At 71.6% G+C, this 49157-nt stretch carries 51 protein-coding genes, 1 pseudogene and 1 riboswitch; of the genes and pseudogenes, 32 read left to right on the top strand and 20 right to left on the bottom strand.

Annotation, left to right across the window (positions count from 1 at the left end; translation table 11 throughout):
- Positions 1-166 precede the first annotated feature (166 nt).
- The 5 genes from AB0H86_RS10685 to AB0H86_RS10665 all read right to left on the bottom strand — a co-directional run bounded on the left by AB0H86_RS10685 (position 167) and on the right by AB0H86_RS10665 (position 3996).
- Positions 167-841 carry an urease accessory UreF family protein gene (locus AB0H86_RS10685; protein WP_362435662.1) on the bottom strand — a complete coding sequence of 225 codons (675 nt, stop codon included), beginning with the start codon at positions 839-841 and terminating at the stop codon, positions 167-169.
- 13 nt (positions 842-854) lie between these two features.
- Entirely contained in the window at positions 855-2576 is a 1722-nt protein-coding gene (locus AB0H86_RS10680) for an urease subunit alpha (RefSeq protein WP_362435660.1), read from the bottom strand.
- Complete coding sequence (locus AB0H86_RS10675; protein WP_362435658.1) at positions 2569-2880, bottom strand: urease subunit beta; 312 nt, start codon at positions 2878-2880, stop codon at positions 2569-2571. The genes AB0H86_RS10680 and AB0H86_RS10675 overlap by 8 nt, the downstream gene beginning before the upstream one ends.
- 14 nt (positions 2881-2894) lie before the next feature.
- Positions 2895-3197, bottom strand: a complete 303-nt coding sequence (locus AB0H86_RS10670; protein WP_362435657.1) for an urease subunit gamma — start codon at positions 3195-3197, stop codon at positions 2895-2897.
- Between the two features lie 88 nt (positions 3198-3285).
- Complete coding sequence (locus tag AB0H86_RS10665; protein ID WP_362435655.1) at positions 3286-3996, bottom strand: TetR/AcrR family transcriptional regulator; 711 nt, start codon at positions 3994-3996, stop codon at positions 3286-3288.
- Between the two features lie 125 nt (positions 3997-4121).
- On the opposite strand from AB0H86_RS10665, the gene AB0H86_RS10660 reads away from it, so the two are divergent.
- Positions 4122-5147, top strand: coding sequence for an ABC transporter permease (locus tag AB0H86_RS10660; RefSeq protein WP_362435653.1), 1026 nt, complete (start codon positions 4122-4124; stop codon positions 5145-5147).
- Between the two features lie 66 nt (positions 5148-5213).
- On the opposite strand, the gene AB0H86_RS10655 is transcribed toward AB0H86_RS10660, so the two are convergent.
- Complete coding sequence (locus AB0H86_RS10655; protein WP_362435652.1) at positions 5214-5492, bottom strand: type II toxin-antitoxin system Phd/YefM family antitoxin; 279 nt, start codon at positions 5490-5492, stop codon at positions 5214-5216.
- Positions 5493-5556: 64 nt separating this feature from the next.
- On the opposite strand from AB0H86_RS10655, the gene AB0H86_RS10650 reads away from it, so the two are divergent.
- The 3 genes from AB0H86_RS10650 (at position 5557) to AB0H86_RS10640 (ending at position 7531) form a co-directional block, all read left to right on the top strand.
- Positions 5557-6192, top strand: a complete 636-nt coding sequence (locus AB0H86_RS10650; protein WP_362435650.1) for an ATP-dependent Clp protease proteolytic subunit — start codon at positions 5557-5559, stop codon at positions 6190-6192.
- A 6-nt stretch (positions 6193-6198) separates the two neighbouring features.
- Entirely contained in the window at positions 6199-6504 is a 306-nt protein-coding gene (locus tag AB0H86_RS10645; protein ID WP_362435648.1) for a hypothetical protein, read from the top strand.
- 338 nt (positions 6505-6842) lie between these two features.
- A riboswitch (cyclic di-AMP (ydaO/yuaA leader) is annotated at positions 6843-7054 on the top strand.
- A 3-nt stretch (positions 7055-7057) separates the two neighbouring features.
- Positions 7058-7531: a C40 family peptidase gene (locus AB0H86_RS10640; RefSeq protein WP_362435646.1), complete on the top strand. Its 474-nt coding sequence runs from the start codon at positions 7058-7060 to the stop codon at positions 7529-7531.
- A gap of 97 nt (positions 7532-7628) precedes the next feature.
- On the opposite strand, the gene AB0H86_RS10635 is transcribed toward AB0H86_RS10640, so the two are convergent.
- Complete coding sequence (locus AB0H86_RS10635) at positions 7629-8087, bottom strand: ATP-binding protein (protein WP_362435644.1); 459 nt, start codon at positions 8085-8087, stop codon at positions 7629-7631.
- 213 nt (positions 8088-8300) lie between these two features.
- Here AB0H86_RS10635 and AB0H86_RS10630 point away from each other — a divergent pair, with 213 nt between their 5' ends.
- Together AB0H86_RS10630 and AB0H86_RS10625 are read left to right on the top strand one after the other, a co-directional pair.
- Positions 8301-9161, top strand: coding sequence for a helix-turn-helix transcriptional regulator (locus AB0H86_RS10630; RefSeq protein ID WP_362435642.1), 861 nt, complete (start codon positions 8301-8303; stop codon positions 9159-9161).
- 9 nt (positions 9162-9170) lie between these two features.
- Complete coding sequence (locus tag AB0H86_RS10625) at positions 9171-9398, top strand: DUF397 domain-containing protein (RefSeq protein ID WP_362435640.1); 228 nt, start codon at positions 9171-9173, stop codon at positions 9396-9398.
- A gap of 50 nt (positions 9399-9448) precedes the next feature.
- Here AB0H86_RS10625 and AB0H86_RS10620 read toward each other — a convergent pair whose 3' ends face one another.
- On the bottom strand, positions 9449-10576 hold the full coding sequence (locus AB0H86_RS10620; protein ID WP_362435638.1) for an 8-amino-7-oxononanoate synthase: 1128 nt from the start codon (positions 10574-10576) through the stop codon (positions 9449-9451).
- A 178-nt stretch (positions 10577-10754) separates the two neighbouring features.
- On the opposite strand from AB0H86_RS10620, the gene bioB reads away from it, so the two are divergent.
- From bioB to AB0H86_RS10600, 4 genes are all read left to right on the top strand, one after another.
- The gene (gene bioB, locus AB0H86_RS10615) at positions 10755-11978 is read left to right on the top strand and encodes a biotin synthase BioB (RefSeq protein ID WP_362435636.1); all 1224 of its coding nucleotides are present in this window, start codon (positions 10755-10757) and stop codon (positions 11976-11978) included.
- Entirely contained in the window at positions 11971-13275 is a 1305-nt protein-coding gene (locus AB0H86_RS10610; protein WP_362435634.1) for an adenosylmethionine--8-amino-7-oxononanoate transaminase, read from the top strand. The genes bioB and AB0H86_RS10610 overlap by 8 nt, the downstream gene beginning before the upstream one ends.
- A gap of 97 nt (positions 13276-13372) precedes the next feature.
- Positions 13373-14089 carry a dethiobiotin synthase gene (bioD, locus tag AB0H86_RS10605; RefSeq protein WP_362435632.1) on the top strand — a complete coding sequence of 239 codons (717 nt, stop codon included), beginning with the start codon at positions 13373-13375 and terminating at the stop codon, positions 14087-14089.
- 823 nt (positions 14090-14912) lie between these two features.
- Positions 14913-15620, top strand: coding sequence for a class I SAM-dependent methyltransferase (locus AB0H86_RS10600; RefSeq protein WP_362435630.1), 708 nt, complete (start codon positions 14913-14915; stop codon positions 15618-15620).
- Here AB0H86_RS10600 and AB0H86_RS10595 read toward each other — a convergent pair whose 3' ends face one another.
- Complete coding sequence (locus AB0H86_RS10595; protein WP_362435628.1) at positions 15621-15995, bottom strand: fic family toxin-antitoxin system, toxin component; 375 nt, start codon at positions 15993-15995, stop codon at positions 15621-15623.
- Entirely contained in the window at positions 15992-16216 is a 225-nt protein-coding gene (locus AB0H86_RS10590; RefSeq protein WP_362435626.1) for an antitoxin, read from the bottom strand. The genes AB0H86_RS10595 and AB0H86_RS10590 overlap by 4 nt, the downstream gene beginning before the upstream one ends.
- Before the next feature lie 243 nt (positions 16217-16459).
- Here AB0H86_RS10590 and AB0H86_RS10585 point away from each other — a divergent pair, with 243 nt between their 5' ends.
- The 3 genes from AB0H86_RS10585 to AB0H86_RS10575 are packed head-to-tail and all read left to right on the top strand — an operon-like array spanning position 16460 to position 20802.
- The gene (locus AB0H86_RS10585) at positions 16460-17293 is read left to right on the top strand and encodes an ABC transporter ATP-binding protein (RefSeq protein WP_362435624.1); all 834 of its coding nucleotides are present in this window, start codon (positions 16460-16462) and stop codon (positions 17291-17293) included.
- 4 nt (positions 17294-17297) lie between these two features.
- Positions 17298-19865, top strand: coding sequence for an FtsX-like permease family protein (locus AB0H86_RS10580; protein ID WP_362435622.1), 2568 nt, complete (start codon positions 17298-17300; stop codon positions 19863-19865).
- Positions 19866-19911: 46 nt separating this feature from the next.
- Positions 19912-20802, top strand: a complete 891-nt coding sequence (locus AB0H86_RS10575; RefSeq protein ID WP_362435620.1) for an LLM class F420-dependent oxidoreductase — start codon at positions 19912-19914, stop codon at positions 20800-20802.
- 160 nt (positions 20803-20962) lie between these two features.
- On the opposite strand, the gene AB0H86_RS10570 is transcribed toward AB0H86_RS10575, so the two are convergent.
- Both AB0H86_RS10570 and nsrR read right to left on the bottom strand, forming a co-directional pair.
- Entirely contained in the window at positions 20963-22156 is a 1194-nt protein-coding gene (locus AB0H86_RS10570; RefSeq protein ID WP_362435618.1) for a globin domain-containing protein, read from the bottom strand.
- Positions 22157-22251: 95 nt separating this feature from the next.
- Positions 22252-22692 (bottom strand): nitric oxide-sensing transcriptional repressor NsrR, encoded by a 441-nt coding sequence (gene nsrR / locus AB0H86_RS10565; protein WP_362435616.1) that lies wholly within the window; start codon positions 22690-22692, stop codon positions 22252-22254.
- A 79-nt stretch (positions 22693-22771) separates the two neighbouring features.
- On the opposite strand from nsrR, the gene AB0H86_RS10560 reads away from it, so the two are divergent.
- From AB0H86_RS10560 to mug, 8 genes are all read left to right on the top strand, one after another.
- Positions 22772-23191 carry a hypothetical protein gene (locus AB0H86_RS10560; protein ID WP_362436452.1) on the top strand — a complete coding sequence of 140 codons (420 nt, stop codon included), beginning with the start codon at positions 22772-22774 and terminating at the stop codon, positions 23189-23191.
- 162 nt (positions 23192-23353) lie between these two features.
- The gene (locus AB0H86_RS10555; RefSeq protein WP_362435614.1) at positions 23354-23773 is read left to right on the top strand and encodes a GNAT family N-acetyltransferase; all 420 of its coding nucleotides are present in this window, start codon (positions 23354-23356) and stop codon (positions 23771-23773) included.
- Positions 23774-24172: 399 nt separating this feature from the next.
- On the top strand, positions 24173-25507 hold the full coding sequence (locus tag AB0H86_RS10550) for a hemolysin family protein (RefSeq protein ID WP_362435612.1): 1335 nt from the start codon (positions 24173-24175) through the stop codon (positions 25505-25507).
- A complete protein-coding gene (locus AB0H86_RS10545; protein WP_362435610.1) occupies positions 25504-26526 on the top strand; it encodes a hemolysin family protein in 1023 nt (340 codons plus the stop codon). Before AB0H86_RS10550 ends, AB0H86_RS10545 begins: the two co-directional genes overlap by 4 nt.
- Before the next feature lie 88 nt (positions 26527-26614).
- Positions 26615-27397 (top strand): SGNH/GDSL hydrolase family protein, encoded by a 783-nt coding sequence (locus tag AB0H86_RS10540; RefSeq protein ID WP_362435608.1) that lies wholly within the window; start codon positions 26615-26617, stop codon positions 27395-27397.
- Between the two features lie 3 nt (positions 27398-27400).
- Positions 27401-27745 (top strand): DUF4326 domain-containing protein, encoded by a 345-nt coding sequence (locus AB0H86_RS10535; protein WP_362435606.1) that lies wholly within the window; start codon positions 27401-27403, stop codon positions 27743-27745.
- 59 nt (positions 27746-27804) lie between these two features.
- Positions 27805-29247 carry an adenylosuccinate lyase gene (purB, locus tag AB0H86_RS10530; protein WP_362435603.1) on the top strand — a complete coding sequence of 481 codons (1443 nt, stop codon included), beginning with the start codon at positions 27805-27807 and terminating at the stop codon, positions 29245-29247.
- Positions 29248-29291: 44 nt separating this feature from the next.
- Entirely contained in the window at positions 29292-29792 is a 501-nt protein-coding gene (mug, locus tag AB0H86_RS10525) for a G/U mismatch-specific DNA glycosylase (RefSeq protein WP_362435601.1), read from the top strand.
- Positions 29793-30042: 250 nt separating this feature from the next.
- Here mug and AB0H86_RS10520 read toward each other — a convergent pair whose 3' ends face one another.
- The 3 genes from AB0H86_RS10520 to AB0H86_RS10510 are packed head-to-tail and all read right to left on the bottom strand — an operon-like array spanning position 30043 to position 32195.
- Entirely contained in the window at positions 30043-30489 is a 447-nt protein-coding gene (locus AB0H86_RS10520) for a hypothetical protein (RefSeq protein ID WP_362435598.1), read from the bottom strand.
- A gap of 60 nt (positions 30490-30549) precedes the next feature.
- Complete coding sequence (locus AB0H86_RS10515; protein WP_362435596.1) at positions 30550-31272, bottom strand: ABC transporter permease; 723 nt, start codon at positions 31270-31272, stop codon at positions 30550-30552.
- A gap of 2 nt (positions 31273-31274) precedes the next feature.
- Positions 31275-32195, bottom strand: a complete 921-nt coding sequence (locus tag AB0H86_RS10510; protein ID WP_362435593.1) for an ATP-binding cassette domain-containing protein — start codon at positions 32193-32195, stop codon at positions 31275-31277.
- A 108-nt stretch (positions 32196-32303) separates the two neighbouring features.
- Between AB0H86_RS10510 and AB0H86_RS10505 the strand changes: the two genes are divergently transcribed.
- The 3 genes from AB0H86_RS10505 to AB0H86_RS10495 all read left to right on the top strand — a co-directional run bounded on the left by AB0H86_RS10505 (position 32304) and on the right by AB0H86_RS10495 (position 35513).
- A complete protein-coding gene (locus tag AB0H86_RS10505; protein WP_362435590.1) occupies positions 32304-33458 on the top strand; it encodes a histidine kinase in 1155 nt (384 codons plus the stop codon).
- A gap of 14 nt (positions 33459-33472) precedes the next feature.
- Positions 33473-34135 carry a response regulator transcription factor gene (locus tag AB0H86_RS10500; protein WP_362435586.1) on the top strand — a complete coding sequence of 221 codons (663 nt, stop codon included), beginning with the start codon at positions 33473-33475 and terminating at the stop codon, positions 34133-34135.
- Positions 34136-34355: 220 nt separating this feature from the next.
- The gene (locus AB0H86_RS10495) at positions 34356-35513 is read left to right on the top strand and encodes an ROK family protein (protein WP_362435583.1); all 1158 of its coding nucleotides are present in this window, start codon (positions 34356-34358) and stop codon (positions 35511-35513) included.
- A gap of 288 nt (positions 35514-35801) precedes the next feature.
- On the opposite strand, the gene AB0H86_RS10490 is transcribed toward AB0H86_RS10495, so the two are convergent.
- Positions 35802-36563: a GntR family transcriptional regulator gene (locus tag AB0H86_RS10490; protein WP_362435580.1), complete on the bottom strand. Its 762-nt coding sequence runs from the start codon at positions 36561-36563 to the stop codon at positions 35802-35804.
- A gap of 206 nt (positions 36564-36769) precedes the next feature.
- Entirely contained in the window at positions 36770-37654 is an 885-nt protein-coding gene (locus tag AB0H86_RS10485) for an RNA polymerase sigma-70 factor (protein ID WP_362435578.1), read from the bottom strand.
- A gap of 232 nt (positions 37655-37886) precedes the next feature.
- On the opposite strand from AB0H86_RS10485, the gene AB0H86_RS10480 reads away from it, so the two are divergent.
- On the top strand, positions 37887-38720 hold the full coding sequence (locus AB0H86_RS10480) for an alpha/beta hydrolase (protein WP_362435576.1): 834 nt from the start codon (positions 37887-37889) through the stop codon (positions 38718-38720).
- 52 nt (positions 38721-38772) lie between these two features.
- Here AB0H86_RS10480 and AB0H86_RS10475 read toward each other — a convergent pair whose 3' ends face one another.
- Positions 38773-39279 (bottom strand): SRPBCC family protein, encoded by a 507-nt coding sequence (locus AB0H86_RS10475; RefSeq protein ID WP_362435574.1) that lies wholly within the window; start codon positions 39277-39279, stop codon positions 38773-38775.
- A gap of 346 nt (positions 39280-39625) precedes the next feature.
- Between AB0H86_RS10475 and AB0H86_RS10470 the strand changes: the two genes are divergently transcribed.
- The 6 genes from AB0H86_RS10470 (at position 39626) to AB0H86_RS10445 (ending at position 46187) form a co-directional block, all read left to right on the top strand.
- Complete coding sequence (locus tag AB0H86_RS10470; protein WP_362435571.1) at positions 39626-40234, top strand: hypothetical protein; 609 nt, start codon at positions 39626-39628, stop codon at positions 40232-40234.
- A 47-nt stretch (positions 40235-40281) separates the two neighbouring features.
- Positions 40282-42066: a tryptophan 7-halogenase gene (locus AB0H86_RS10465; protein WP_362435568.1), complete on the top strand. Its 1785-nt coding sequence runs from the start codon at positions 40282-40284 to the stop codon at positions 42064-42066.
- A 190-nt stretch (positions 42067-42256) separates the two neighbouring features.
- Positions 42257-42778 (top strand): sigma-70 family RNA polymerase sigma factor, encoded by a 522-nt coding sequence (locus AB0H86_RS10460; RefSeq protein WP_362435565.1) that lies wholly within the window; start codon positions 42257-42259, stop codon positions 42776-42778.
- A 47-nt stretch (positions 42779-42825) separates the two neighbouring features.
- The gene (locus AB0H86_RS10455) at positions 42826-43524 is read left to right on the top strand and encodes a hypothetical protein (protein ID WP_362435562.1); all 699 of its coding nucleotides are present in this window, start codon (positions 42826-42828) and stop codon (positions 43522-43524) included.
- 113 nt (positions 43525-43637) lie between these two features.
- Positions 43638-45191 (top strand): AarF/UbiB family protein, encoded by a 1554-nt coding sequence (locus AB0H86_RS10450; RefSeq protein WP_362435560.1) that lies wholly within the window; start codon positions 43638-43640, stop codon positions 45189-45191.
- A gap of 75 nt (positions 45192-45266) precedes the next feature.
- A complete protein-coding gene (locus AB0H86_RS10445) occupies positions 45267-46187 on the top strand; it encodes an SAM-dependent methyltransferase (protein ID WP_362435557.1) in 921 nt (306 codons plus the stop codon).
- Positions 46188-46279: 92 nt separating this feature from the next.
- On the opposite strand, the gene AB0H86_RS10440 is transcribed toward AB0H86_RS10445, so the two are convergent.
- Together AB0H86_RS10440 and AB0H86_RS10435 are read right to left on the bottom strand one after the other, a co-directional pair.
- Complete coding sequence (locus AB0H86_RS10440; protein WP_362435554.1) at positions 46280-47524, bottom strand: wax ester/triacylglycerol synthase domain-containing protein; 1245 nt, start codon at positions 47522-47524, stop codon at positions 46280-46282.
- A 94-nt stretch (positions 47525-47618) separates the two neighbouring features.
- Positions 47619-48941, bottom strand: a complete 1323-nt coding sequence (locus tag AB0H86_RS10435; protein WP_362435551.1) for an FAD-binding oxidoreductase — start codon at positions 48939-48941, stop codon at positions 47619-47621.
- A 35-nt stretch (positions 48942-48976) separates the two neighbouring features.
- On the opposite strand from AB0H86_RS10435, the pseudogene AB0H86_RS10430 reads away from it, so the two are divergent.
- A pseudogene (locus AB0H86_RS10430) lies at positions 48977-49157 on the top strand (YibE/F family protein); the annotation flags it as partial.

The raw sequence follows: 49157 nt of genomic DNA, 5'->3' as shown, positions 1-49157 counted from the left end.
TGGGACGCAGTCCCGGGGAGGAGCCCCGGGCCAGAGCCCCGGAGCCCCCGCGGGGTGCAGGGGCGAAGCCCCCGCAGAGGGGTGCAGGGGACGCAGTCCCCGCCGGGGTCGAATGGGCGGAGCCCCTGGGGATGGGACGGGTAGGGGCGGCGGGGGCGAAACCCCTCTAGGACGCGAACAGACGTACCGGCCACGCCGCATGCACCTCAGCAGAGATCTCCAGCAACGGCGCGGACCCCGCGGGCAACGCCTCGACCCCTTCGTCGAGAACCGACCGCGCCGCCTCCACCGCCGCATCCGCGACCCGGTCCACCTCCGGCGCCAACCGGGCCAACACCCCCGTAGCGTCAAAGGGATCCAGACTCAGCAACCGCACCGTCGCAGACGCCGGCCCGCTCACACTCTCGTACAGCGCGCAGTACGCCGCATCAACGGGCCCCAGCCCCGCCGCCCGGGCCGCGAGCCCGAGCACCACCGGCTGATGCGCCCCCTTGGGGAACTCCCGTGCCAGCGCGTCGAGTTCCGAGGACGGCCAGGTCGCCCGTGCGGCCCGCATCAGCTGGCGGCCCAGCCTCCGCGCGGCGACCCGCAACGCGGGCGACGGCGTCCGCGCGTCCGCCGCCGCGTCCAACTCCACGGGATCCACGCCGAGTACGGCGGCCGCGGCCAGCGCGGCGGCGACCCGCCCCGTCGTGTGCAAGCGGCCCCGGCAGAAGTCCTCCAGGCTCGCCGCCCCGGTGACCCGGCCCGCCTTGACGGCCGCCTCGGCCCCGCCGGAGTGCGCGTGGCCCCCGGCGGGAAAGCGGCCGTCGGCCAGGACGAGAAGTGCTGCTCGTGACATGGGATCCGTGCCCTCAGAAGAGGAAGTAGCGCTGGGCCATGGGCAGTTCGGCGGCCGGAGTCGCCTCGACGAGCTCCCCGTCGATGTGCACGGCGAAGCTGTCCGGGTCGACCCGCACCAACGGCCGCGCGTCGTTCTCGCGCATGTCCGCCTTGGTCACGCCCCGCGTCGACTCGATGGCGACGAAGCGCTTGCCCAGCCGCAACCGCTCCGGCAGCCCGTCCTCGATCGCGAGCGGTGCCACGAAGTTGAACGAGTTGGAGCCGGGTGCCCGCCCGATCGCCCCGTACATCGGACGCGGCAGGATCGGCTGCGGGGTCGGGATGGAGGCGTTCGCGTCGCCCATCTGCGCGTACGCGATCTGCCCGCCCTTGATCACCAGGTGCGGCTTGACGCCGAAGAACGCGGGTTCCCACAGCACCAGGTCGGCGAGCTTGCCGGACTCGACGGAGCCGATCTCGTGGGCGAGGCCCTGGGCGACGGCGGGGTTGATCGTGTACTTGGCCACGTACCGCCGTACCCGGTGGTTGTCCGCGCGTCCGTCACCCGGCAGCGCCCCCCGCCGTCGCTTCATCACGTGCGCGGTCTGCCAGGTCCGCAGGACGACCTCGCCCACCCGCCCCATGGCCTGCGCGTCGGAGGAGATGATCGAGATGGCGCCCAGGTCGTGGAGGATGTCCTCCGCGCCGATGGTGGAGGGCCGGATGCGGGACTCGGCGAAGGCGAGGTCCTCCGGCACGGCAGGGTTGAGATGGTGGCACACCATCAGCATGTCGAGGTGTTCCTCGGCGGTGTTGACGGTGAACGGCCGGGTCGGGTTGGTCGAGCTCGGCAGCACGTGCGGCTCGGAGACCACGGTCATGATGTCAGGCGCGTGCCCGCCGCCGGCGCCCTCGGTGTGGTACGCGTGGATGCCGCGGCCGGCGATCGCCGCGAGGGTGTCCCCCACGAACCCGGCCTCGTTCAGGGTGTCCGTGTGGATCGCGACCTGGATCCCGGTCCGGTCGGCGACGGTCAGCGAGGCGTCGATGACGGCCGGGGTGGAGCCCCAGTCCTCGTGCAGTTTCAGGCCGAGCGCGCCGCCGCGGATCTGGGACAGCATCGCCTCGTGGGAGACGGTGTTGCCCTTGCCGAGGAAGCCGATGTTCAGGGGGTACTGCTCCATCGCCTCCAGCATCCGGGCCAGATGCCACGGACCGGGCGTGACGGTGGTCGCCTTGGAACCCTCGGCCGGTCCGGTGCCGCCGCCGACCAGCGTGGTGACGCCCGCGGACAGTGCCTCGTCGGCGATCTGCGGACAGATGAAGTGGACGTGCGCGTCGACCGCGCCCGCGGTCAGGATCCGGCCGTTGCCCGCGATGATCTCGGTCTCCGGTCCGATGACCAGGTCGGGGTGCACCCCGTCCATGGTGTCGGGGTTGCCCGCCTTGCCGATCCCGGTGATCCGCCCGTCGCGGATGCCGATGTCGGCCTTGACGATGCCCCAGTGGTCGACGATCACGGCACCGGTGATGACGGTGTCGGGGGTGCCCTCCGCCCGCGTGGCCCGTGACTGGCCCATGGACTCGCGGATGACCTTGCCGCCGCCGAACACGGCCTCGTCACCGGCCAGTCCCGGCCCGCCGGAACGGTCCTCCTCGATCTCGATCAGCAGGTCGGTGTCGGCGAGCCGGACCCGGTCGCCGGTCGTCGGTCCGAACAGGTCGGCGTACTCGGCACGCGATATCTCAGGCATCGAGGGCACCTCCGGTCTCCCCGCGCAGGCCGGGCACCACACGGGCCCCGGCCAGCGGCACGAGTTCGACGTCGACGGGGATGCCGGGCTCGAAGCGCACGGCGGTGCCGGCGGCGATGTCGAGGCGCTTGCCGCGGGCGGCACCGCGGTCGAAGTCCAGCCCGGGGTTGGCCTCGGCGAAGTGGTAGTGGGAGCCGACCTGGACGGGCCGGTCGGCGGCGTTGAGGACGGTCAGCCGGGTGACCTCGCGGCCCTCGTTGTAGACGATCGGATCGTCCGCGAACAGGATCTCTCCGGGAATCATGGCGGCCTCTCCCGTCAGACGATCGGGTCGTGGACGGTGACGAGCTTGGTGCCGTCCGGGAAGGTCGCCTCGACCTGGACGTCGTGGATCATCTCGGCGATGCCCTCCATGACGTCGTCCCGGGTGAGCAGCTTGCGCCCGGACGCCATGAGTTCGGCCACGGTACGACCGTCCCGGGCGCCTTCGAGGATGTGCGACGTGATGAGGGCGACGGCCTCGGGGTGGTTCAGCTTGAGTCCACGGGCCCGGCGCTTCTCGGCCACGTCGGCCGCCACGTGGATGAGCAGTCTCTCTTGCTCGTGCGGGGTCAGTTGCACGTCCCACCTCACAGTCCTCGCTCCGGACCGTGCGGGGTCCGGTTGCCGCTGCCCCGGGGCAAAGTCCCTGGTGGCGTGGAGGGGCAGGCTAGTTGGACTGGGTTTCAACCAAGTTAACCGAGCTGTGATCCGTTCCGGTGTCCGACTGCGGGTCCGACTGCGGGTCCGACGGGGTGTCCGACTGCGGGAGCGGCATGCTCATCAACGCCTGTAGACCGTCCCGCAGGACCTCGACCGGAGCGGGCCCGAAGAGCGACTGCTGGGCGATGAAGCCCAGCACGGCTGCGATCATCGTGCGGGCCACGTGGTCCGGTGCGATGTCCGGGCGCATGATCCCGGCTTCCTGGTAGGCCTCCACGATCCGCCCCCATGCCGCCCGTACGGCGTCGTACCCCTCGGTCAGGACGGCCGCCAGCGACTCGTTGCGCGGGATCTCCGACCACACCTGGACGACCAGACGCGGGAAGGCGGGCACCCCGTCGAGGGTGAGGCCCGCCCGCAGGGCGAGAGCCCGGCTCAGGACGGCGGCCGCCAGCTGGTCCGGCGGCGGTGGCGGGCTCTGCCGGGCCGCCGCCTCGAAGGCCGCGTGCACCTCCCCGAGCACCTCGCCGACGATCGCCGCGATCAGCTCCTCCTTGCCGCTGAAGTAGCGGTACACCGCTCCCGCCGAGAGGTCGGCCTCCTTCAGTACGTCCTGCATCGACGTGGCGTGGAAGCCGTTACGGGCGAAGCAGAGCGCCGCCGCGTCGAGGATCTGCCGACGCCGGGCGTCGAGGTGTGCCTGGGATACGCGTGCCATGGTCGACAACTTAAAACGAACGTTCCTTCTTGACAAGGGATACGGATGGCGGGACGGTGAAGCCGTACCTAAAACGAACGATCCTTCTTTTTAGCAGACCGTCCCAGATCCGAGGAGCCCGCCCCGTGTCCACCCCATCCGCCGCCCAGCCCACGCCCCGAAAGCTGCCGTACACACCTCGCTTGGTCGCCGTCGTCCTCCTGGTGCCCCTCCTCGCGGTCCTCGCCCTGTGGGCCTTCGCCTGGCCCGCGGCCCGTACCGCCCCGCGCGACCTGCCGCTCGGTGTGGCTGGGCCGGCTGCCGCGGTGGCTCAGGTGGAGCGGCAACTCCGACAGCGGGAGGGTGCCTTCGAGATCCACCGCTACGCCGACGAGGCCGCCGCGCGGGACGCCGTCGAGGAGCGGACCGTATACGGCGCGGTCGTCGTCACCGCCGAGGGTCCCGAGCTGCTGACCGCGTCGGCGGCGAGCCCGTTCGTCGCACAGCTGCTCCAGCAGGCGGTGACGCGGTCGGCGGGCGCCGAGGGCGCCGGGGTCAGGACCGTGGACGTGGTCGCCGCGCCCGAGAAGGACCCACGCGGCGCGGCCCTGAACGCGAGCGTGCTTCCGCTGGCCCTGGCCGGTATCGCGGGAGGCGCGGCGGTGACCGTGCTCGGACTGCGCGGCCTGAGCGCCGTGACCGCGCTGGTCGGCGCGTCCGCCCTGGTCGGCGCGGCCGCCGCCGGGATCGCGCACAGCTGGCTAGGGGCACTCACCGGCGACTGGTGGACGGAGGCCGGGGCGCTCGGGCTGGCGACGCTCGCCGTCAGTTCCGCCGTGGCGGGGCTCGCCGCGCTGATCGGGCCGCCCGGCATCGGGATCACCGCGGGCCTGGTGATGCTGGCGGGCAATCCGTTCTCCGGCGCGGCCTCGGCACCCCAGATGCTGCCCGAGCCGGTCGGGACCATCGGTCAGTGGCTGCCGCCCGGCGCGGGCACGACACTGCTGCGCTCGGTGTCGTTCTTCGACGGCGCGGCGGCGACCGGGCCCGTACTGACCCTGAGCTGGTGGGCCGTACTGGGCCTGGGGGCCGTACTGCTCGGCAACGCGCTCAAGGCACGCGCGGAGAACACCACGCCCACGACCGGGAGGGAGCTGGCGCCCGTCGGCTGACCCCGCCGATCGACCCGGTAGACCGTGCACCCCCGCACCGGCGGACGGGGTGCACGGTCTCTTCGTTCATGCGGGCCCGGCCCCTCGGTGATGTGCCGCGATACCGAACCGCTGCTGTTCACGCGGGACTGAGGCGACCTCGCGGACGGTGGAGACCGCGCTGATCACCTGCTCCTCCGCGGGCTCCTGGAGTTCCTCCAGCCGTTCGAGGTCGGCGGCGGAGACCAGGGCGACAAGGGGTTTTCCGTGCCGTGTCACGACCACCCGCTCCCCGCCGTACACCACCCGGTTGATCAGGTCGGCGAGCTCAGCCCTGGCTTGCGTCACCGGAATCTCGTAGGCCATACCCCCATCATAACGTCACGTACGTCCTGTACATTTTTCACAGACGCCGAAGGAGGGGTACCCCATGACCCGACCGTCCGCCCGCCACGTCCTGCCCGAGTTCCACGAACGCACCAGCTCCGGGCACCGGACGATGGATCCGTATTCGAAGCTGCTCGAGGAGCGGATCGTCTTCCTGGGGACGCCGATCGACGACATCTCGGCGAACGACGTGATGGCCCAGTTCATGTACCTCGAACACCAGGCCCCGGACCGGGACATCTCGCTGTACATCAACTCCCCCGGCGGCTCGTTCACCGCGATGTCGGCGATCTACGACACGCTGCAGTACGTCACGTGCGACGTGGAGACGACCTGCCTGGGCCAGGCCGGCTCGTCCGCCTCGGTGCTGCTCGCCGCGGGCACGCCGGGCAAGCGGAACGCGCTGCCGGGCGCTCGGATGGTGATCCACCAGCCCGCCTTCACCCAGCCGATCCAGGGGCAGGCCAGCGATCTGGCCATCCAGGCCGAGGAGTTGACCCGGGTACGAAGCCGACTGGAGGAGATGCTCGTACGGCACACCGGGCGGACGTCGGAGCAGGTGCACACGGACATCGAGCGGGACAAGATCCTCACCGCCCAGGAGGCCGTGGAGTACGGCCTGGTGGACCGGCTCATCCCGAGCCGCAAGGCCTCACGTCCCGCACCCGGAGCGAGGTGATCCCCGATGCTGCCCGATCTGCCACCGCTGCCCGCCCTCACCAGCGCCGAGGGTGAGTTGATCGACCGTTACCTCGACGTGGTCGACCTGCTCGGCCGGATCAATCCGGCGCAGCACGGGGACACGTACCGAGGACTGCGTGCCGCGCAGGCACTGGTCGGCAAGGCGGCCGCACTGCGGGACGCGCTGGCGCTGATGCACCGTCGGGGCGAGACCGAACTGCACGCCGACACGCTGGCGCGTGCGCTGCGCGTGCTGGACGGGGAGCGCCGCACGGCTCGCGTCACGGTGCCGCCGCGCTCCGACAGTTGACGCACCCCCAGCCGGTCCGGACGCGCCGACCCGCTCCCGCGACGTCCGGACCGGAGCCGAAACGGACCAAACGGGGTACCGCCAATCAGAGTAGACGTGCCTCCATTTTTCGGCCTGACAGGGTTGCGCAACGCGCGTAGTCCGGGGACGAAATGGGGCGTTCCGCTGCTGGTCCAGGCCTCCTCGGGCCCTTCAACACCCCTTCGAACATGGGGGTGTCCACCCGAACGGGTGAGTGGTGAGTAACAACACAAACCCCCGGTTCCATTGGGTTTTTCGGACATCCGTGAGCCAAGATCCCTGACTGACGACAAGACCCCGCCACAACGGCGGGGCGATCCGGGCGGACGCCGAGTCCTGCCGCCGCCCGGATGACCGGTCGACAGAAGTGGATCGGCAGGAGTGGAGGACCCAGGCACGACGGGTCGCCGGAACGGTCACGCCATGACCGGGTCGAGCAGCCCTTGGGGTGAAGCCGCGTCAGCGGCCGGGCAACTTTGTCAGCCCGAATCCGACAGGTCATCCTTCACAGGCGGCTGACGAAGGGTTGCGCATGACTGCGCTCAATCGTGTCCCGTCGCTCATGGTCAGGGCCGGTACGGCCTCGGCCTTCGCCATCGCCGCCGTCGGCGGCTCGGTGGTGGTCCCGGGCGTCGCCTCCGACGCCGCGGCCGCCACACCGGCGACGAAGGCACTGCAGGTCGCGGCGTCCAAGAAGGGCTCCCCGTACAAGTACGGGGCCACCGGACCGAAGAGGTTCGACTGCTCCGGACTGACGCTGTACTCGTTCAAGAAGGCGGGCAAGAAACTGCCCCGCACGGCTGCCCAGCAGTACAACAAGACGCGCCACATCACCTCCAAGAGCCGCAAGGCGGGAGACCTGGTCTTCTTCCACTCGGGCTCGAACGTGTACCACGTCGGCATCTACGCCGGGAAGGGCAAGCTCTGGCACTCCCCGAAGACCGGGGACGTCGTACGGCTGCAGAAGATCTGGACGAAGAGCGTCTGGTACGGCCGGGTCAAGTGACCCTCCCGCGCGGGGTGACGGCGATCTGACCCGCCGTCGCCCCCGTGGGGCCTTCATTCCTGACCGCCTCGCGGCCTCCGGCGCGCCCACCGCTCCGCTACGGCTCCTGCTGTCCCGCCGCCGGCACCGACTCGGCCGGGACGGACCACGGCAGTTCGATGGAGACCGTCTTGCCGCCCTCTCTGGTGGGTCTGACTCTCAGTTTGCCGCCGCACTCCGCGGTCAGCCAACGGATGATCACCATGCCCCGGCCGTTGTCCTGCTGGACGGCGGCCGGCAGCCGTTTGGGGAATCGCGGGTGGCTGTCGGTGACACCGATGCGCAGGTGTTCATCACGGTCGAGCTCGATGTCCACCGTGAAGGTGGGTGACTGTCCGAAGGTGTGCTGTACGGCGTTGGTGGTGAGTTCGGAGACGATCAGCCGGATGGTGTCGGCGATGTCCGTGTCCGCCGCCAGTCCCCACTCCACCAGGGTGGTGAGCACATAGGCGCGGGCCGCGGAGACCGAGGCGGGAACGCTCGACAGAGTGACGGATGCTTCCAGATGATCTGCCATGGCGACGTCGTCCCTTTCCCGCGGGCCCGCAGTCCGACACAGAGCGGATGGTTCGAGTACGGTCCCGGACTGGTACTTCGTCGTCAGAGTGCCATTACCGCGACGGTCACGGGTGGCGATCCACCAAGATATGCATATATCTGTCGCTCGAAGCGGTGAACTCTACGACGGCAGACCGTATTTGGGTGCCTCGGTTGGAGTAAGGAGTAGCCCATGCAGCACGGTCCCGCGGTGCGCCGCCGGAAACTGGGCGCGGAACTGCGTTCCCTGCGCACCGGTACCGGGCTCACGAGTGGTGAGGCGGCCCGGTTGGTGGGCTGGCACCAGTCGAAGGTGAGCCGGATCGAGACCGGCGCCAGCGGGGTGAAACCGGCCGATGTGCGATTACTGCTGGACGCCTACGGAGTGCGCGACGCCCAACTACGGGAGTTGCTGCTGGTGTTGGCGGGGCCAGACGAGAGCGCCGGCCGGCATCACTGGTGGCACGCGTATCGCGGAGTACTGCCGCCCACCTACCGGGACTTCATCAGCCTGGAGTCGCAGGCCGGCACGATGCGCACACTGGAGACCTCCGTGGTGCCCGGGTTGTTGCAGACGCCGGAGTACGCCCGGGCGGTGACCAGGGCGGCGGTCGACGGCCTGGACGACGAGCGGGTGGACGCCCTGGTCGAGGTGCGGTTGGCCAGGCAGGACGTGCTGCGGTCGCAACCGCCGCTGGAGCTGGACGCCGTGCTGGACGAGGCGGTGCTGCGGCGCGAGGTCGGCGGACCCGAGGTGATGGAGCACCAGCTGGAGCGCCTGGTCGAGGCGGCGCGACTGCCCCAAGTGCGGTTGCAGGTACTGCCGTTCGCGGCCGGAGCGCACATCGGTGTCACCGGGCCTTTCGTTATCTTCTCATTTTCGAGCACATCTGATCTGGACGTGGTTGTTCTCGACCACTTGACGAGTAGCCTCTATCTCGAACGGAAAGAAGACCTTCAGGCCTACACCGAGGCCTTCAACGCCCTTCAGTTCCATGCCCTTTCGCCCGAAGACTCGTTGGATTACATCGCCGCAATAGGTGATGGCGCGTAAGGAGGCACCATGCCCGCACTGCCTCGGCACGTACCTTCCAGTACCGATCTTCCCGACACGCGGTGGCTGCGCAGCAGTTACAGCACCGGAGCGAACAACTGCGTCGAGACGGCCCAGCCGGAGACCGGCCACTGGGCCGGTCTGCTCGCCGTACGCGACTCCAAGGACCCGGCCGGACCCGCGCTGCTCTTCTCCCCCGAGAGCTGGACGGGATTCACGACCGCGATCCGGTCCTGATCAGACCGTCCGGCCCATCAGGGTGCGGCGCCCGGCCGTGTCACGCCGACTCATGGTCGTGTCTCGCCGATCACCCGTACAGCGCGTTCGATCTGCCCCGCGGAGAGGTCCGCGCGGGCGGTCAGTCTCAGCCGTGAGATGCCGTCGGGCACGGAAGGAGGTCGGAAGCAGCCCACGACCAGCCCGGCGGTACGGCAGTCGGCCGCCCAGCCGACCGCCGCCTCGGGGGACGGCGCGCGCACCGAGACCACCGCGGCGTCCGGGCGTACCGCCTGCAGCCCCGCGGCGGTCAGGCGTGCGTGGAGTTCGCCCGCGACCGCGCGGGCCCGCGCCGCCCGCCGCGGCTCTCGGCGCAGCAGCCGCAGCGCCGCCAGCGCCGCGCCGGTCGCCGCGGGGGCGAGGCCGGTGTCGAAGATGAACGTCCGGGCCGCGTTGACCAGGTGGTCGATCACCCGGGCGGGGCCGAGCACGGCGCCGCCCTGACTGCCGAGCGACTTGGACAGCGTGACCGTCACGACGACGTCGTCGGCCCCCGCGAGGCCCGCCGCCTGCGGGGCGCCGCGACCGCCGTCGCCCAGGACCCCGAGTCCGTGGGCGTCGTCGACCACCAGCCCCGCGCCGCGCTCCCGGCACGCAGCGGCGAAGGCGGCCAGCGGGGCCGCGTCGCCGTCCACCGAGAAGACCGTGTCGGACACGACCACGGCGGGGCCCTCGTGCGTCCGCAGGGCCTTGTCCACGGCGTCCGGGTCGGCGTGCCCGACGACCTGGGTGGTGCCCCGGGCCAGCCGGCAGCCGTCGATCAGTGAGGCGTGGTTGCCGGCGTCGGAGACGATCAGCGAGCCGTGCGGGGCGAGCGTGGTGACCGCGGCCAGGTTCGCCGCGTAGCCCGACGAGAAGACGAGGGCCGCCTCGAAGCCGCAGAAGTCGGCCAGCTCGCGTTCCAGCTCGGCGTGGAGCGCGGTGGTCCCGGTGACCAACCGGGAGCCGGTCGCGCCGCCGCCCCAGGTCCGGGCGGCCCGGGCCGCGCCCTCGGTGACCTCGGGATGACGGGCCAGGCCCAGGTAGTCGTTGCTCGCGAGGTCCAGGAGCGGCGAGTCGGCGGGGCGGGGGCGCAGCGTCCGTACGAGTCCGGCGCGGCGGCGCCGTTCCGCCTCCTCATCGATCCAGCCGAACGCCATCGGTCCTCCAGGGCTTTTGGCTTCTGTAGGCAGTGCACAGACATTATTTGTAGGCAGTGAACAGACACTAGCGGGACAACCAGGCACCCCGTGTGTGGCGATACCCACACCTGAAAGCGCCTCTGTTGTGCGAACTCTCCTTGGCCCCGGACGGCTCCTTACGACAGGATCGGCTCTCATGGACCTGCTGAACACGCTGGTGGAAAAGGGGCTACGGCGCGAGGTGCCGAGCCGCGAGGAGGCGCTCGCCGTCCTCGCCACTTCCGACGACGACCTGCTCGATGTGGTGGCAGCGGCCGGCAAGGTACGCCGCCACTGGTTCGGCCGACGAGTGAAACTCAACTACCTGGTCAACCTCAAGTCGGGCCTGTGCCCGGAGGACTGCTCCTACTGCTCGCAGCGGCTCGGCTCAACCGCCGGCATCCTCAAGTACACCTGGCTCAAGCCCGATCAGGCCTCCGAGGCGGCTGCGGCCGGGTTGGCGGGAGGCGCCAAACGGGTGTGCCTGGTGGCGTCCGGGCGTGGTCCCACCGACCGGGACGTGGACCGGGTCGCGGGCACCATCAGGACCATCAAGGAACAGAACGAGGGCGTCGAGGTGTGCGCCTGTCTCGGGCTGCTCTCCGACGGCCAGGCGGAGCGGCTGCGCGAGGCGGGCGCGGACGCCTACAACCACAACCTGAACACGTCCGAGGCGACGTACGGGGACATCACGACCACCCACACGTACGCCGACCGGGTGGACACGGTCACCAAGGCGCACGCGGCCGGCCTGTCGGCCTGCTCGGGTCTGATCGCCGGTATGGGCGAGTCGGACGAGGACCTCGTCGACGTGGTCTTCTCGCTGCGCGAGCTGGACCCGGACTCGGTTCCGGTCAACTTCCTGATCCCGGTCGAGGGCACCCCGCTGGCCAAGGAGTGGAACCTCACCCCGCAGCGCTGCCTCAGGATCCTGGCCATGGTCCGGTTCGTCTGCCCGGACGTGGAGGTCCGCATCGCCGGCGGCCGTGAGGTCCATCTGCGCACCATGCAGCCCCTCGCCCTCAACCTGGCCAACTCGATCTTCCTCGGCGACTACCTCACCACCGAGGGGCAGACGGGCAAGGCCGACCTGGAGATGATCGCGGACGCCGGGTTCGAGGTGGAGGGCACCGACCAGGTCACCCTCCCCGAGCACCGGGTGACGGCCCAGGGCGGCTGCGGGTCGCACGCCGGCGGGGGCGCCGGGTGCGGGTCCCACGAGGAGGCGGGCTCCGGGTCCCGGGAGGGCACCGGGTGCGGGTCGCACGCGGACGGCGGGGTGTGCGGTTCCGCTCCCGCGGCCACAGCGGCCGAGCCCCGGACGGATCTGGTCGCCGTACGCCGTCGGGGTGCCGGAACGGACCTCGCACCCAATGCCTGACCTGCCGATGCCCGAGCTGACCGTGCCGGAGCTGCTGGAACTGGACCGGCGCCACGTCTGGCATCCGTACGGTCCCATGCCCGGCCGGCAGGAACCGCTCGTCGTGGAGTCGGCGAGCGGGGTGCGGCTGAGGCTTCGGACGGCCGACGGTGCGGATACCGAGGTCGTCGACGGGATGTCGTCCTGGTGGTCGGCGATCCACGGCTACGACCACCCGGTGCTGAACGAGGCCGCGCGTGAGCAGCTCGGGCGGATGAGCCATGTGATGTTCGGCGGGCTCACGCACGAGCCCGCCGTACGACTGGCGAAGCTCCTTGTCGACATGTCGCCCGACGGTCTGGAGCATGTCTTCCTCGCCGACTCGGGGTCGGTGTCGGTCGAGGTCGCGGTCAAGATGTGCCTGCAGTACTGGCGCTCGCTCGGCCGCCCCGCGAAACAACGGCTGTTGACCTGGCGCGGTGGGTACCACGGCGACACCTGGCAGCCGATGTCGGTGTGCGACCCCGAGGGCGGGATGCACGAGCTGTGGAGCGGGGCGCTGCCCCGGCAGGTCTTCGTGGACGCGCCGCCCGCCGGATACGAGGAGTCGTACGCCGAGCGGCTGCGCTCCGCGATCGCACGTCACGCCGACGAGCTGGCCGCGGTGATCGTCGAGCCGGTGGTGCAGGGCGCCGGGGGGATGCGGTTCCACTCCCCCGCGTATCTGCGGGTGCTGCGCGAGGCGTGCGACGCGCACGACGTGCTGCTGGTGTTCGACGAGATCGCGACCGGGTTCGGGCGCACGGGCGCGCTGTTCGCGGCGGAGCACGCGGCGGTGACTCCGGATGTGATGTGCGTGGGCAAGGCGCTGACCGGCGGCTATCTGACGATGGCGGCGACGCTGTGCACCGCGCGCGTGGCCGACGGCATCTCACGCGGCGAGGTCCCGGTGCTCGCCCACGGCCCCACGTTCATGGGCAACCCGCTGGCGGCCTCCGTCGCCTGCGCCTCCATCGAACTGCTGCTGGGCCAGGACTGGCTGTCGGAGGTCAAACGGATCGAGGCGGGGCTGCGGGAGGGACTGGCCGCGGCGTCCGAGCTGCCGGGGGTGAAGGACGTCCGGGTCCTCGGCGCGATCGGTGTCGTCCAGCTCGACCATGACGTCGACATGACGGCGGCCACGGAGGCCGCCGTGCGTGAGGGCGTGTGGCTGCGGCCCTTCCGCGACCTCGTCTACACGATGCCGCCGTACGTCACCGACGACGCGGACGTGGCGGGGATCGCGCGGGCGGTGTGCGCGGCGGCGCGAGAGGGGTGAGCGGGTTGGGCGGGTTGAGCGGCACGGGTGCGTCGCGTGGTGGGCGGCGCGCGTGGGACGGGTGTGGTGAGCGGCACGGGCGAGTGGGAGTGATGACATGCCGGTCCTGGTGATCACGGGCACGGGTACGGAGATCGGCAAGACGGTCACGACCGCCGCCGTCGCCGCGGCCGGCCTCGCGGCCGGGCGGTCGGTGGCCGTGCTGAAGGCCGCGCAGACGGGCGTACGACCGGACGAACCGGGGGACGCCGAGGAGGTGACCCGGCTCGCGGGTGCCGTGACGGCGACCGAACTCGCCCGGTATCCCGACCCGTTGGCGCCCGCGACGGCGGCCCGCCGGGCCGGACGGGCTCCGGTGCGCCCGCGGGACATCGCCGAGGCCGCCGCCAAGCTGGCCACCGAGCACGATCTGGTGCTGGTCGAGGGGGCGGGCGGACTGCTCGTCCGGTTCGACGCGGCGGGCGGGACGCTGGCCGACGCGGCCGAACTGCTGGCGGCGCCGGTGCTGGTGGTGGTGTCGGCGGGTCTGGGCACCCTGAACACCACGGAACTGACGGCACGTGAACTCCGGGCGCGGGGCCTCGATCTGGCCGGAATCGTGATCGGGAGCTGGCCCGACGTGCCGGATCTGGCGTCGCGCTGCAATCTCGCGGACCTGCCGGAGGTGTCCGGGGCGCCCCTGCTCGGGGCCCTGCCCGCCGGTGCCGGGACGCGCGACCCCGCCGACTTCCGCACGGCGGCGCCGAGTTGGCTGACGCCACGGCTGGACGGCACCTGGGACCCGGAGGCGTTCCGAAGGCGCGAGGCTCCCTGAGGGCTGCCCCCTTCCGCGAGGAGTCGCACTCCGGACCTGAGGCCCGGCGGGCGGCGCGGTGCGGCGCGCCGAAGCACTCGAACACCCGGGCAGCGCGGCGCCGGACAGCGGCTCCGGACAGCGACTCCGGGCGGGCGCGTTCGAAGTCGCGGGTGCCGCGCGCAGGCAGGTCGCGTGCGGCGCGGTAGTGCTCGCCGGCTTCGGCGCCGGGCGGGCGCGTTCGACGTCGCGGGTGCCGCGTGCAGGCAGGTCGCGTCCGGTGCGGTAGTGCCCGCCGGCTTCGGCGCCGGGCGGGCGCGTTCCCGGGTGCCGCGCCCGTGCAGGTCGCGTCCGGCGCCGCAATGCTCGCCGGCTTCGACGCCGGGCGAGCGCGTTCGAAGCCGCGGGTACCGCGCCCGTGCAGGTCGCGTCCGGCGCGGTAGTGCCCCCCCCGGTTTCGGCGCCGGGCAGGCGCGTTCGACGTCGCGGGTACCGCGCCCGTGCAGGTCGCGTCCGGCGCGGTAATGCTCACCGGTTTCGGCGCCGGGCAGGCGCGTTCGACGTCGCGGGTACCGCGCCCGTGCAGGTCGCGTCCGGCGCGGTAATGCTCACCGGCTTCGGCGCCGGGCGCGGGCAGGCACGGCGGCGGGTGCTGAGCGCCAGGTCGTCCGGACCGCGCGCACCCCGGACACCACCGCGATGCTGAGCGGCGCGACCCATGTCGGCCGCGTCCTCGACGACGTCCCGCGCCGGAGCGTGGACGCGGGTGACGTCGCGGCGGGGGTGCGACGGGCCCGTCCGGGGGAGAATCGGGGGGGGACGTCCGCCTGCGAGGGAGGTTGCCATGCCACGACCGCTCCGGCCCACCGGCTCCGGCAAGGTGTCCCGGGATCCCGTCCACCACCCGCTGTTCGCCCGGTACTACGCCCGGGCCAGTGTGAGCGCCGAGACCAGGATGGGCATGGGCCGGATCCGCGAACGGATGCTCGCCGGACTGTCCGGGCGGGTGATCGAGATCGGTGCGGGCAACGGCCTGAACTTCGCCCACTATCCGCGCACGGTCTCGGAGGTCGTGGCGATCGAACCGGAGCGTCTGCTACGGCAGTTGGCGGTGGAGTCCGCCCTGCGCTCCGGGATGCCCGTCGACGTGGTGCCGGGCACGGCTGAGGCGCTGCCGGTCAAGAGCGAGGCCTTCGACGCGGCGGTGATCTCGCTGGTGCTGTGCAGCGTGCGGGCTCTGCCGCGCGCCCTCGGGGAGGTGCGCCGGGTGCTGCGGCCCGGTGGCGAGGTGCGGTTCTTCGAGCACGGCCGGGGCGGCGGCCGGGCGATGAGGTTCACCCAGCGCGCGCTCGACCGCACGGTGTGGCCGGCCCTGAGCGGCGGCTGTCATCTGGCCCGCGACCCGGTCGCCGCGCTGCGCGACGCCGGATTCGAACTCGGCCCCTACCGGCGGATGTGGATGCCGGAGAACGGTCCGAAGCTGCCCATGTCGTACTGCGTGCTGGGCACCGCGTGGCGTCCGGCGACCGAGGTGTCCGTCGACGGGCGGTGATCACAGGCTCCACCGGCGCAGTTCGTCCGCGATGTCGTGGACCGAGGCGTCGCCGTCCTTGACCAGCCGGGCGAGGTCGCGGACCTGCTCGGGCGAGGTCGTGACCTTGAGTCCGCCGGCCACCAGATAGGCGTACGCGACCGCGGTGGCGAAGAGCGCGTTGGAGCGCTCCAACGCGGGGATGTGGATGAGGAGTTGGAGCAGCGCGGCGGCACGTGCGTGCGGGCTGTCGTAGACCGGGACCTCGAATATCTCGGCCTCGTGGCGCGCTACGGCGGCGACGAGGGCGCCCCAGTCGGTGACCTGGGGGTCTCCCGGCGTCTTCTGCTCGGCGAGCATCAGGAGCCAGGCGAGGTCGATACGCAGATCGCTCAACGACCCTCGCGCTCCGAGCCGAACTCCTCGGCGAAGACGGACTCGTACTGCTTCATGAAGTCGGCGGCGGCGTCCACGAAGGTGTGGCCCACCTCCCCGGTGTCCTGCTTGACCAGTTCCTCGATGTAGCGGTTGACGCTCATGCCACGGGCCAGGGCACGCTCACGGGCCGCGCGGGCCGTGCCCTCGTCCACGCGCACGTTCAGCTGGGTCTTCGCCATACCCAGAAGCTAGCGCTGAATCGCTAGCACCGGCAAGTGGTCCTCCCGGAGGTGGAGGGTGCCCCTTACATCGATATCAGGGGCCCGACCTGGGGTGGAGAACACCCGGGACCCACGGGGGATACCGAGTGTGTGCCGGATCACATTAGGCTCGCCCGGATGGAGACGCCGTACGTCCCGAAAGCGACGGGAAAGTCCTCCGTCCAGAAGCACAGTCCTACGTCCGGAATCGAGGAGGCAGTCTTGTCCACCCCTGCTGCTCAGCATGTGCCGGGCCAGGCGCCGGCCGACGGGGTCGCCGCCCGCGCCCGCGGTCTGACCAAGGCGTACGGCTCGGGCGAGACGACGGTGCTGGCCCTGGACTCGGTGGACGTGGACATCGCGCGTGGCCGGTTCACCGCGGTCATGGGGCCCTCCGGCTCCGGGAAGTCCACGCTGATGCACTGTCTGGCGGGGCTCGACACCGTGTCGGCCGGGCAGGTGTGGCTCGGCGACACCGAGATCACGGGGCTGAAGGACCGCGAGCTGACCCGGCTGCGGCGGGACCGGATCGGGTTCATGTTCCAGTCGTTCAACCTGATTCCGACGCTGAACGCGGCCGAGAACATCACCCTGCCCATGGACATCGCGGGCAAGAAACCCGACGAGAAGTGGCTCGACCAGGTCATCGACACGCTCGGGCTGCGGGACCGGCTGCGGCATCGCCCGTCCCAGCTCTCCGGCGGCCAGCAGCAGCGGGTCGCGTGCGCGCGGGCGCTGGCCTCCCGTCCTGAGCTGATCTTCGCGGACGAGCCGACCGGCAACCTGGACTCACGGGCGGGTCTGGAGGTCCTCGGGTTCCTGCGCGAGGCGGTGGACCAGCTCCGGCAGACGGTGGTGATGGTCACCCACGACCCGGGCGCCGCCGCCCACTCCGACCTGGTGCTCTTCCTGGCGGACGGACGGATCGTCGACCAGACGGAGCACCCGACGGCGGATGCGGTCCTCGAACGCATGAAGCGCTTCGACGTGACCCGCGCCCCGTTCGACGGGGCTCCCGAGGCCGAGGGCCGGGGCCCCCTCCACAAGGAGGGCTGACCTCGTGCTGAAGGCGACGCTCCGTAGCTTCCTCGCCCACAAGGGGCGCCTGCTGCTCTCGGCCCTGGCCGTCGTCCTGTCCGTGGCGTTCGTGGCGGGCAGCCTGATCTTCTCCGACACGCTCAGCCGGACCTTCGACCGGCTCTTCGCCTCGACCGCGCCCGACGTCACCGTCAGCCCGACGGAGAACCTCGACGAGGCGGTGCCGTCCGGCATGACAGCCACCCTGCCGGCCGCGCTCGCGAGGCGGGTGGCCGCGGTCGACGGGGTCGCCGCGGCGCGTGCCGACGCCGAGGTGCAGAACATCACCGTCGTGGACAGCGAGAACGAGTCCGTCGGTCCGACCACCGGCGCCCCCACCATCGGCACCGACTGGAATCCCGACCAGCGCAGCCCCGTCGAGCTCACCTCCGGCCACGCGCCGCGCGGGCCGTCCGAGGCGCTGCTCGACTCGGAGTCCGCCGACCGCAAGGGCGTACGGGTCGGGGACACGCTCACCGTGATCGCGGGACCGGGTTCGTTCAAGGTCCAGGTCGTCGGGATCGCCACCTTCACCACCACCAACCCCGGTGCCGCGCTGCTCTTCCTCGACACCCCGACCGCGCAGTCGAAGCTGCTCGGTGACACGAAGGCCGCCACGAGCATCTCGGTCGACGCCGACGAGGGCGTGAGCGACGCACAGCTGAAGCAGCGGGTGGTCGCCGCGCTCGGCGCGAACCGCTACGAGTTCCGGACCGCCGACGAGCAGGCCGAGTCGGACGTCGAGCAGTTGGGCGGCTTCCTCGACGTCATCAAGTACGTCATGCTCGGCTTCGCCGGGATCGCCGTGCTGGTCGGTGTGTTCCTGATCGTCAACACCTTCTCGATGCTGATCGCGCAGCGCACCCGCGAACTGGGCCTGCTGCGCGCGCTCGGCGCCGACCGGCGTCAGGTCCGCCGCTCGGTCCTCACCGAGGCGCTGCTGCTCGGACTGGTCGGCTCCACGCTGGGTCTGGCCACGGGCATCGGGCTCGCGGCCGGGCTGATCGCCCTCATGAACACGCTCGGCATGAACATCAAGTCGAGCGAGATGGTGATCGGCTGGGGCACACCCGTCGCGGCGTACGTCGTCGGTGTCGGCGTCACCTTCGTCGCCGCGTATCTGCCGGCCCGGCGGGCGGCGGGTGTCTCGCCGATGGCGGCCCTCGCGGACGCCGAGATCGCCGGCATCGGCAGGCCGCTCAGGACGCGCGCGATCGTGGGCGGCGTGATCGGGGCGGCCGGCGCGGCCGCGCTCGTGGGCTGCGGCACCGCGTCGAAGACCGCTTCGGCGGCCTCCCTGCTGGGCCTCGGCGTCCTCCTGACCCTGCTGGCCACCGTCATGGCGGGCCCGTTGCTGGTACGCCCGGTGATCCGGGTGCTCGGCGGTGCCTTCCCCGCGCTGTTCGGGTCCGTCGGCCGGATGAGCCAGCGCAACGCGTTGCGCAATCCCCGCCGCACCGGCGCCACCGCGGCCGCCCTGATGGTCGGCCTCGCCCTGGTCGGCGGGATGTCGGTGGCGAGCGCGTCGATGACCAAGTCCTTCGACCAGCAGATCGACAAGACGCTGGGCGCCGACTACGTGATCCAGAACGGCAACTTCCTGCCCTTCCCGCAGGAGCTCACCGACGCGGTGCGCGAGACCCCGGGCGCCGGGCTCGTCGTACGGTCGCGGTTCACTCCGGTCGCGGTGCGGCTGCCGGACGGCGACCGTGTGGAGACGACCGCCGCGGGCTACGACCCCCAGCTCGACAAGGTCGCCCGCATCACCTACGCGCAGGGCGACACCGCGGCGGCGCTCGCGCCCGGCCACATCGCCATGGACGTGGACTTCGCGCGCGATCACGACGTACGGGTCGGCAGCGCGATCCCCGTCGAGTTCCAGGGCGGACGCTCCACCGAACTGACCGTGGGCGCCCTCACCGACCAGGAGTCCGCCGAGGGGTTCGGAACCCAGGGCGGCCTGTACTTCGGCCTGGGTGCCCTGGAGCGGTTCGCGCCGGGCGGGCAGGACTCCGCGCTGTACGTGAACGCGGCCTCGGGGACGAGCGACGATGAGTTGCGCAATAGCCTGGAGCGGACGCTCGACCCCTATCCGCAGGTGCAGGTGCGCGACCTGGCCGACTACAAGAAACTGATCCACGATCAGATCTCGGTTCTGCTCTACCTGGTGTACGCGCTGCTGGGGCTGGCGATCGTCATCGCGGTGCTCGGGGTGGTCAACACCCTCGCCCTGTCCGTCGTGGAGCGCACCCGGGAGATCGGACTGCTGCGGGCGATCGGGCTGGCCCGGCGCCAGCTGCGCCGGATGATCCGGCTGGAGTCGGTGGTGATCGCGGTGTTCGGCGCGGTATTGGGGCTCGCGTTGGGGCTGGTGTGGGGCGTGTGCATCCAGCAGGTGCTGGCGTTGCAGGGCATGAACGCGCTGGCGATTCCCTGGACCACGATCGTGGCGGTGGTGGTCGGCTCGGCGGTGGTGGGGGTGGTGGCGGCGCTGCTGCCCGCGTTGCGTGCGTCCCGCATGAACGTGCTGGCGGCGATCGCACACGAGTGATGGAATCGGGACGGGTTCTCAAGTCGCTTGTCACTGAGGAGAGTTGATGCCCCGTCCGTTCCGCTTCGGTGCCAGCATGATCGTCCCCGCCCCGGCCGAGGAGTGGCGCGCCAAGTGCCTGAGGGCCGAGGAACTCGGTTGCGACGTGATCCTGGTCCCCGATCATCTCGGGATGGTCGCGCCGTTCCCGGCCCTGGTCGCGGCGGCGGAGGCGACCGAACGGCCACGGCTGGGCACGTTCGTGCTCAACGCCGGCTTCTGGAACCCGGCGCTGCTGGCCCGCGAGGTCGCCACCACGGACGCGCTCACCGGCGGGCGGCTGGAGCTGGGCCTCGGCACCGGGTACGTGGCGGCGGAGCACGACACGGCCGGCCTGCCGTACGGTTCACCGGGCGAGCGAGTGGACCATCTGCGGCGCACCGTCGAGGAGATGGAACGGCTGCTGGGCTCGCCGGACCACCTGCCGCGGCCCGTACAGAGGCCACGCGTCCCGTTGATGGTCGGCGGCAACGGCGACCGCGTACTGCGACTCACCGCCGAGCACGCCGACATCGCCGCCTTCACCGGGGCGCGTCCGGTGCCGGGGAGCACGACGGGGCAACTGCTGCCGATCTCGCCCGAGGAGCTCGACGAACGGGTGGGCCGGTACCAGGAGTTGGCCCGGGGCCGCGAGGAACCGGCGGAACTGAACCTCCTCCTCCAGCTGGTGGCCGTCACCGAGGACCGTGAGGCGGCTGTCCGACCCCTGGTGGAGCGAGTGCCGGGCGCCACCATGAAGGGAGCCCTGGAGCTGCCTCTGCTGCTGGTGGGCACCCTGGACCAGATCGTCGCGCAGGTACTGGCGCAGCGGGAGCGGTACGGCTTCTCGTATCTGACGGTCCTGGAGCCGTACATGGAGGCGTTCGCGCCGGTCATGGCGGAGTTGCGGGGCCGGTGACCGGCGGACGGGCGAGAACCGGCAGGCAGGTGGTGACCGGCACGGGTCGGGGGCGGGATCGGGGTCGGGGTCGGGGGCGGGGCTGCCCGGATTCTCGTACGCCGCTACGAACGCGACAAGTCCGGCGAGCGAGGGCATCCTTCTCCCGCGAGCTCGGCTTCTACTGGCCCAGCCAGAGGTCCGGGCCGAAGACCTCGTAGTGGATCCGCTCGGCGGGCACGCCGAGCCGCAGCAGGTCGCCACGCACCGCCCGCATGAACGGCAGCGGTCCGCACAGGTAGGCGGTCAGGTCCGCCGGGAGGTCCAGGCCGCTCATGTCGGCTTGGCCGACCGCCGCCTCCGGTGTCTGGTCGCCTGCAACCTCGTACCAGAGGTGGTGCCGCGCGTTCGGCAGTGCCCGTATCAGGGCGAGTTGCTCCGCGCGGTGCGCGTGGTCGGTGGTGGAGCGGTCGGCGTGGACCGCGATGACGGGGCGGCCGGAGCCGGTGGAGGCCAGGTGGTCGAGCATGGCCAGCATGGGCGTGTTGCCGATCCCCGCGGACGCCAGCAGCAGCGGGCCGTCGCCCTCGGGCAGGACCAGGTCGCCGAACGGCGCCGACACGGTGAGCGTGTCGCCCGGCTGTGCGTGTTCGTGGAGCCACGCCGAGACCTCGCCGTCCGGCTTCGCCGCGCCGTGGACGCGCTTGACGCTGATGCGCCAATGCTGCAGGCCGGGGGCGGAGGAGAGGCTGTACTGGCGGATCTGCCGGGCGCCGTCAGGGAGTTCGACCTGGACGCTGACGTACTGGCCCGGCCGGAAGGAGGCAGTCGGGCGTCCGTCGGTGAACCGCAGGAGGAAGGAGACGACATCGGGTGTCTCCTGGCGCCGCTCAGTGATCTCCATACGCTGCCAGACCTCGCCCTCCGGGGCGCCCGTTGCCTGGTAGAGGCGCGCCTCGATGGCGATGAGCGCGTTGGCCATGAGCCAGTAGACCTCGTCCCAGGCCGCGGCGACCTCGGGGGTGACCGCGTCACCGAGTACCTCGGCTATCGCCGCGAAGAGATGGCGGTGGACGATCTCGTACTGGCCGGAGGTGATGCCGAGCGAAGCGTGCTTGTGCGCGATCCGCGCGAGCATCGCGTCTGGGCGGACGTCCGGCTTCTCCAGCAGCAGGCCCGCGAACGCGGCGATGGAGCCGGCCAGTGCCTTCTGCTGATCCCCGTTGGCCTGGTTGCCGCGGTTGAACAGGTCCCGCAGCAGCTCGGGATGGGCCTCGAACAGCTTGCGGTAGAACAGCTCGGTGATGTTCCCGATGGCGGCTCCGACCGCCGGAAGGGTGGCCCGGACGACGGGGGCAGACTGCTCGGACAGCACTGCGGCTCCTAATAGGTAAATTAGATTCGCATTTTGATGTGGGCGTGACCGCGCCCCATGGGCCGTGATGGCCGGGCGCACGCCAGGGGCTTGGACTACTGCGGCGGGGGGCCGTTGAGGGCGAGCAGCACCGGCCCGGTGGGCGAGGTGACGAGGTCCGCCACGGTCAGCGGGTCGAGCGTGGCGTAGAACGCCTCCTGGGCGTCGCGCAGTGCGCGCCGCAGGCGGCAGGCTCCGCGCAGGGGGCACGGCGGGTCGTCGCAGGAGACGACCTCACCCTCACCTTCGAGTTCACGCACCAGCCAGCCCACCGAGGCTCGTCGGCCGAGGCCGGTCAGGGCGAGGCCGCCGCCACGGCCGCGCCGGGCCTCGACCACACCGAGGTGCTGCAGGCGCGTGATCGCCTTCGCCGCGTGCGTGTGCCGCACGTCCATGGCTTCGGCCACCTCACGGGTGGTGAGCACCTCGTCGTCGGCACAGACCGCCAGGCGCATGACGGAACGCAGTGCCAGGTCGGTGAACTTTGTCAGTCGCACAGCCCTGACGGTATCAAATACGAATGTTAGATTCCTATTTGAATGAGTGACCAAGGTACATCGAAGGGTGGCAGTGGTGATGGTGGCAGACGGCGGCTGTTCGAACCGGGCCGACGGGGCGCCGGTGCCCCGGGTTCTGTTCGACACCGGAACGCTGGAGACGCTCGACCCGGCGTCGACGGGCGCGGTGTGGCGGCTGGCGGAGCCCGGCCGGCAACTCGACGCCAACATCGTCCGGATCCCGTCCGAGCAACGCGTCGAAACCCATGCCGAGCCGGACCTGGACGTGCTCCTGGTGGTCGTGGCCGGAGACGGCACCCTGGTCACCCCTGACGGGCCGTGCCCCCTGGTCGAAGGCAGCCTCGCCTGGCTGCCCCACGGCTCCACCCGTGGCCTTGTCGCGGGCCGGCGGGGCATGTCGTACCTGACCGTTCACCGGCGTCGGCCCGGCATGCGGATCCAGTCCGCCGGAAACCGCCAGGACCAGGGGCCCGGCTGAGCTGACCGCTGCCCTGAACGCGAGAGCACGTCGTCGATCAAGCCCTGAGGGGATCACGGCGGGCTCGTGGCGGGCGCGGACCCGGGACCGAGCCCGACCCGCTCGATTCCTCGGCACGAAAACCGTTCGCCAGACGGGCCGGCGCTCTGCTTGGCTCGCCCCATGAGTGATCTTCAGGTCCGCTTCGCCACCCTCTCGGACATCGACGCCGTGTTGCGGTTCTGGCGCGAGGCCGCAGAAGGAACGAGCATCAGCGACGACCACGACGGAGTGGCCCGGCTCATCACACGAGACCCCGAGGCGCTGCTCCTCGCAGAGCGCGACGGCCTTCTCACGGGGACCGTGATAGCGGGCTTCGACGGATGGCGATGCTCCGCCTACCGGCTGGCCGTACACCCGGACCACCGCCGGCAAGGCATCGCCACCGCCCTGCTCGAAGCGGCAGAACGACGATTCACCAGCCTGGGCGGGCGACGGGTCGACGCCATGGTCCTGGAAGCCAACGACCAGGCCCAGCACGCTTGGGCCGCGACTGGCTACCATCGCGAGGACCACTGGCGGCGCTGGGTCAAGCCGCTGTAGGCACGGGCAGCACGCGGCACGCGGCACGCGGCACGCGGCACGCGGCACGCAGCACGCAGCACGCGGCACGCAGCACGCAGCACGCAGCACGCAGCACGCAGCACGCAGCACGCAGCACGCAGCACGCAGCACGCAGCACGCGGCACGCAGCACGCAGCACGCGGCACGCGGCAGCGGATGTTCGTGAGCCGCGAGGACGCGACGGCCGGCGCTGCGTGAAGGCGTTCACCGACGGACGCGCGGTCTCCCGATCACGCTTTCGTCCATCCTTTACCGTTGGAGGGCCAGCGTCCTCCATGAAAGGTGTGAGCGTCCGCCCATGGGCGAGCCTCCCGGTACGCGACAGCGCGCGATCGCGGTCCTAGCTGCCCTGTCCGATCATGGGACAGAGGTGAACCGATGACCGAGCTGGGCCTCCTGCTGGTGGCGATCTTGCTGTCGCTGGCCTGTGGTGCCTTCGTCGCCGCCGAGTTCTCGCTGACCACCGTCGAACGCAGCGAGCTGGAACGCGCGGTGGAGCGTGGCGAGCGGGGTGCCGCCGGCGCCCTGAAGGCCGTACGGAATCTGACCTTCCAGCTCTCCGGCGCGCAGCTCGGCATCACGGTCACCAACCTGGTGGTCGGCATGCTCTCCGAACCGTCGATCGCCGCGCTGATCGCGGGCCCGCTGGAGTCGCTGGGTATCACCCGGTCCACGGCGAACTCGCTCGCCCTGGTACTGGGTACCGCCCTGTCGACGGTGTTCCTGATGGTCGTCGGCGAGCTGGTGCCCAAGAACTGGGCGATCTCCTCGCCGCTGGCCGTGGCCAGGCGGGTGGGCAACGGGCAGCGCTGGTTCAGCGCCGCCTTCCGCCCCTTCATCAGCCACCTCAACAACACCGCCAACCGCGTGGTGCGTGTGTTCGGCCTGGAGCCCGCCGAGGAACTGGCCTCGGCGCGCGGCCCTCAGGAACTGGCCGCGCTGGCCCGGCACTCGGCGCGGGAGGGCGCCCTGGAGGCGGACACCGCCGAGCTGTTCGTACGGACACTGAACCTGGCCGACCTGACCGCGGAGAACGTGATGACACCGCGCGTCCAGGTCATCGCCCTCGACGTCCAGGCGACCTGCGAGGACGTGGCGAACGCGACCCGGGCCACGGGCCTGTCCCGGTTCCCGGTCTACCGCGGCAACCTGGACTCGGTCGTGGGAATCGCCCACATCAAGGACGTCCTGGCGGTACCCGCCCAGCGCCGCCCCCTGGTCCGGGTCTCCGAGATCACGCGCGAGCCGCTCCTGGTACCGGAGTCCCTCACCGTCGACCGGCTGCTGGACCGGCTGTCCGGCAAGCGGACCATGGCCGTCGTCATCGACGAGTACGGCGGCACGGCGGGCGTGGCCACCCTGGAGGACATCGTCGAGGAGGTCGTGGGCGAGGTGCGGGACGAGCACGACCCGCACGAGACGCCCGATCTGGCCCCCGCAGGCGCCGACGACGAGGGGCGCACCCTCTACTCCGCCGACGGCTCCGCCCGCATCGACCAGCTCGCACGCGTCGGCCTGCGGGCGCCCGAGGGGCCGTACGAGACACTGGCCGGCTGGGTCGCGACGGAGCTCGGCCGGATTCCCGCCATCGGTGACCGGGTCGAGGCCGCGGGCTGGCGGCTGGACGTGGTGGACGCGTCGGGTCACAGGGCCGCGCGGCTGCTGCTGCACGCGCCGTTGGCGGAGGAGACGACGGAGGTGGAGGACAGGTGACCGCCGTCCAGTTGCTGATCGGTCTGGCGACCCTCGTCGTCAACGCCTTCTTCGTGGGCGCCGAGTTCGCGCTGATCTCCGTGCGCCGCAGCCAGATCGAGCAGTCCATCGAAGCCGGCGCGGAGGGCGACCGACGCGCTAAGAGCGTGCTGTGGGGTCTGGAGCACGTGTCGGCGCTGATGGCGGCCGCGCAGCTCGGCATCACCCTGTGCACCCTGGTGCTCGGTGTGGTCGCGGAGCCCGCGATCGCACATCTGCTGGAGCCGGTGTTCCACGCGGTGGGCGTCCCCGAGGGCGCCGGACACGCGGTCTCCTTCGTCATCGCGCTGACGGTGGCGACCTATCTGCACATGCTGCTCGGCGAGATGGTGCCGAAGAACATCGCGCTCGCCGAGCCGGTGCGCAGCGCGCTGCTGCTCGGGCCGCCGCTGGTCGCCCTGGCCCGTGCGCTGCGCCCGGTGATCTTCACGATCAACGCCTTCGCGAACGCCCTGCTCAAGCTGTTGCGGGTCGAGACCAAGGACGAGATCGCGGCCACCTTCTCGGACGCCGAGCTGGCCCGGATCGTGCGGGACTCCGGCGAGGCGGGCCTGATCGACGACCGGGCGCAGGAGCGGCTGCGCGACGCGCTGGAGCTGGGACGCCGGCCGGTGCGGGACGTGGTGCTGCCGCTGGACCGCGTGGCCTACGTGTACCTGGGTGTCACGCCCGAGCGGCTGGAGGCGCTGTCGGCGGAGACCGGCTACTCCCGTTTCCCCGTGGTGGACGAGGGGCGCCGCATCATCGGCTACCTCCATGTCAAGGACGCGCTGGACAAGGCCCCGCGGGACCTGCCGTTCGAGCACCGGGACATGCGGGCCATCGCCCGGGTGCGGGAGAGTACACCGCTGGACGACGTCATGACGGCGATGCGTCGCAGCCGTACCCATCTCGCGGCCGTGCTGGGCGCGGACGGGCGGCTGACCGGGCTGGTGACCATGGAGGACGTACTGCGGGAGCTGTTCGGTCAGCGGACCTGAGCGGGGCACAGCCGCACGCTCCGCCGGGAACGGGTACCCCGGGCCGACCTACCGACGGGTATGGAGGCGGGTTACCATCTCTGTCGCTATGCAGAAGAACCCCACACACACCAGCCTGGTCGCGGTCGGCGACTCCTTCACCGAGGGCATGTCGGATCTGTTGCCGGACGGCACCTACCGGGGCTGGGCCGACCTGCTCGCCGGGCGGATGGCGGCCCACTCCCCCGGCTTCCGGTACGCGAACCTCGCGGTGCGCGGCAAGCTCATCGGGCAGATCGTCGCCGAGCAGGTCGATGTGGCGGCGGCCATGCGGCCCGACGTGATCACCCTGGTGGGCGGGCTCAACGACACACTGCGGCCCAAGTGCGACATGGGTCGGGTACGTGCCCTGCTGACGGAGGCCGTGGAACGGCTCGCCCCGGCCTGCGAGCAGCTGGTGCTGATGCGCAGCCCGGGCCGCCAGGGTCCGGTCCTCGCACGCTTCCGGCCGCGCATGGAGGAGCTGTTCCTCTGCGTCGAGGAGCTCGCCGGGAAGCACGGCGCGCTGGTCGTCGACCTGTACGGGGCCCCGTCGCTCGGCGACCAGCGACTGTGGGACGTGGACCGGCTGCATCTGACGGCCGAGGGCCACCGCAGGGTCGCGGAGGCGGTGTGGCAGGGGCTCGGGTACGAGCCCGAGGACACCGAGTGGCGCACACCGCTGCCCCTCACACCGCCGCCGGGGTGGGCCCTGCGCCGGGTCGCGGACGTCCGCTTCGCCCGACAGCACCTGCTGCCGTGGATAGGCCGCCGGTTGACCGGCCGCTCGTCGGGCGACAGCCTGACACCGAAACGGCCCGACCTGCTGCCGTACGAGCGCCCCGTGGACTGACCTGTGACAGCGACGCGGGTGATCAACCTCCGGGGCCGTATCCACGAGTACGGGCCCCGGCTGGAACTCGCCCCCGACTGCGTCGTCTACGTCGGACGCCGCTGGACGATGGGCGGCTGGGACCTGCCCCGGCATCCGCTGTACAACCCGTTCGCGTACGACACCCCGGCGAGGAAGCGGGACGGAACGCGGGCCGAGGTGATGGCCGCCTATCGGGCGTACCTGCTGGAGCGGCCGGAGCTGCTGGACCTGGTGCCGGGACTGCGCGGCAGGACGCTGGCCTGCTGGTGCGCGCCGGAACTGTGCCACGCGGAGGTGCTGGCCGCCCTCGCCGAGACGCTCTCGTAGGTTCCGACGAAGACACCCGCGGGGCTGGCCTGCAGGAATCGCCAGTAGAATCCGTACACGTGACTTCCGCTCCCGCCAAGCCCCGTATCCCGAACGTCCTCGCCGGACGCTACGCCTCCGCCGAGCTCGCCACGCTCTGGTCGCCCGAGCAGAAGGTGAGGCTGGAGCGTCAGCTCTGGCTCGCCGTGCTGAAGGCCCAGAAGGACCTCGGGATCGAGGTGCCGGACGCGGCGATCGCCGACTACGAACGCGTCCTCGACCAGGTCGACCTGGGCTCGATCGCCGAACGCGAGAAGGTCACCCGGCACGACGTCAAGGCGCGGATCGAGGAGTTCAACGACCTCGCCGGGCACGAGCACGTGCACAAGGGCATGACGTCCCGCGACCTCACCGAGAACGTCGAGCAGCTGCAGATCCGGCTGTCGCTGGAGCTGACGCGCGACCGTACGGTGGCCGTGCTCGTCCGGCTGGGCAAGCTGGCCGGTGAGTACGGCGAGCTGGTCATGGCCGGCCGTTCCCACAACGTGGCCGCGCAGGCCACCACCCTCGGCAAGCGTTTCGCGACGGCGGCCGACGAACTGCTCGTGGCCTACGCCCGGGTGGAGGAGCTGCTGGGCCGCTACCCGCTGCGGGGTATCAAGGGCCCGGTCGGTACGGCGCAGGACATGCTGGACCTGCTGGGCGGTGACGCGGCCAAGCTCGCGGAGCTGGAGCAGCGGATCGCCGGGCACCTGGGCTTCTCGCAGGCGTTCACGTCCGTCGGCCAGGTCTATCCGCGCTCGCTGGACTACGAGGTCGTGACCGCGCTGGTGCAGTTGGCGGCGGCGCCGTCGTCGCTGGCGAAGACCATCCGGCTGATGGCCGGGCACGAGCTGGTGACCGAGGGCTTCAAGCCGGGCCAGGTCGGTTCCTCCGCGATGCCGCACAAGATGAACACCCGCTCCTGCGAGCGCGTCAACGGCCTGATGGTCATCCTGCGCGGCTACGCGTCCATGACCGGCGAGCTGGCGGGCGACCAGTGGAACGAGGGGGACGTGTCCTGCTCGGTGGTGCGCCGAGTGGCGCTGCCGGACGCGTTCTTCGCCCTGGACGGTCTACTCGAGACGTTCCTGACCGTGCTCGACGAGTTCGGTGCGTTCCCGGCGGTGGTGGCGCGGGAGCTGGACCGCTACCTGCCGTTCCTCGCCACCACCAAGGTGCTGATGGGCGCGGTGCGCGCGGGTGTGGGCCGTGAGGTCGCGCACGAGGCGATCAAGGAGAACGCCGTCGCCTCCGCTCTCGCGATGCGTGAGCAGGGTGCCGAGCGCAACGAGCTCCTCGACAAGCTGGCCGCCGACGAGCGTATTCCGCTGGGCCGCGCCGAACTGGACTCGCTGATGGCCGACAAGCTGTCCTTCACGGGCGCCGCCGCCGACCAGGTCGGCGTCGTCGTCGGCCGGATCGAGGAGATCGCGAAGCAGCATCCGGAGGCCGCCGGCTACACCCCCGGGGCGATCCTCTGACCCGCTTCACTCCCGAGGAGCTGGAGGCCGCCCGCGACCGTCTCGTGCCGGATGTCGTCGCGGACGGTCTCCAGGTGCTGTTCTGCGGCATCAACCCCGGCCTGATGACGGCCGCGACGGGCCATCACTTCGCCCGTCCCGGGAACCGGTTCTGGCCGGTGCTGCAGCTGTCCGGGTTCACCCCGAGGCTCCTGAAGCCGTCGGAGCAGCGGGAGTTGCTGTCGTACGGGCTCGGCATCACCAACGTCGTGGCGCGGGCGACCGCGCGGGCCGACGAGCTGAGTGCGCGGGAGTACCGGGAGGGCGGGCGCCTGCTGGCGCTCAAGGTGGCGCGGCTGCGGCCACGCCGGCTGGCCGTGGTCGGGGTCACCGCCTACCGGGCCGCCTTCGACGACCGCGGGGCCCGGGTGGGGCCGCAGGAGCGGATGATCGGCGACACCCGGGTGTGGGTGCTGCCCAACCCGAGCGGGTTGAACGCGCACTGGACCGCGCAGACGATGGCGGAGGAGTTCGCGCGACTGCGGGCGGCGGCCGAAGCGGCCTGAGGCCTGGCCGGCCGGTCACAACGGCCCGTCACGGCGGGTCGGTCACCGCAGGCCGGTCACAGCGGGTCGCCCCCGCAGGCCGGTCACCGCAGGCCGGTCGCAACGGGTCAGTCACCGCAGGCCGGACACGGCGGGTCGTCGCCGCAGGCCGGTCATCGCAGGCCGGTCACAGCGGGCCGGCCACCGCAGGCCGGTCACAACGGGCCGGCCACCGCAGGCCGGTCACCGCAGGCCGGTCACCGCAGGCCAGTCACGGCGGGTCGGTTTCGGTGATCAGGACGAGGAGGTGGGTCTCGTCGCCCAGGTCCGCGTCCGCCACGCCGACGGCGACCCAGCGGCCGGTGCCGTCCGGCTGCCACACGTTCAGCTCGTCGACCAGGGTGCTGGCCGTCGACCAGGGCTCCGGTATCGCCTCGCCGCGGTCGATGCGCACCACGAGCGTGCCCATCCACCATGGTGGCTGCCGTGCGCCCCAACGGTCGTCCAGCAGAAGGGATATGTGCTCCTTGAGGGCGTGGAAGTCCGCCACGGTCCGCGCCCGCCGCGCCGCGTCGCCCGTCCATGTCCCGTGGGTCGCCTCCAACGACACGATGCGGTATCCGGGTCCCTCCATGAGCACGTCCGACCCGCTGTGCTGCACGGTGAGGTCCCCGGCACACAGCGAGTCGATCCTGGCGAGGTATTTCGCGCTGTCCATGTGATCCAGTAAAGCGGGCGGCACTGACAACCGGCGCGGCGCGTCCGGCGCTTGGGCGGCTCAGGTGTCCCGGCGGAGTACGCTCCACGCCCCCGCCAGCAGCGCGGCCGCCGCCCAGAGCGCGGTCACCGCGAGACCCGTCCAGGGGCCGAGGGAGCCGTCCCAGGTCTGGTGGAACACCACCTGGCCCGCGCGGTCGGGCAGGTAGTCGGCGACATTGCCCGACATGTCCCCGACCACGAAGGAGACGATGAGCAGGAACGGCAGGAGGATGCTCAGCGTGGCGACCCCGCTGCGCGTCACGGCGGTGAGTCCGGCGGCGAACAGGGCCATGAGCGTGAGGTAGACCCCGCAGCCGACCACACCCCGCATACCGTCGCCCCAGCTCATCCCGCGCGCGTCGGCCCCGAGAACCGCCTTGCCCACGGCCAGGCTCGCGGCGCCCGTGAGCAGACCGACAGCCAGGGACGGGACGGCGATCGCGACCGCTTTGGCCGCGAACCACCGGCCCCGCCGGGGCACCGCCGTGAACGCCGCCCTCAGGGCGCCCCCTTGGAAGTCGGACGAGACGACCGTCGTACCGAACGCGATCGCCGCCATCTGTCCGAAGTTGAACCCGAAGAAGGTGGAGAACATCGGGTCGAAGTCCTCGCCACCGGCGTCCAGCGCGCCGAGCGCGGAGAAGGACGTCGTCGCGAGCAGGACCGCGCACAGTGTCGCGACGAGCGACCGCAGGGTACGGATCTTGATCCACTCCGAGTGGAGCACGGGAACAAACGCCATGGTCAGACCTCCTGGTGCGGTGCGGTGAACTCGGTCGACGTCGCCGTCAGATCGAGGTACGCCTGTTCCAACGTGGCCTCCTCCGAGGCGAGTTCGAGGATCGGGACGCCGGCGTCCGAGATGAGGCGTCCGATGTCGTCCACGCGCGCGTCCGGCACGGTCCAGTGCCCGTCCTCGTGCCGCTCGGCGTCGTGACCGTGGTTGGTGAGGACCTTGGTGAGCGCGTCGCCGTCGGTCGTACGGATCCGCACCCGGGGCCGCACCCGCGCGTGGATGAACTCCCGCATCGGGGTGTCCGCCAACAGGCGTCCCCTGCCCAGGACGACCAGGTGGTCGGCGAAGGAGGCGGTCTCGTTCATCAGGTGGCTGGAGACCAGGACCGTGCGTCCCTCGGCCGCGAGACGTCGCAGCAACTCGCGGATCCAGATGATGCCCTCGGGGTCGAGACCGTTGGACGGCTCGTCGAGCATGACCACTTCGGGGTCGCCGAGCAGGGCGGCGGCGATACCGAGGCGTTGACGCATTCCTAGGGAGTACGTGCGAACCCGGCGGTGTGCCACCGACGCGAGACCCGCTTCCGCGAGCACCTCGTCGACCCGGGTGACCGCGATGCGGTTGCTCGCCGCCAGGGCACGGAGGTGGTCGCGGCCGGTGCGGGAGCCGTGTGCGGCGTCGGCGTCGAGCAACGCGCCCACGTGGCGCAGGGGTTCGTCGAGTGTGGCGTAGGGGCGGCCGCCGATCGTGGCGGTTCCCGAGGTGGGCCGGTCCAGGCCGAGGACGAGCCGCATGGTGGTCGACTTGCCGGCCCCGTTGGGGCCGAGGAAACCGGTGACCCGGCCGGGCAGGACACGGAAGGTGAGGGCGTCCACGGCGCGCCGGGTGCCGTACTCCTTGGTGAGGGCTTGGACGTCGATGCTGGTCATGTGGCAAGCCTGGCCGTCGCCGCGGGGGCGGCGCCTCCCCCGCGGGTGGAGATCCGATCCCCCGTGCGGGGGAGGCCGATTGTCAGTGCCGGCTGCCACGATGACGGAATGACCCGCTTCCTGCACCCGCTCTTTCGCGGGACGACGTACACACGCTTTCTGCACCTGTGGGTGCCGATGCTGGTCGTCAGCGTGTGGTTGTGGGTCGAGATGTCCATGCCGTGGGTGCCCGCGCTCGCGCTGATCCCGGTCGGCCTGATCGCGGCGGTGCGCCAGGGCGAGGGAGTGCAGGCGCGGTTGTTGCTGACTCCGGGCGAACAGGGCACGGAGATCTCCGTGGAGCCGTCGGCGACCTGGGGCGACCGGCTGCGGACCGTGCTGTGGCTGGAAGTGCGCATGCTTCTGGGGGGCTTGACGGCGTGGTCCACCGTCTGGTTCCCGCTGGTGTCGTACTCGCTGGCGAAGCTCGCGTCCGGGAGCGTGCCCCACGACGTCCCGGTCCTGAGGGAGGCGGCGCCGCACTGGGCGTTCGCGTTGCTGGCGCCGCTCCCGCTGGTCGCGTTCTACGGACTCGTGGTCGGGATGGGCGAATTGATCACCGTGCTCGCGCGCCGGCTCCTCGGACCGTCCGCCGCGGAACGGCTCGCCGCCCTCGAAGAACGCACGGAACAACTCCTGGAGCGCACCCGCATCGCCCGTGAGCTGCACGACTCCATCGGGCACGCCCTGACGGTGGCGGTCGTGCAGGCGGGCGCGGCGCGGGCGGCCGGTGATCCGGCGTTCACCGACCGGGCGTTGGAGGCCATCGAGGAGACCGGCCGGACCGCGCTGGAGGATCTGGAGCGGGTGCTCGGCATCCTGCGGGAGTCTCAGCGACCGGTGAGCAGCCGGCCCACGTTGACCGATGCCGACCGGCTGTTGGAGTCCGCCCGGGTCTCCGGTGCGAAGGTCGACGCCGAGTTGACCGGGCCGTTGGACACCGTGCCCGGGCCGGTCTCCCGCGAGGGCTACCGCATCCTCCAGGAGTCGCTCACGAACGTGCTGCGGCACGCGGGGGCCGTGCCCGTCCGGGTCCGTGTCGCGGTCGGCGACGGCACGCTCGACCTGTCGGTACGCAACCCGCTCAGCGCCGGAATACCGGGGCCCGGGCGGGGCAGCGGGCTGCGTGGCATACGCGAGCGCGCGGCCCTGCTCGGGGGACGCGCGCTGACCGGCCCGAACGAGGGTGACTGGCAGGTACATGTGGAACTGCCGTTGCGCTGATCTACGCTGGCCGCATGCCGGTCACCGTTCTTCTCGTCGACGACGAGCCCCTGGTCCGCGCCGGTCTGCGCGCCGTTCTGGAGGCTCAGCCCGACATCGAGGTCGTCGGGGAGGCGGCCGACGGGGCGGCGGTGATCCCGCTGGTGCGGCGGCTGCGGCCGGACGTGGTCGCCATGGACGTACGGATGCCGCTGCTGGACGGGATCGAGGCCACGCGCGCGGTGCTGCGGACGGTCGACGACCCGCCGAAGATCGTCGTCGTGACGACGTTCGAGAACGACGAGTACGTGTATGAGGCACTGCGGGCCGGCGCCGACGGGTTCCTGTTGAAGCGGGCCCGGCCGGCCGAGATCGTGCACGCGGTACGGCTGGTCGCCGCGGGCGAGTCGCTACTGTTCCCGGCGTCGGTGCGGCGACTGGCCGCCGAGTACGGGGAGAACGGCGGGAACCGTGCGGCGCGGGACGTGCTGGAGCGGGCCCGGCTGACCGAGCGGGAGGCGGAGGTGCTGCGGCTGATGACCCGGGGGCTGTCGAACGCGGAGATCGCCGCCCGGCTGGTCGTCGGGACCGAGACGGTGAAGTCGCATGTGAGCGCCGTCCTGGCGAAGCTGGGGGCACGGGACCGTACGCAGGCCGTGATCACGGCGTACGAGTCGGGGTTCGTCGCGCCCGGATGACAGGGATCCGTGCGGGGGCGGGCCCACTGCCGACGCTGACCGGCTTCGTCGGTCGGGGCCGCTGCCGGACCGTCCGGCTCTGCGCGGCCGGGCCCGCTGCCCGGCCGTCCGGCTGCGTGTGGTGGGGTCGCAGTGTCGTCTCCTGCCTCCCGGCACTCGCCGGGGTCCGCCACGCCGAGTACGATCCGGCCAACACGCGCACGAGCTGGGAGGACGGACGTTGGGGCGGCTGACCGGCGGGGATCCCTCGCTGCTGCGGAGGATCAACTCCGCGGTGGTGCTGCACGCGCTGCGCGCCACGGACTGCGCGACCCTGACCGAGATCACCCGGGTGACGGGACTGTCCCGGCCGACGGTCGAGGGTGTCGTCGAGGGGCTCATCGAGGCCGGGTACGTCGTCGAGAAGGCGGCCGACGAGAGCGTGGTCCGACGGCAGGGGCGACCGGCGCGGCGCTTCCGGTTCCGGGCCGAGGCCGGTCATCTGCTGGGACTGGAGATCGGGGCGCACCGCGTCGCCGTGCTGCTGTCCGACCTGGACGGCCGGGTGATCGGCTCGCAGGCCAAGGACGTCGACGAGACGGCGTCCGCGGACGAGCGCCTGGAGCGGCTGCGGACCGCGGTGGCCGATCTGCTGCGCCGGGCCGGGGTCGCGCGCGGCTCCCTGCGGGCCGTCGGGGTCGGCACGCCGGGGATCGTAGAGGCGGACGGCACGGTACGGCTGGGCACCGCGCTGCCCGAGTGGACGGGGCTGCACCTGGGCGAACGGCTCAGTCGCTCCTTCAAGTGCCCGGTCCTGGTGGAGAACGACGCCAACGCCGCCGCGGTCGCCGAGCACTGGAAGGGCGCCGCGACCGAGTCCGACGACATCGTGTTCGTCCTGGCCGGGCTGAGCCCGGGCGCGGGTGCGCTGATCGGCGGGCGGCTGCACCGGGGCTACGGCGGGGCCGCCGGGGAGATCGGCGCGCTGCACCTGCTGGGCCGGGAGGCGACCCCGGAGACGCTGCTGTCCACCACGGACGAGCCCCTGCACCCGCTCGACGAGCAGGCGGTCGCCGATGTCTTCGCTCAGGCCCGGGAGGGCGACCAGCGGGCCCGCGCGGCGGTGGACCGCTTCATCCAGCGGCTGGTGCACGACGTGGCGGCGCTGGTGCTGGCCCTCGACCCGGAACTGGTCGTGGTCGGCGGCTGGGCGGCCGGTCTGGACGGCGTACTGGAGCCACTGCGGCGGGAGTTGGAACGGTACTGTCTGCGGCCCCCGAAGGTCGCCCTGTCGCTCCTGGGCGAGGCCGCCGTGGCGACCGGTGCGTTGCGGCTGGCCCTCGACCATGTGGAGGAGCAACTGTTCGCGGTGGAGGGCACGGTGACGGCCCGCCGCTGACGGCCGTCGGGCCGGCGGGTGTGCGCGGGCCGATCGGGCTCATGAGGCGCACGCGGAGGCCACGGGAGATTCCGGGGAGGCACCCTGGGCTCTCGCGGCCGGTGGGCACCAGTGGGGACGGGGCACGCCGGTGCCGATGCCGATGCCGATGCCGATCAGGTGTGCCGGGGCCGGTGGCGAGAGGACTTGAGGCTTCTGAGCCGGTGAGATGTCTTGGGGCCCCCGGCGCCCGCACATACGCGCGCCCCGGGGAGTTCCCCGGGGCGCCGACGTTGTGACGGTGTGCGGTCAGGACGCCTTGCGTTCCGGGCCCTGGTCGATCTCCACTCCGCCGGAGTCCCCGAAGGTCAGGCGGCAGGTGTCCGCGCGGTAGGTGGCGACGGAGACGGCGGCGGTGCGGCCGCCGGCGAAGTAGCGGGTGGTGACGACGAGGACGGGCGCCCCAGGAAGCCGGTTCAGTTCCTTGGCGTCGTCCGCGCGGGCGGACCCGAGCTCGACGGCGCTCTCCTGGCCCTCCAGCTCCAGCCGCTGCAGCTCACGCAGCACGCCACGCGCGCGTGCCGCCCCCGACGGCGCGTCGATCGCGGACAGTTCGGGCACCGCCGACTCCGCGATGTAGAGCAGTTCGGCGGCGACGGGCTGGCCGTGGGTCGTACGGGAGCGGCGCACCGTGTGCACGGACTGGTCGTCGCCGGTCTCCAGCTCCGCGGCGACGGCCGCGGGCGGCACCTCCAGGGTGGAGTCGACCGGCTGCCAGACATCCCCGGCCGCGCCCCGCCAGTCGTGCTGCTCCGTGCCGACGGCCACACCCACGCGGGGCGGGGCGACGGTCGTACCGACACCGCGGCGACGCTGCAGCCTGCCTTCGAGTTCGAGTTGCTCCAGCGCCTGGCGGAGCGTGGCACGGGCTACGCCGTAGCGGGCTGCGAGGTCGCGCTCGTTGGGCAGGATCTCGCCCACGGTGAATTCCGAGTCCAGTGCCTCACTGAGCACGGTCTTGAGATGCCAGTACTTTGGTTCCGGCACCGTTTCGAGCTGCGTGGTCCCCACCCTGTCCTCCGCAATCGCCGTGATCCGCGGCGTTTTAGCGCCCTTGTTTATTAAAGGTTGTTGCACTTCTCTGCGACCATAAGGCGGCCCCCACCCTTGGTCAAGACCAATCCTCGTTCCCGGGGTCGAATCCGGACGGATCACAGCGAAGCGTTCACGGAACGTTCGTACGACGGCGCCTTCGTGACACGACGTCAGTGCGGTCCTCAGACGGAGGCCAGAGGGCGCAGCTTGTCGGGGTTGCGGATGACGTAGACGGACTGGACGCGTCCGTCCAGGACGTCCACCTGGAAGACCGAGTCGGGCGTGTCGCCGGACAGGGCGAGGACCGCGGGGCCGCCGTTGAGCTCCAGGAAGCGGAAGGACAGGCCGGGGGCCGCCTTCCGGGCGGCACCGACGAGGAAGCGGCCCACCTTGTCGGCCGTCTCCAGGACCCGCAGCGGCGCCTTGGACTTGCCGCCGCTGTCGCCGACCAGTCGGACATCCGGGGCGAGCAGGGACATCAGCCCCTCCAGGTCGCCCTCCGCGGTGGCGGCCAGGAACCGTTCGGTCAGATCGCGCCGCTCGGTCGGGTCGACCTCGTAACGGGGCCGTCGCTCCTCGACGTGCCGGCGGGCCCGGCCGGCGAGTTGACGTACGGCGGGCTCGCCCCGGTCGAGCATGGCCGCGATCTCCGCGTACGGGTAGCCGAACGCCTCCCTGAGGACGAACACCGCGCGTTCCAGTGGTGACAGCGACTCCAGGACGACGAGAAGGGCGAGGGAGACGGTGTCGGCGAGCACCGCCTGTTCCGCGGTGTCGGGCACGGTCTCCGCGAAGTCGGTGACGTACGGCTCGGGCAGCCATGGTCCGACGTAGGTCTCACCCCGCGCCTTGACCTGGCGCAGCCGGTCGATGGCCAGGCGGGTGGTGACGCGCACCAGGTATGCGCGCGGTTCCCGCACCTCGCTCCGGTCGGCGGCCGACCAGCGCAGCCAGGCCTCCTGCACGACGTCCTCGGCGTCGGCCACCCGCCCGAGCATGCGGTAGGCGACCCCCAGGAGGACGGAACGGTGTGCTTCGAAGACGTCGGTCACGGTATCGGCGCTCACCTCTCCATCCCAGCCGAGTCACGCGGTCGTGTCCAGGCGATCGCGGGGCGCGTCCCCTCAGGAACATCAACGGCACCAGCCGGAACCAGCCGGCATCGGGGATGTCGGGGGCCTCAGTGGCATGAGAGGCGTCAGGGAAATTCGGAGAAACCTGGGGCTACCGGCCGGTAATAATTGCTGACAAGCTGTCTACCCCATGGTCGTCAGTGACTCCCCGCCGAGGAGCATCCGCATGTCCGCCAGCACCGTTTCCTTCGAAGTGCCCACCCCTCAGGGCCCCCGGCCCGTCACCGTCTCGTACACGCGCGCGGGCAGCGGCGACCCCCTGCTCCTGCTGCACGGGATCGGGCACCACCGACAGGCCTGGGACCCGGTGGTGGACATCCTCGCGGCCGAGCGCGACGTCATCACCGTGGACCTGCCAGGGTTCGGTGTCTCCCCCGGCCTGCCGGACGGCCTGGCGTACGACCTGCGTACGACGACGGCGGTGTTCGGTGCCCTCTGCGAGGCGCTGAAGCTCGACCGGCCGCACGTGGCGGGCAACTCCCTCGGCGGCCTGCTCGCCCTGGAGCTCGGCCGGGAGAAGCTGGCACGGTCGGTCACGGCCCTGTCCCCGGCGGGGTTCTGGACGGGGGCCGAGCGGCGCTACGCCTTCGGCGTGCTCATCACCATGCGGCGGATAGCCGAGCGAATACCGCTCCCCCTGGTCGAGCGGCTGTCCCGCACGGCCGCCGGCCGGGCCGCCCTGACCAGCACCATCTACGCCCGCCCGAGCCGCCGTTCACCCGAGGCCGTGGTCGCGGAGACACTGGCGCTCGCACGGGCCACAGGGTTCGCCGACACACTCCGGTCCGGCGCCACCGTCCAGTTCACCGACGACATCCCGGACGTACCGGTCACCCTGGCCTGGGGTACGCGGGACTGGCTGCTGGTGCCGCGCCAGGGTGTGCGGGCCAAGCGGATCATCCCCCGGGCGCGGCTGGTGCGGCTGCCCGGCTGCGGCCACTGCCCGATGAACGACGATCCCGCGCTGGTCGCGCGCGTCATCCTCGACGGCAGCCGCTGAGGGCCTTGTTTCGGGGGCGTGCGGTAGCGACGCGAGGGGGGCGAGGGCACGGTCACGCGGCCCACCGCGGCGCCAGGCGGACCGCTGCCGCCCGCAGCAGGCGTTCGTGGCGGCTCCACCGGACCGGGTGGGCGACCCGGCCGGTCAGGGCGCGCTCGGCGCAGTCGAGGCTGTGACGGAACGCCGCGTTGTGCAGCGGGCGGAAGAACAGGAGCCAGCCCAGCCAGCGCACCCCACGCGGACGCAGCACCAGGGTGTGGCGCAGGACGGCATGCCGAGGACCGAGGGGCTCGACGCTGAACTCGTGAAAGCCGTGGAACCCTCTCGGGCCGGTGAACCGGAAACGCACCCACTGGCCCGGTACGTACTGGCTGATCACGTACCGCACCGGACCATGGCCGCCGGACACGCCGACGGCCAGCGGTCGTTCGAAGCGGACGGGAGGCCAGTTCGACGGCCAGAGGCGGTCCTGCTCTCCGCCCAGGGAGTCGATCAACGCACCGACGGCCCCGGGCGCGGCGGGGAGCGTGCGTTCGTGGACGTTCAGCACAGCGATCACGGTGTGCTGACTGCCCGGCCCTGCCCTTCGGGGAACTCCCTCGAAAGGGGCACCGCAGAGTACGCCCGGAGCACTGGTTCGTGCCGTGCGCCGGGCTTCGCGCTCGGGCTGACCGATAAACGTCGATGCGACGCGGCGGACGGGCACCTCCCTCAACTGCTGCTCCACAGGCGCCCCTTGCTCTCCCGCATCCCCGTTCGACGGTGCGGGGGGCGAAGATCGGCCAAGGTCAGAGCGACCCGCGAACACGCGGAGGGGGAAGCGGAGCCCCGGGCGTAAAGAGAGATGAGACAGGCGACACAAGCCAGGCGGGTCAGTAAAGCGCATATGCGAGGGGGCAGCACATATGGCCGCAGCACGCGGTGTTCCACCCGAGTCGCCATCAGAGCAGTGGCAACCGCTGCTCATCCAACCGCCGTTGGCGGAGCTGCGCGGCGACCCGCTTGCCGACGCGGCCCTGTCGGAGCTGCCCCGTCTGGTGCCGTCCTCCGTCGCGGTGCACTCGTTGCGGGCGTTCCTGCTGGCCGACGCCCGCGCCCGATCCCGGGGCGTCGACTACGACCGGGCCGGTCTGCTGGCCGCAGCGGTGTTCCACGACACCGGGCTGAGCGGGAGCACACCGGCGCCGCGCGGCGGATTCCCGTCCCGTTCCGCCGAGTTGCTCGACCGTTTCCTGGCCGGGCAGGGGGTGGACGAGACGCGGCGCGGGGTCCTGACCCGTGCGGTCCGCGAGCACATGCGGCCGTTCCCCGCCCGCGACGCCGGCCCCGAGGAGCGACTGCTGCACTTCGGCGCCTGGCTGGACGTCACCGGTCGCGGCAGCAGCCAAGTGCCGGGCGAGCGGCGGCGGTTGGCCGCTCTGGCCGGCACACCCTGGTTCGCCGTCTCGTTCTCCGCTCGATTGGCCGGCCACGGAGTGCGTCGGGTACTGCCGGCGTCCTCGGCCGTCCGCTGAACCCCGGCCCGGCCACTCGCTCCTCCCGTCGTGAAAGGACCGCAGACATGCAAGAGGACCAGCGTGTTTACGATGTCGCCATTGTCGGAGGCGGCATCGGCGGGACCATGCTGGCGGCGATCCTCGCGCGCCACGGCGTGCGGGTGCTGCTTCTGGAAGGAAGCGGTCATCCCCGGTTCGCCATCGGAGAGTCCACCGTCCCCGAGACCACCTTCGGACTGCGGGTACTGGCCCGCCGCTACGACGTCCCGGAGATCGAGCATCTCGCGACCAACGGTTCGCTGCGCCGTCACGTGTCCTCGAACTGTGGGGTCAAGCGCAACTTCAGCTTCGTCTACCACCGCGAAGGCGAGCCCACCCGCGCCGCGGAGTGCACCCAGTACCCGACCTGGGGGCCACCGCTGGGCCCCGACTCGCACTACTTCCGGCAGGACGTGGACGCCTACATGTTCCATGTGGCGGTCTCGTACGGCGCGACCGCCCACACCCACACCGTCGTCGACGACGTGAAGTTCGACGAGGACGGGGTCACCCTGGTCACCCGGGAGAGGGGCACATTCCACGCGTCGTACGTGGTCGACGCCGGTGGTATGCGGGCGCTGCTCCCGGAACGGCTGGGACTCCGGCAGGATCCGCCCTATCGCACCCGGTCGCGCACGATCTTCACGCACATGGTCGACGTGCGGCCCTTCGACACCGTGGTGCCGCCTCGCGAACAGCACGGGATGCCCAGCCCGTTCAGCCAGGGCACCCTCCACCACCTGTTCCAGGGAGGCTGGTTCTGGGTCATCCCGTTCGACAACCACACGTCGAGCACCAGCGAACTGTGCAGCGTCGGCGTCAATCTCGACCTGGACCGCCATCCGCGCCCCGAAGGGGTGTCCGCGGAGGACGAGTTCTGGAGTCACGTACGGCGGTTCCCCAGCGTGGCCCGGCAGTTCGAGCACGCGAGGTCGGTACGGCCGTATGTGTCGACCGACCGTACCCAGTTCGCCTCACGGACGGTGGTCGGCGACCGGTGGTGCCTGCTGCCGCACGCCAGCGACTTCATCGACCCGCTGTTCTCCAGTGGACTCGCGGTCACCGTGATGGCGCTGAACGCGCTGAGCCACCGGCTCATCGAAGCCGTGCGCAAGGACGACTTCGACACGGCCCGGTTCTCCTATCTGGAGCACTGGATCAAGCGGATGTTCCGTTTCTACGACGACCTGGTGTCCTGCAGTTATCTGTCCTTCGACGACTTCGACCTGTGGAACGCCTGGAACCGCGTGTGGACCATCACCACGCTCTACGGCACCAACTCCCAGAACCAGGCCGCCGTGGCATTCGAGAAAACACACGACCCGGCCTGTTTCGACGTGTTGGAGACTCCGCCCTATCGCGGACTCCAAGGGGTCGACAATCCCCGGGTCGAGCTCCTCTTCAACCAGGCGCGCGACACCGTACTGGCTTATGGCTCCAATGATCTGACGAAGGATCAGGCGATCGCACGCATCTACGACCTGCTGCGTGAGAGTGAACTGTGCCCGGCGGTGTGGGGCACGCTCGACCCCGAGGACCGCTGCCCCGCGGGCGTGTTCACCCTCTGGCCGCTGATGAAGATCCTCCTGTGGGGCAGGTACCGCTCGCCGCGGCACGTCCGGGGGGCCTACTTCACCGGCGGGGCGCGGCTCGTGGGGAGCGAGGCGGTCCAGGTCTACGGCACCGAACTGCGGCGCGGTGCCTTGCTGGTGCACCAGACGGCACGGGACATGTGGGTCAACTGGAACCGGGACTGGACGCGGCGGCCGGCTCCGCGCACGGAGAAGCCGGAGCCCGGGATCCAGCGGTAAAATCAGCAGTAGGTCCAGCAGCAGGCGCAGCAGTCGCTCCACGGACAGAAAAATCATTCCTGCGCTATCCGGAAAAGTAACGTCCCGGTTTGCCACAAGATTACCTCGGGTAGAAAAACCACATGGCCGAGAATTAAAATCCGGCCCGGTTCCCCCTGCTTGATCGAGAGACAACGGGCTGCAATCTAAAATGGCGCACAATTCCACCTGCCCATCGCCCGCCTCCTGCTCCTGGGAAGCTATCTCCCAGCACCAGGACCGCCTCATGCGACTGGTTCGCAGAAGACTCCCGAGCTATCAGGACGCCGAGGACTGCGTCCAGGAGACGATGGCCCGAGCGGCCGCGCATGCCGCGTTGGACCGGAGCCGGCTGGGTCCCTTTCTGACCTCCGTCGCACTTCGGCTCTGCATCGACTACTACCGTGAACTGGAGCGCCGCAGCCGCCTGTTACAGCGTGCGGCCCTCCTGGACGATCCCGGGACCACCGAGGAGGACGTCTGTGACGAGGACTTCGGCAGATGGCTCATGGACCAGGTCCGGTATCTGCGCGGCCGTGAACAGGAAGTAATACTCGCCCGCGCCGCGGGAATTTCCACCGCGGAATTCGCCCGCATGCACAACATCTCCGTCAAGGCGGCCGAAGCCGCTTTCACCCGGGGCCGAGCACGCCTGAAAACGGTATGCGCGAAGGCCATGGAAGACCGTATCTGATAACGCCGACAAAGGGCGCCACGCATCACACACCGAAAGGAACACCCATGTCCAACAACAAGAACATGCAGGATATCCTCAAGGATCTGATGGGCAATATGGCCGACAGCGGCAAGGAGGCCTTCGACGACATTCTCAACCGGCCGGAGAAGTCGTCGTCCGGCAACGCGGTCGAGACGCTGGCCGGACTGCCCGCGAACGCCCTGGGCGCCCTCGCCGGTGTCGTCAACCCGGCCGCGGCGCTGGCGGGCGCGGCCAATCCGCTGGCCGCACTCGCGAGTGGCGGGGGCAATCCGCTGGCCGGCCTCACCGGCGGGGGCAACCCGCTCGCCGCGCTCGTCGGCGCCGCCCAGGCGGGCGTACCGCTCGCGGCCCTCGCCCAGGCCGCCAATCCGCTGGCGGCCGTCGCGGGGGCCGGAGGCAATCCGCTCGCCGCGCTCACGGGGGCCACCGGGTCAGCGGCCAACCCCCTGGCCGCGCTCACCGGAGCGGCCAACCCGCTGGCGGCCCTCGGCGGGGCCGCCAGCCCGCTCGCCGCGCTCGGCGGTGCGGCGAACGCCCTGGGCGGGGTCGGGCAGCTGGCCGGAGGTGTGGGGCAACTGGCAGGCGGGGTCGGCCATGCCGCCGAGGGCGTGGGCGATCTGCTCTCCCTGCCGGCGCAGCTCGCCCAGCTGCTGGACCTGCTCCCGAAACTCATCCAGGCGCTGCAAGGACAGGCCGGCGGCGGAAAGACCGCCAAGGGCTGAGCACTCGCGCCGGTATCCCGCTCGACCGTGTCCGCGTCCCGCTCGGCCGGCCGTGCCGAGCGCACCGACTGCCGTCCCCGGAGTGGTCCCCGGGCCTGAGGAGGTCACACACGATGGCGTCAGTCGTCGGCGATCGGTTGCGTCTCGTGGTCAAGGTCCTGGGGAGCCTCGTCGCCGACGAGGTCGGGCAGGCCACCCGGCTGCGCAGACACGCGAAACGGGGCACATGGGCTCCGGCGGAGGCGGCGGAGGTCTCCGCCGGAGCCGAGCAGCGGCGCGCCAAGGCGGTGCGCCACGCGCTGGAGAGGCTCGGCCCCTTTTATGTGAAGCTCGGTCAGATCCTGTCCACGCGGCCCGACATGGTGCCCGAGTCCATCCGGGACGAGCTGCAGAACCTGCACGACCAGGTCGACGTGCAACCCTTCTCGGTCTTCGAGCCCGTGCTGGCGGGCGACCTCGGGCCGGACTGGAAACTGCGCTTCGACGACATCGACACCGTCGCCCCGCTCGGTGCGGCCTCCCTCGCCCAGGTCTACCGGGTGACCCTGCCCGGCGGGCGGCCGGCCGTCGTCAAGATCCAGCGGCCCGGCATCCGCGAGGGCGTGCTCGCGGACATGGCCCTGATGCGCCGGGCCTCCCGGATCGTGGCCCGGGTGGCGCCCAAGTTCAACGAGGTCATCGACATCGAGGCGATGCTCGGCTCCGTCTTCGACGCGATGGAGCCGGAGCTGGACTTCACCGGCGAGGCCCGCGCCATGGACGAGGCCCGGGAGAACATCCGCCCCTTCCGCACACTGGAGGTGCCCCGGGTCCTGCACGCCGGGCCCCGGGTCCTGGTCCAGTCGCTGGCCCCCGGGACTTCGGTACGGCACGTCGACCGCGCCCACTTCACCGACGACGAGCGCATCGAGATCGGCAAGGACCTGCTGCGCTTCATGTACCACGGCTACTTCGTGCACCGGGTCTTCCACGCCGACCCGCACGCGGGCAACGTCTTCGCGGTGCCCGGCGGCCCGGCGACGCTGATCGACTGGGGCATGGTCGGCCGGCTGGACCGCCGGACCAGTCTCCAACTGCTGCCGCTGTTCATGACGTTGGCGCAGAACGACGGGGCGGGTCTCGCGCATCACTGGGCGGAGATGGGCCGGATGACGGCGTGGTCCAACATGCCCGCGTTCGCGGCGGACATGGCGGCCTTCGTGCCCAAGGTCTCCCATCTCTCCCTGGACGACATGAACTTCGGCGTCTCGCTGACCACCGTGCTGGCGAAGGCGACCAAGCGGGGCATCGGTTCACCGCCCGCGGTGTCCCTGCTGGGCAAGTCGTTCGCGAACCTCGACGGGTCGGTGCGCTGCCTGGCGCCCGAGATCACCCTCCCCGAAGTGTTCCAGGGAGAGGTGCCGAAGATCCTCTTCGCCCTGGGCCGCGAGTTCCTCGGCCGCCACCAGTTCGCCCGGAACTCCATGGAGTTGCTGCTCTCCGCCGTCACCGGCCCCGAGCAGCTGCGCGGAGTTCTCGGTGACGTGGCCAACCGCCAGTTCGCCCTCAACATCCATGAACCGCGTACCTCGGCGGCGATGGGCGGTCAGCGCTCCACCCGGCCGTCCGGCCCGCTGCTGGCCCTCGGAGCGCTGGCGTTCCTGCTCGGCCGTCGCCACCCCCGCTGACCTCAGCGAGCCACCACAACCCTCGGTGCCACCACAACCATCGGTCGACTCACCACGCACACAGGGAGGTTCACCATGCCCGACATCACACGCCCGCAGTCATCGTCCGCGCCGGACAGCAGCCTGCCGCACTCCACACCGACGGACCGCGCTCCGCGGGACGGCACCCTGACCGACAGACTCTCGCGGGTGGCGCTCTGGACGGCGGCCGCGCATGCCGCGGAGTCCCATCGGGACACGCCGTACGTCCTCGATCCCTGGGCCGCCGACTTCCTGCGCACGGCCGGCTTCACCGAAGGTCCCCCGGGAGACGGCCCCCTGCAACGGCTGCTGCCCGACTGGGCGGTGGTGCGCACCCGCTTCTTCGACGAGCACCTGGTCGACGCGGCCCGCTCGGGCTGCCGCCAGGTCGTGCTGCTGGGAGCCGGACTCGACACCCGTGCCCTCCGACTGAACTGGCCCACCGGCGTGCATGTCTTCGAGGTCGAGGACCGCTCGGTCCTCGCGTTCAAGGAGCACGTGCTGAACTGGAGCCCGCCCACCTGCGGACGCCGTAGCCTCGTCGGCGCCGACCCGACATCCGGTTCCTGGGCTGACGGACTCCTCGCCGCGGGGTTCGACCCCCGACGGCCCACCGCCTGGCTCGGCGAGACCCTGCTCTACCATCTCCCGCCCCACGTGGTGGAGACAGTCGTCGCCACCATGACGGAACTCTCCGCACCCGGCAGCACCTTCGGCGCCGAGTGCGTGAACTCCGAGTCGGTCTCCTCCTCGTTCGTCGCCCCCTTCCTCGACGCCCTGTCGGCCACCGGCATCGCCTGGCAATGGCAGCTCGCCGAGCCGCAGGAGTGGTGGGCCGAACGGGGCTGGGAGGCCCGGCCGGCCGACCTGCTCACCCTGCCGTACGTCGTCCAGCGCCTCTCCCCCTACCTGCCCCTGCTCACGGAGGCCGCCGCGAAGTGCGTGTTCCTGACCACCGGAACGCTGCGGAGCTGACCGTACGCACGAGAACCGCGGGCACCTGCACCGTGCACGCGAGAAGGGAGCCCGGGGCGAGTCGCTCCAGGGCTCCCTTCTCGTGTGTACGGCTACGCCCGCTCCAGTGCCAGCAGTGCCGCCGACCACAGGTCGGGCAGTTGGCCGGCGGTCGCCAGGGCCTCGTCGTGGACGACCGTGAGGCAGACCACGTCGTGCTGACTCGTCAGCGTCGTCATGCACCGGATGCCGGCCGCCAGTCCGGTCAGCAGGACGGCACGGCGGGCCACGGCCCCCTGGTGGACGAGCGCCGGGCCGAAGTTCACGCTGCTCGTCGGCGCGGCGACGGCCGCCCCGTTCACCATCCGCGTTCCCACCCGGGCGCCGACCGCCCGCGGGGTGGCGGCCAGCAGCAGGCTGAGCGCGTCGCGCTGACGGCTCGCGCGTATCCGGGCGGTGCGGGCCGCGACACGGGCGAGGGCCCGCAGCGGTGACGGTTCGTCACAGGGCAGCAGCAGCCTGGCGACGACCATACGGTTGCCGGGCGCGCACTCCTCGCCCGGTGCCCGTACCGACATCGGTACCGCCACGGGCACGGGGGGATGCGGGGACCCGGTGGCCTTCAGGTGCCAGGTGCGGACGGCGTGGGAGAGGGCGGCGAGATAGACGTCGTTCACCGTGCCCCCGTGGGCGCGGCCGATACCGCGCAGTGTCGCCAGCGGGGCGTCCGCGTGGCACACGTTCGTCCGTCCGCTGCCCGGCACGTCGAAAGCCGGCTTGGCGGCCCGCGCGCCGAAGGAGGCCGCCACGTCACCGAGGGCACCGGCCAGGCCCCGGGCGGTGGGCCGGGAACGGTGATGCGATGCCGGGCCGCCCTCCGGACGGTCGTCGAGGAGTGCCCGGGCGGTGTGGGCGGCTCCCACGCCGTCCTGGAGGGTGTGGTCGCTGCGGTAGCACAGGGTGTGACCGCCCTCCGCCCCGTGCACCAGCCACACCTCCCAGGGCGGCCGCTCGGCCGTACTCATGGGCCGCGTCAGCATCAGCCGGCCGGCTCCCGAACCGTCGGGGTCGTGCTCGGGCAGCCGGGTCTCGCGCACGTGCTGCTCCACCTCGATCCGGTCGACGCGCCGGAAGACCTTGCCATCGCGTGCGACGCGGTAGCGCAACGCCGGGATCCGGTGGGCCCGTTCGGCCACGCGCGCGCGTACGGCGTCCAGGGACGGGGCCGGGCCGTCGTACCGGAAGAGCAGTCCGACCGGCAGCGGCCTGCCGCGCATCACCAGGTGGTAGGCGGCGTCCGGGGCTCCCATGGGCAGGGTCGCCGGCAGGCTGCCGTCGGCGACGGGGTGGAGGCGCATCAGCGGGACCTTCCTGTCTGACGTCGGGGTGTGGCGGGGCGGGTGAGCTCGCGGAAGCCGCTCCGGCCCGCGACGGGGGCGGGCGCCGGGCCGCTCAGCACGTGCGCCGTGTCGCCCGGCCCAGCGTGTTCACGTATCCCCGCAGGAGAAGGCGTCCCAATCCGTCGACGGGCAGCCGTGGGGCCTGTGACCGATGCCAGGGCAGTGGGTCGCCGGGTTCCGGCTCGCCGAGCAGGGCGCCGGCCACGTGGGCGCCGTGGGCCACGGACATCGCGAGGCCGTGGCCGCAGCAGCCGCCGATGTACCAGACGTCGGGGAAGCCGTGGACCGGGCCCACCACCGGCAGGTCGTCGAAGGTCATGCCGACACGGCCCGACCAGCGGTGGACGATCCGTACGTCGGACAGGTCAGGGTGCAGTCGACGCAACCAGCGCCCGAGCCAGCTCCAGGCCCGCTCGCGGACCGCCTGCAGCCGGGACGCGTCCAGTCCGGCCGGGGCGGTGACCGTACCGCCACCGGCCACCAGTCCCCCGTCCGGGAGCAGCCTGAAGTACGGCGCCATCGGTGCCGCGTCCACGAACGCGTCCCCGGCGCGCCCGCCCAGGGCCGCGTACGCCGTGGCACCGACGGGTGCGGTCGCCACGGCGTACACCTCCAGCGGCAGGACCGTGCCGACGGGCAGACTCACGTCCCGCGCACCGGAGTTGACGGCCAGGACCGCCTGCCCGGCGTAGAGCCTGCCGTGCGGGAAGACCAGTTCGGGTCCGACCAGGTCTCCGGGGTGTACGGCTCGCAGGGGGCTGTCCCCGTAGAAGCGCACGCCCTTGGCCGCGCAGGCGCGGGCGAGGGCGCAGGTCAGGGCGGCGGGGTCCAGGGTGGCCGCGACGCGGTGGAGGAGCCCGGCGGTGTACGGCACGCCGATCCTGGTGCGGATCGCGGCCCCGGACAGGACCGGTACGTCCAGGTCGAGCGCCCGGTAGGCCTTGGCCTGCCGGGCGAGGGCCACCAGGTGCGCGGGCGAACGCGTCGCCACGATCTGCGCGCCGGTCCGCAGTCCGCAGCGCGCGTCGAGTCGGGCGCACAGGTCGAGGACCTGGTCCACCGCGCGCACGCTGGACAGGTGCATGCGGCGGGCGGTCACCGCCCCGAAGCGGCGTACCGCGCGGTCGATCGCCGGTCCGGCCCGGGGCCCGAGCAGCCCGGTGCCCCGGCCGCTGGCCCCGGCGGCGGGGCGCTCCGCGTCGACGACGGCGATGTCGAGCCCGGGGGCGCGCTCCGCGAGATGGTAGGCGCAGGCGAGACCGGCGAGCCCGGCCCCCACCACCGCCACGTCCGCGGTGACCACGCCGTGCAGCGGCGGCTGGACCGGCACTTCGGCCGGCTCCCAGGCGGGCGCTCCGGCGGGCAGCGGGGTCATCCGGGTCCGTCCGGGGTGGGGGCGGGGGCGGGGGCATGGACGGGGGCGGGGTGGAGTCCGGCAACCGGCACGGGAGCGGGCGCGGGGACGGGGTCAAGTCCGGCAACCGGCACGGGCGCAGGCGCGGGGACGGGGTCAAGTCCGGCAACCGGCACGGGCGCAGGCGCGGGGACGGGGTCAAGTCCGGCAACCGGCACGGGCGCAGGCGCGGGGACG

Origin of the sequence: Streptomyces sp. NPDC050997 (assembly GCF_040660135.1) — a bacterium.
Lineage (GTDB): Bacteria > Actinomycetota > Actinomycetes > Streptomycetales > Streptomycetaceae > Streptomyces.
This window is presented reverse-complemented; position numbering and strand designations above follow the sequence as displayed.

Bases quoted from the DNA above. Each gene is read 5' to 3' on its own strand.
- AB0H86_RS10590 (WP_362435626.1), bottom strand. From the start codon at position 16,216: ATGGCGAAGACCCAGCTGAACGTGCGCGTGGACGAGGGCACGGCCCGC.
- AB0H86_RS10560 (WP_362436452.1), top strand. From the start codon at position 22,772: ATGGTGGCAGACGGCGGCTGTTCGAACCGGGCCGACGGGGCGCCGGTG.
- AB0H86_RS10685 (WP_362435662.1), bottom strand. From the start codon at position 841: ATGTCACGAGCAGCACTTCTCGTCCTGGCCGACGGCCGCTTTCCCGCC.
- AB0H86_RS10620 (WP_362435638.1), bottom strand. From the start codon at position 10,576: ATGGCGTTCGGCTGGATCGATGAGGAGGCGGAACGGCGCCGCCGCGCC.
- AB0H86_RS10455 (WP_362435562.1), top strand. From the start codon at position 42,826: ATGTCCAACAACAAGAACATGCAGGATATCCTCAAGGATCTGATGGGC.
- AB0H86_RS10600 (WP_362435630.1), top strand. From the start codon at position 14,913: ATGCCACGACCGCTCCGGCCCACCGGCTCCGGCAAGGTGTCCCGGGAT.
- AB0H86_RS10460 (WP_362435565.1), top strand. From the start codon at position 42,257: ATGGCGCACAATTCCACCTGCCCATCGCCCGCCTCCTGCTCCTGGGAA.
- AB0H86_RS10440 (WP_362435554.1), bottom strand. From the start codon at position 47,524: ATGCGCCTCCACCCCGTCGCCGACGGCAGCCTGCCGGCGACCCTGCCC.
- bioB (WP_362435636.1), top strand. From the start codon at position 10,755: ATGGACCTGCTGAACACGCTGGTGGAAAAGGGGCTACGGCGCGAGGTG.
- AB0H86_RS10575 (WP_362435620.1), top strand. From the start codon at position 19,912: ATGCCCCGTCCGTTCCGCTTCGGTGCCAGCATGATCGTCCCCGCCCCG.
- AB0H86_RS10500 (WP_362435586.1), top strand. From the start codon at position 33,473: ATGCCGGTCACCGTTCTTCTCGTCGACGACGAGCCCCTGGTCCGCGCC.
- AB0H86_RS10645 (WP_362435648.1), top strand. From the start codon at position 6,199: ATGCTGCCCGATCTGCCACCGCTGCCCGCCCTCACCAGCGCCGAGGGT.
- AB0H86_RS10655 (WP_362435652.1), bottom strand. From the start codon at position 5,492: ATGGCCTACGAGATTCCGGTGACGCAAGCCAGGGCTGAGCTCGCCGAC.
- AB0H86_RS10625 (WP_362435640.1), top strand. From the start codon at position 9,171: ATGCCCGCACTGCCTCGGCACGTACCTTCCAGTACCGATCTTCCCGAC.
- AB0H86_RS10435 (WP_362435551.1), bottom strand. From the start codon at position 48,941: ATGACCCCGCTGCCCGCCGGAGCGCCCGCCTGGGAGCCGGCCGAAGTG.
- AB0H86_RS10505 (WP_362435590.1), top strand. From the start codon at position 32,304: ATGACCCGCTTCCTGCACCCGCTCTTTCGCGGGACGACGTACACACGC.
- AB0H86_RS10515 (WP_362435596.1), bottom strand. From the start codon at position 31,272: ATGGCGTTTGTTCCCGTGCTCCACTCGGAGTGGATCAAGATCCGTACC.
- AB0H86_RS10550 (WP_362435612.1), top strand. From the start codon at position 24,173: ATGACCGAGCTGGGCCTCCTGCTGGTGGCGATCTTGCTGTCGCTGGCC.
- AB0H86_RS10470 (WP_362435571.1), top strand. From the start codon at position 39,626: ATGGCCGCAGCACGCGGTGTTCCACCCGAGTCGCCATCAGAGCAGTGG.
- AB0H86_RS10520 (WP_362435598.1), bottom strand. From the start codon at position 30,489: ATGGACAGCGCGAAATACCTCGCCAGGATCGACTCGCTGTGTGCCGGG.
- AB0H86_RS10610 (WP_362435634.1), top strand. From the start codon at position 11,971: ATGCCTGACCTGCCGATGCCCGAGCTGACCGTGCCGGAGCTGCTGGAA.
- bioD (WP_362435632.1), top strand. From the start codon at position 13,373: ATGCCGGTCCTGGTGATCACGGGCACGGGTACGGAGATCGGCAAGACG.
- AB0H86_RS10510 (WP_362435593.1), bottom strand. From the start codon at position 32,195: ATGACCAGCATCGACGTCCAAGCCCTCACCAAGGAGTACGGCACCCGG.
- AB0H86_RS10675 (WP_362435658.1), bottom strand. From the start codon at position 2,880: ATGATTCCCGGAGAGATCCTGTTCGCGGACGATCCGATCGTCTACAAC.
- AB0H86_RS10665 (WP_362435655.1), bottom strand. From the start codon at position 3,996: ATGGCACGCGTATCCCAGGCACACCTCGACGCCCGGCGTCGGCAGATC.
- AB0H86_RS10635 (WP_362435644.1), bottom strand. From the start codon at position 8,087: ATGGCAGATCATCTGGAAGCATCCGTCACTCTGTCGAGCGTTCCCGCC.
- AB0H86_RS10640 (WP_362435646.1), top strand. From the start codon at position 7,058: ATGACTGCGCTCAATCGTGTCCCGTCGCTCATGGTCAGGGCCGGTACG.
- AB0H86_RS10480 (WP_362435576.1), top strand. From the start codon at position 37,887: ATGTCCGCCAGCACCGTTTCCTTCGAAGTGCCCACCCCTCAGGGCCCC.
- AB0H86_RS10650 (WP_362435650.1), top strand. From the start codon at position 5,557: ATGACCCGACCGTCCGCCCGCCACGTCCTGCCCGAGTTCCACGAACGC.
- AB0H86_RS10680 (WP_362435660.1), bottom strand. From the start codon at position 2,576: ATGCCTGAGATATCGCGTGCCGAGTACGCCGACCTGTTCGGACCGACG.
- AB0H86_RS10445 (WP_362435557.1), top strand. From the start codon at position 45,267: ATGCCCGACATCACACGCCCGCAGTCATCGTCCGCGCCGGACAGCAGC.
- AB0H86_RS10465 (WP_362435568.1), top strand. From the start codon at position 40,282: ATGCAAGAGGACCAGCGTGTTTACGATGTCGCCATTGTCGGAGGCGGC.
- AB0H86_RS10630 (WP_362435642.1), top strand. From the start codon at position 8,301: ATGCAGCACGGTCCCGCGGTGCGCCGCCGGAAACTGGGCGCGGAACTG.
- AB0H86_RS10450 (WP_362435560.1), top strand. From the start codon at position 43,638: ATGGCGTCAGTCGTCGGCGATCGGTTGCGTCTCGTGGTCAAGGTCCTG.
- AB0H86_RS10540 (WP_362435608.1), top strand. From the start codon at position 26,615: ATGCAGAAGAACCCCACACACACCAGCCTGGTCGCGGTCGGCGACTCC.
- AB0H86_RS10555 (WP_362435614.1), top strand. From the start codon at position 23,354: ATGAGTGATCTTCAGGTCCGCTTCGCCACCCTCTCGGACATCGACGCC.